Source organism: Stenotrophomonas sp. Ste96, assembly GCF_024519495.1.
GTDB classification, from domain to species: domain Bacteria; phylum Pseudomonadota; class Gammaproteobacteria; order Xanthomonadales; family Xanthomonadaceae; genus Stenotrophomonas; species Stenotrophomonas bentonitica_A.
The window spans coordinates 1-55,316 of the sequence record NZ_JALJRX010000004.1; the positions used below are offsets into that span (position 1 = coordinate 1).

Here is a 55,316-nt window from a genome sequence, read left to right on the forward strand (position 1 = left end):
TGGCCGCTTCATTGGGATTGCTGGGTGCATCCATGCACCCAGCCCTTCCGCGCTGGCGCGCTCCAGGGACAGCCATTCGGCTGTCCGGATTCGCTCCTGGCGAATCCGTCGAACCCGTTGGGGTTCTCGGCTCCCCATGCTTTCCGGAAGACAAATAAAAAGGCCGCCCCTGGGGGCGGCCTTTTTATTTGTCTGGCGGAGAGAGGGGGATTCGAACCCCCGAAGCGCGGTTTAGACGCTTACACACTTTCCAGGCGTGCTCCTTCAACCACTCGGACACCTCTCCGGACCTGCCGCACACAACCCGCTGCAGGGGCGCAGATTCTAGCGGGGGAATCGGAATCGCACAAGCGGTTCGTCACGGGGGCAGGGGGGCTGGACAGGCGTGGCACAATGGTCGTCCCGATGAAGACGGTGGCCTGATGTCCTATCTCGTCCTTGCCCGCAAGTGGCGTCCGAAGCGTTTTGCCGAGCTGGTGGGCCAGGAACACGTGGTCCGTGCGCTCAGCAATGCGCTGGACAGCGGCCGGGTGCACCATGCGTTCCTGTTTACCGGCACCCGCGGGGTCGGCAAGACCACCATTGCCCGTATTTTCGCCAAGTCGCTGAACTGCGAGCAGGGCACCAGCGCCGATCCATGCGGCCAGTGCCCGGCATGCCTGGATATCGACTCCGGCCGTTACATCGATCTGCTCGAGATCGATGCCGCGTCCAATACCGGTGTGGATGATGTCCGCGAGGTGATCGAGAACGCCCAGTACATGCCCTCCCGGGGCAAGTACAAGGTCTACCTGATCGACGAAGTGCACATGCTGTCCAAGGCGGCGTTCAATGCGCTGCTCAAGACGCTGGAAGAGCCGCCGGAGCACGTGAAGTTCCTGCTGGCCACCACTGATCCGCAGAAGCTGCCGGTGACGGTCCTTTCGCGCTGCCTGCAGTTCAACCTGAAGCGGTTGGACGAGGAACAGATCCAGGGCCAGATGACCAAGATCCTGGCCGCCGAGGAGATCGAGTCCGATCCGACTGCGATCGTGCAGCTGGCCAAGGCCGCCGATGGCAGCCTGCGTGATGGCCTGTCGTTGCTGGACCAGGCGATCGCCTATGCCGGCGGTGCGCTGCGCGAGGATGTGGTGCGCGCGATGCTGGGCACCGTGGACCGCACCCAGGTGGCGGCGATGCTGGATGCGCTGGCCGATGGTGATGGCCCGCGGCTGCTGCAGACCGTGGCCCTGCTGGCCGAGTTCTCGCCGGACTGGAGCGGGGTGCTCGACGCCTTGGCCGAAGCCCTGCACCGGATCCAGGTGCAGCAGCTGGTGCCGGGCGCCGCGACGGCGGGCGAGGGGATCGATGCCGAAGCCTTCGCCCAGCGCCTGCGTCCGGAAGTAGTGCAGCTCTGGTACCAGATGGCCCTGGGCGGTCGCCGTGACCTGCACCTGGCCCCAAGCCCGCGCGCGGGATTCGAGATGGCGGTGCTGCGCATGCTGGCGTTCCGCCCGGCATCGGCCGTCCCGCCCGTGCCCCGTGATCCGGGCACCGGTACCGAAGTGAACAGTGGCGGCCAGGCCAGTGGCCAGGGCGCCGGCATGGCCGCTGCGGCAGCGGCTCCGGCTCCGGCTCCGTCCGTGGCGCCCGCCAAGGCCAGCGCGCCCGTCGCTCAGGCAGCCCCGGTGGCGCCTGAGGCGCCGGTCGCCGCCCCGGTCGTCGCGCCCCCCGAGGCCGCAGCCCCGCCGCTGAAACAGGTTACTCCCGCCCCGACAGCCGCCGAGCCGGTCCAACCGACCAAGCCGGCCAAGCCGAACGCGCCTGCCCCCGCTGCCGACGACGATCTGCCGCCGTGGCATCAGGAGAACGATGCGGCCGATCGCGACGAAGCGCTGGCTGCTGAAATGGCCACCCCGGATGCGGCCATGGTCGCTCCCTGGGAAGCGCCGCCCGAGCGGACCGCGGCACCGGTTGCTCCCGCGCCTGTACGGGACGCCCCCGCCCCGGTGGCTCGCCCGGAGGGTATCGCCATCGCACCCTCAGTGGCCGACGCCGCGCCGTCAGGGGCGAACGGTGAGCTGACCGCTGATGCCTGGCTGGAACTGGTCGCCGGCAGCCAGCTCAATGGCCCGTCCAAGCAGCTGGCGGCTCACTCGGCGTTCATCAGCTACCAGCACGGTGTCTTGAAACTGGCGATTTCGCCCGGATTTGAGTACTTGAGTTCGGACCGCTCGCAGGCGGCGCTGATCGCGGCATTGACCGGCCCCCTGGGGCAGGCTCCGCGTCTGGTGATCGATACCGGCGCGGCCGGTGCCGAGACCCTGCATCAGCGCGCTGACCGCCAGCGTGGCGAACGCCAAACGGCGGCGGAAGCCGCTTTCATGGCCGACCCGTCGGTGCAGTTGCTGATCCAGCAACACAGTGCCCGGGTCGTGGCCGATTCCATTCGTCCTTTTGAAGAGTAAAGAACCATGCGCGGCAATATCGCCCAACTGATGCAGCAGGCCCAGAAGATGCAGGAAAACCTGCAGAAGGCCCAGGAAGACCTCGCCAAGCTGGAAGTCACCGGCAGCGCCGGCGGCGGCATGGTCAGCGTGACCCTGACCGGCACCAAGGAATGCCGCAAGGTGCGCATCGATCCGTCGGTGCTCTCCGATGCGGAAATGACCGAAGACCTGGTGGCCGCAGCGTTCAACGATGCCTCCAACAAGATCGATGCCGAGTCGAAGAACCGCATGGGTTCGGCGACCGCTGGCATGCAGCTGCCCCCGGGCATGAAGCTGCCGTTCTGAGCCACTTCTGCGCCGGGTCGAGGCCTGGCGAGGGTGGTGACCGCGCCGCGAAGCCTCCGGGCTTCGCGCGCTTGTTTCTGAGATGAGCGATCCGCCATGAGCCTGCCCCTGCTCGAACAATTGATCGAGGCCTTCCGCGTGTTGCCGGGCGTGGGCCAGAAGACCGCCCAGCGCATGGCCTACCACGTGCTCGAACGTGAGCGCGAGGGCGGCCAGAAGCTGGCCGAGGTGCTGGCCAAGGCGATCGAGCGGATCGGGCATTGCGCGCAGTGCCGGGATTTCAGTGAGACCGAGGTCTGTGCGGTCTGCGCCAACGGCAGCCGCGAGCGCCAGCAGCTGTGTGCGGTGGAGTCACCGGCCGATCGCCTGGCGATCGAGACGGCTACCGGCTACCGCGGCGTCTATTTCGTGCTGCAGGGGCGGCTGTCACCGCTGGACGGCATCGGTCCGCGCGAGCTGGGCCTGGATCAGCTGGAGGCCCGCCTGAAGCAAGGCGAAGTGACCGAGTTGATCATCGCCACCAGTGCCACCGTGGAAGGCGAAGCGACCGCGCATTACCTGGCCCAGATGGCGCGCAGCCACAAGGTCCGCCCGAGCCGGTTGGCGCAGGGCCTGCCGCTGGGCGGCGAGCTGGAATACGTGGATCGCGGCACGCTGTCGCACGCCTTCGGTACGCGTACCGAAGTGCAGGAATGATCCCGCGCAACCCGCGCCGGTGATCGAAACCGGGCGTGCATCCGCGCTACTCTCCAAGGCCCTGTTACACGAGGTGCCCTCATGAGCCACGACACCCTGTTCGGCAAGATCATCCGCCGCGAAATTCCCGCCACCATCGTCTACGAAGACGAGGAGGTGCTCGGCTTCAAGGACATCGCGCCGCAGGCGCCGGTGCACGTGTTGTTCATTCCCAAGCACGAAGCGATCCCGACCCTGGATGACGTGCGGCCGGACCAGGCGCACCTGATCGGCAAGCTGGCGATGGCCGCCGCCGAGTACGCCCGCCGCGAAGGGTTCGCGCAGGACGGCTACCGTATCGTCATGAACTGCCGCGAGCACGCCGGGCAGACCGTGTTCCATATCCACCTGCACCTGCTGGCCGGCGCGCAGCTGGGTCACTTCGGCACGCCGAACGGCTGAGCGGGCCGGGGCAACAAAAAACGCCGCCCGAAGGCGACGTTTTTCTTCAGCGCGTCCGCATCAGCGACGGGGACGCGCCACCTCCGGGCTTACCACCAGCCCCAGCCGCGGTAGCCCCAGCCCGGACCCCAGCCCGGGCCCCACGGGCCGTACGGGTAGGCGGGCACCACGTCGACCTGGCGCTGTTCCGGCCACAGGTAGATCACATCGGCGTCCAGCTTCGGCAGGCGATAGTCGTACTCGCCGATACGGGTGTTCTCGTAGCCGCCGATCTTGCCGATGAAGGTCACGTCCCGGCCCGGCTCGAACACCGCCGGATCGTAAAAGCCGGCGCGGCACGCGATGAAGCGGCCGTCACTGGCGTCGGCCGAGGTGGTGCTCGGGCGGCCACTGCCGTTGAGCGGACGCGAAATCATCTGGAAGCAGGTCTGGCCCTGGCCCGGGTTGGTTTCGATGATGCGGCCACCCCAACGCACCGGGGTGCCCACCTGCTGGGTGGGAACCGCGTCACGCGGGCTGACCATACTGAACTGCCCCTGCAGCGGCTTGGGCGCGGTGGCGCAGGCAGCCAATGCCAGAGAGGCAGCAAGGGGAAGCAGGATTTGAATCTTCATGGGGATGCTCCGGAGGTCGGGCGATGCCTGCGCAGGTCGCGCAATAATGAAGTGAGGTCGACGTCAGCGCCAGCGTAGCGCGCCTGGACGAAACGCGCGCTGAGCGACAACAACGCCGGATCGGGCCGTTGCCGGTCCACCCGGCGGGCCCACTCGCTGGCCGGTTCGGCGCTGGCGCGTTCCAGCCCATGGCGTGCATAGCGGCGTCCCAGCCGGTGCCACGCCCGCAGCAGCGGGTCGCGTTCGCGTTCGCCCCGGGCCAGCAGCCACGCCATCCACCCTAGCGCGGCCAGCGCGAAGACAGTGAAAATTCCCACCAGTCGGGTCGGATCCAGGCGCTCGAAACCAAACGGTTCAAGAAGCCGTTGCTGGCGGTTGGCATCGAAGGACAGGATCAGGTCGTTCCAGCCCCGGCGCAGCCAGTCCCCCATCTGCCCGAACTGCAGCCAACGGCTGTTGAGCATCGCACCGGCGTCGCCCGCCGCCAGCCGGTCGTCGATCGTGTCGTAGATGCGTTCGGGGGCGACGGCCGCGGTCGGGTCGACCCGTACCCAGCCGCGCCCGGGCAGCCAGACCTCGGCCCAGGCATGGGCATCCATCCGGCGCAGCACCCAGTAGTCACCATAGGGATTGTGGACGCCACCGGCGAAGCCGGTCACGACCCGCGCCGGGATGCCGGCGTTGCGCATCAACACAACGAACGATGAGCTGAAGTGCTGGCAGAAGCCGGCCTGCTGGTCGAACAGGAACTCGTCCACGCCATCGCGGCCCGGCTCGGGCGTGTCCAGGGTGTAGACGAAGCGCGCACGTACCCACTCGAGTGCGCGCTGCACGATCGCCGCATCGTTGCTGCCAGCCTCCTGCCGCCACTGCCGCGCCAGCACCGCCGTGCGCGGGTTCACGCCGTCGGGCAGCTGCAGTGCAAGGCGACGCTCGTAAGGCGTCAATGGGTCGGTGTAGGCCACGGCCGGGGCGGAACGCAGTCGCCAGCGGGTCAGGGCATTGAGTGCTGCGTGGCTGCGCAGGCTGTGGTTGGCATCCAGATCGCTGCCGGCAGGGGCCTGCAACGGCAGATCCAGTGCGACCAGCTGGCGGCGGTCGGTCGGCTCATAGTCGATCTGGTACTCCCACTGTGTGCTGGCGTGGGTCACCGCGGCGGGCGCGCGCTCGATCAGATGCCTGTCCTGCTCCCAGCGTTTGCCGTCGAACAGGCTGAGCACCGGGCCGCGCCAGTAGCGCTGCTGCGGTTCCGGAACCGCGCCAAAAAACTGCACGCGCAGCGCCGGGGTGTCATCGGCCATCAGATCCAGCCACTGCCCGGGCTCCATCGTGTCGGACAGGCCGGGCTTGCCGACCGCGCGATCGGGGATGCCCCACAGGGGTTCACTCAACCGCGGGAACAGCCAGAAACCTGCCAGCGCCAATGGCAGGCCGAGCATGACCAGCCGGCCGATCCCGCGCAGCTGGCGTTTGAGCGGCGCCGGCGGTGCCTGGCCCTCCAGGTGCGCCAGCCGCTGCAACGCGAGCAATGCGACCAGGCCGGCCAGTACCGCCAATGTCATCGTCAGCGGCCCTTGGTCGAGCAGGAACGCCGCGAACGGGCCGAACAACCCGAAGCCGACCAGGCTGCGGGCATCGCGCAGGCTGCGCAGCTCGCTGGATTTCAACGCGAGCATCGCCGCCAGCAGCGCGCAGCCGGTATCGCGGCCCGGGCGCGGGCCCATCTGCCAGTAGATGGCGCCCAGCATGGCGAGCACCAGCAGCAGGCGCAGTGCTCCCGGCAGCAGGCGCTGGCGCGAAACCAAGGCGGTCAGCAGTGCAACGCCGGCGATGACGGCCGCCAGCACGGTGGGCAGCTGCAGCAGCAGCGGCAACAGGCCCAGGGCCGCACTGGCCAGGGTCCAGTAGCGCGCACCGGGACTGAGCGGGGCGACGGGGCGGTCAGTCATGGGGCAACAGCGCCAACGCGCGCTGGCACAGATGGTGATGGGCACTGCCATTGCCGGGGCCGAGCACCGGCTGGCCGGGCAGCGTGAGGGTGTAGCGGCGCCCTTCGCGTTCGGCCAGGTCGACCCAGCGCGCCAGGCGCGCGATCCGGGCCTCGGTGCCCAGCGGGGCCAGGCGCCACCAGTCCAGCACGACCTCCACGCCGATCGGCTTTTCGTACTCGCGCACCAGCAGGGTGTCGCGCCGCGCAGAGTGCTTCCACGCGATGCTGCGCGTCGGGTCGCCGGGGCGATACGGACGCAGCTGATGCAGCTCGTCGCCGCTGGCATGCACACGGGTATGCAACGGATCGCCGCCGCTCTCGGGCAACGCAGGGGCGTGCGCTTCCGGTGCGGCATAGACCAGCAAGGGTGTCTCCGGCCACACCCACGACCAGGCGCGTACCAGGCCCAGTGGCTGTGTGGTGGCGATGCGGATCCGGGAGAGGTCGAACCAGCCGCGCTGATGCGTGGGCAGGTCGAGATCCACTTCGATCTGGTCGCTGTCCACCAGGTGCCCGAACGCTGCCACGCCGTCGTGCTCCACGTGCAGGCCGCGACGCGCGCGGGTATCGGTGCGCGACAGGCTGATGCGCAGCCGCAGCGGCGCGCCTGCGGTGACCGGTTCGGCGGATACCGCATCCACCTGCAACGCGGACAACTGCAGGTGGGCGCTGATCGCACTGGCGATGCTGACCGTGGCCAGCAGCAGCGCCAACAACAGGGCAGGGTTGTTGTTGTAGTTCAATGCACCGAGCAGCATCGCCGAGAGCAGCGCGGCGACGAACAGACCGAAGCGCGTCGGCAGCACATAGATGCGGCGCCGGTCGAACCGGCTGGGCAGGTGCTCCGGTCGGCGCGGTCGCGCCAGATGCTGCAGGTGCTGCCAGCGGGCTCCCCAGCCGCGGCGCATCTCAGTCGACCTGCACGGTCTGGAGGATGGCGCGGGCCAATGCCGGCCCATTGCCGGCTTCTGCCTCCGGCACCAGCCGATGCCCGGCCACCGCAACGAACAGCGTCTGCACGTCTTCAGGCACGACATGTGCGCGGCCCAACAGCAGGGCATGCGCCTTGGCGGCGCGCAGCAATGCCAGGCCCGCGCGCGGTGACAGGCCGACGCGCACCCCGGCGTGCTGGCGGCTGCGGGCCAGCAGCGCCTGCACGTAGGTGATCAAGGCTTCACTGGCGTGCACCTGGCCGACCGCCTCGCGCAGCGTCCGCACCTCCACCTCGCTCAGCCGCGCGGTGGCCTGCGCGATCAGGTGGCGGCGATCAGTGCCGCGCAGCAGCTCGCGCTCGGATTCGGGATTGGGGTAGCCCAGCGCCAACCGCAGCAGGAAGCGGTCCAGCTGCGAGTCCGGCAACGGGAAGGTGCCGGACAGGTCGACCGGGTTCTGGGTGGCGATGACGAAGAACGGATCCGGCAGCGGGTGGGTCACGCCATCCAGGGTCACCTGCTGCTCGGCCATCGCCTCCAGCAGCGCACTCTGGGTACGCGGCGGGGCGCGGTTGATCTCATCGGCAAGCAGCACATGGGTGAAGACCGGGCCGGGGTGGAACTGGAACTGACGGCTGCCGGCGTCGTAAACAGAGACGCCGAGTACATCGGCAGGCAGCAGGTCGGAAGTGAACTGCACCCGCTGGAAGCCCAGCCCGAGGCTGGAGGCCATGGCGTGGGCAAGGGTGGTCTTGCCCAGGCCGGGCAGATCCTCGATCAGCAGATGGCCGCCGGAGAGCAGCGCCACGAAGGCCAGTCGTACCTCCTGGGCCTTGCCCAGGACCAGCCCGTTGACCTGATCCTGGGCGGCGCGGAGAGACTGTCGCAGTACATCGGTTAGCATGGCTGGCACGGGGGGCGAATGATCCATGTCCGTCTCGTATCGATGATTCCACTGATTCTATAGAGCAATGCAGGGCGAACAACGCGCACGCACCATATTCCTGTTGTTGTGGACGCTGGTCACCGCCGTCAAGCTGGTGGTGGCCGCACGTCTGCCCTTGTTCGTGGACGAAGCTTTTTACTGGCAGGAAGGCCAGCACCTGGCGGCGGCCTATTCGGACCTGCCCGGGCTGACCGCATGGCTGGCACGCCTGGGCGTGGAAGTGGGTGGCAACCATGTGCTCGCGCTACGGCTGCCGTTCCTGGCGATCGGTGCGTGGCTGCCATGGCTGGTCTCGCGGATCGCCACGCGCTGGTTCGGCGCGGTGGCCGGTTGGCAGGCCGGCAGCCTGACCCTGCTGATGCCGCTGTCAGCCACGCTGGGCATGCTGGCCGTGCCGGATGTGCCGATGGCGCTGGCCGCGGTGCTGTGCCTGGACGCCGGTGCACGCCTGCTGCGCAACGTGGATGCGGCGGCGGCGGTGAAGCTGGCCGCGGGCCTGGCGATCGGCGCACTCAGCCATTACCGCTTCATCGGGGTGATCGTGGTCGGCTTCATCGCGCTGCTGGTGCTGCCGCAGGGCCGGCGCATGCTGCGCGATCCGCGCGTCTGGGTGGCCCTGACGGTCGGTGTGGTGGCGTGGCTGCCGCTGCTGTCGTGGAATGCCGACAACCATGATGCCGGCCTGAAATTCCAGGTGGTCGAGCGCCACCCGTGGGCGTTCGAGTGGAGCGGGCTGTGGTTCCTGGTGATCCAGCCGATGCTGGTCACCCCGATCCTGTGCATCGCGATGTGGAAGGTGGCCCTGGCCGGTACCCGCTCCGGTGGCGGCGCACGCGCCCAGTGGCGGTATTTCGGTCTGATCGGCGCGGTATCGACCCTGTCCATCTTCGCCCTGGGCTTCTTCACCGATGTGGAGCGCATCAGCTTCCACTGGCCGCTGCCGGGCTATCTCGCGCTGCTGATCGCGGTGCCGGTCGTGCTCAATGGCTGGCCGCGCTGGCTGCGCCGCACCGGCTGGTGGCTGGCCGGTGCCGGGTTGGCACTGGCCTTCGGCTATTACCTGATGGCGTCCGTGCCGAGCGTGCGCGAGCAGCTGGCCGGCTACAAGTATTACCCGCGCAACTTCGCCGGCTGGGAACCCCTGGCAGGCGCCGTGCGCGAAGAATTGAAGGGCATGCCACCGGGCACCCGCGTGCTGGCCGGCAACTTCAAGGTCGGCGCGGAACTGGGCTTCCAGTTGCGTGATCCCTCGATCGAGGTGCTGCGCCATCCGTTGAACGACAAACACGGCCGCAGTGCGCAGCTGGGGCTGTGGGGGTTGCTGCACGATGGTCAGCGCGACACACCGATGCTGCTGGTGCTGTCCCCCAGCGACCAGCGCTATCGCGATCTGCTGGAGCGCTATCACGCGGTCTGCGACCAGGTGGGCCCGCTGCCGCCGCCGCGCGTGGTCAGCAACGATCATGGCTATCAGCGCTTCCTGCTGTTCAAGCTGCCTGCCGGGCGGGTGGACGGGCCCTGCGTCACCCCGGCGATGGCCTGGGTGGATGCGCCGCAGCCGGATGCCAAGGTGGGCGACACGCTGGATGTGCGCGGCTGGGCCTTCAAGGACGGTGCCGGCATCGAACGCGTCCAGCTGTTTGTCGATGGGAAGCCGGTCGGCGATGCGGTCTACGGGCGCGCCTACGACATCACCAGCGCCTGGAAGATCTCCACCGATCCGCAGCATCCCAACGTGGCCTTCGATGCCACGCTGAACACCGCTCACCTCGCGCCCGGTCGCCATTGGCTGGGCATGACGCTGTACGGCAAGGACGGCAGCGTGGAGCAGTGGCAGGAACAGGCCTTCACCGTCCCCGCGCGCTGAGTGCGCGTGTTTTTTCATGGATGACACCCTCATGCGCAATGCCTCGCCGGAAACGGCTTCCGTGCCGGTGTCCCGTCCGGTCTCCGCGCCGGTGCCGCCCGCGCTGACGCGCCTGCTGTGGCTGGCGGTGGCTGCGGTCGTCGCGGTGGGCGTGGCGGCGATGCTGTGGCTCGCGCCGCGGGTGCTGTACGCCGATCCGTGGCGCTTCACCCAGAAGCTGCTGGAGATGCCGTGGCCATCGAACGTGCTGGTCTCGGACAACGGCCACCGCGAAATCCTGCCGAACCTGGTGCGCCATGCCGAGCTGTCCTGGCTGCATGGCAACCAGTGGCTGCAGATCGGCACGGGCGTGCTGCTGGCCCTGGCCACGGTGTGGCTGCTGGCCCGGATCATCAAGGCCGATGCGCTGGCGCCGCCGGTACGCGCGGCCGCGACCCTGATCGGGGCGCTGTCGATCTTCTGGCTCGGCAGCCAGCGCGCGCTCACCCATGGCAACGAGTCGGTGCATGCGTATCTGATCACCGCGGCGCTGATGGCCGGGGTGGCTGTGCTGCTGCGTGGGGATCGCCGCGGTGCGGTGCTGGCGGCGCTGTGCGGTGTCGCCGCGACGTTCTCGTTCGGCAGCGGCGTAGCGGTGTTCGTCGGGCTGGCGGCGGTGCTGGTGGTGCGCCGTGCGCCGCTGTCGCACTGGGTGCCGTTGATGCTGGGGCTGTTGGTGGCGGTCGGCCTGCACCTGGGCATGGGCCGCACCGGCATGCCCTCGCAGATGGCGCTTGCGCCATTGGCGCAGCTGGACGTGCTGCTGCGCTGGCTGGCCTCGCCCTTCATCTACCTGGCCTGGCCTGCGCTGGATCCGGCGGCGGCACAGCAACTGCCGTTCGCGCCCGTGCGCAATGCGGTCCATTCGGTGGCGAGCGGGTACCAGTGGCTGTTCGGCCCGGTGATGACCTCGCGCTGGCCGCATCTGCTGGTGGGCGCGGTTGGGCTGGGCGGAGTGCTCGGAATGACCCGTTGCAGCTGGCAACGCGGGCGCAGCGCCGGCGCCGGGGAGTCGGTGGCGTTGGCGATGGCGTGGTTCGGGCTGGCCGTGGGCGGGCTGGTCGCGCTCAGCCGCTGGACCTATTTCGCCGATTACCCCACGCAGCTGGCCGCACCGCGGTATGTGCCGTGGTCGTGGCTGTTCTGGTGCGGCCTGCTGCTGTGGGCGACGGTCCGCGTGGGTCTGCGCCGCCCCCGGCCGGTGGTCTGGGGGGCGCTCCTGCTGGCCCTGGTGGCCGTGCCGAGCACCGCCTGGATGGCCTACCTCGGCGCCAGCATGCAGCGCGTGGCCAACATGACGGCCACCGCAGCCGCGGCGGGCGTGATCGATCCGGACCAGACCCATGGCGAGAGCGTACCTGGCGAAGTGCAGGCGGCACTGCCAAGCCTGCGCGCGCACGGGAGCGCGATGTTCGCCTGGCCGGAAACGCGCTATCTGCAGGGCGAACGCACGGCGGCCACCGCCTCGGCGGTGCCGCTCAGTGCGGTTTCGGTGGTCGCCGTGCGCAACCTGCTGGGCGGGCCCGCGTGGCGCGTGGAGTTCGCTGCCCGGAGCCCGGCGCCGCGGCTGGTCCTGCAGTGCGCGGGACGCCCGGTGGGCCTGGCGATGCCGCTGGCTGGGCACTGGGTCGGCTGGGCCACCGGGCCGCTGGATGCCGGCTGCCTGGAAGCGCTGCAGCTGCGTTGAGGCTCAGGGCAGGGTGTAGCCGGCCTGGCGCAGCAGCTGGCTCACCGCGATCAGCGGCAGGCCGATCAGAGCGGTCGGGTCGCGGTTCTCGATCGCCTCGAACAAGGTGATGCCCAGCCCCTCGCATTTGAAACTGCCGGCGCAGTCCAGCGGCTGCTCGGCGGCCACGTAGCGGACGATTTCGGCATGATCCAGCGTGCGGAAATGGACCCGGGTCCGGTCGCACGCGGCCAGGACCTCGCCGTCGCGCACCAGGCTCACCGCCGTGTGGAAGTCGACCACCTGGCCGGACATCGCCGCCAGCTGCGCCTGCGCACCCTCGACCGTGCCGGGCTTGCCCAGCGCGGCGCCGTTCAGTTCCGCCACCTGGTCCGAGCCGATCACCCACTGGCCCGGGTGCAGGCGGGCCACGGCCTCCGCCTTGGCCTGCGCCAACCGCACGGCCACGGCCCGTGGGGCCTCGCCGGGGGCGGGGGTCTCATCCACCTCGGGGCGGGCGGTCTGCAGGGGCAGGCCAAGCCGTTCCAGCAGTTCGCGGCGGTAGCGGGAGGTGGAGGCAAGCAGCAGTGGGGTCATGCGACAATACCGGGCACGGAAGGGCGGCAGTCTGGCCCCTCGGGGCGGGGATCGGCAACCTGACTGCGCAGGCATTTGACAGCAGCCCGGGCGATCCTTAACATTCAGCGGCTTATGTCCGCAAACGTGCCCGAAATGCTGGATGCTTGGCGGATGGTCGCAGCGCGCAGGCGCTTCGATGGCCAGGTGGATCTAGCGAAATTGACCCGCCTGCAAGGCCTTGTTGCCGATACCGAAGGTCAGTGCACCTATGCACTGGAATTCGCGCACGACGACATCCTGCGGGTATCCTATGTTGAACTGTCCATCGACACCGCGCTGCCGCTGATCTGTCAGCGCAGCCTGCAGCGTTTCCTGTTGCCGGTTTCGATGGTGCAGCGGCTCGGTCTGATCCGTAGCGAAGAGGAAGAATCCTCGCTGCCGGAAGGCTGGGAGCCGTGGCTGGTGCCCGAAGACGGCATGCTGCGACCGCTGGAACTGGTCGAGGACGAACTCGTCCTGGCCGTGCCCGTCGTGCCGTTGTCTCCCGATGGCGAGGCAGTGGACAAGGACTGGGCACCGACCGAAGAAGAAATCAGCAAGGCCAATCCGTTCGCGGCGTTGGCGGCACTGAAAAAACAATAGCAGCCGGATTGTCGTCGGCGGCTGCGGCGAAAGCGAAAACTGTGCTGGGCGCTGGCGTCCTGCGCGACGATACGACGAAGCAAAACGAACCGAGTTTGGAGCAATCCCATGGCTGTGCAGAAATCCCGTGTCACCCCGTCCCGCCGCGGTATGCGCCGTGCGCATGACGCCCTGAGCGCCAAGCAGCTGTCCACCGATCCGACCACCGGTGAAGTGCACCTGCGTCACCACATCACCGCTGACGGTTTCTACCGCGGCAAGAAGGTGATCACGACCAAGTCGAACTCGGCCGTCGAAGAAGATTGATTTGTGAAGGCCGCTGCCCGGTCGGGCGGCGGCCTTTACCCCATTCTTCCCGATCACCACGTTTGGTGATCGTGCTACAGGACATGCAATGAGCAAGCGGATCTACTCGAGGATCGCGGGCACCGGTAGTTATTTGCCCGAAAAAGTGTTGACCAACCAGGATCTGGAGAAAATGGTCGACACCAGCGATGAGTGGATTCAATCGCGCACTGGTATCCGCGAACGGCACATTGCGGCCGAAGGCGAGACCACCAGCGACCTCGGCTACCACGCCGCGGTACGTGCGCTTGAAGCGGCCGGTATCGACGCTTCGCAGCTCGACATGATCGTGGTGGGTACCACCACGCCTGACCTGATTTTCCCGTCCACCGCTTGCCTGATCCAGGCCAAGCTCGGTGCGAGCGGTTGCCCCGCCTTCGACGTCAACGCCGCCTGTTCGGGCTTCGTGTTCGCGTTGAGCGTGGCCGACAAATTCATCCGTTCCGGTGATGCACGCCATGTGCTGGTCATCGGTGCGGAAACCCTGACCCGTATCGTCGACTGGACCGAGCGCACCACCTGCGTGCTGTTCGGCGATGGCGCGGGCGCCGTCGTGCTCAAGGCCGACGAAGACACCGGCATCCTCAGCACCCACTTGCATTCGGATGGCAGCAAGAAAGAACTGCTGTGGAACCCGGTGGGCGTCTCGGCCGGCTTCGGCGAGGGCGACAATGCCCGCGGCGCGATCCTGATGAAGGGCAACGACGTGTTCAAGTACGCCGTCAAGGCGCTGGATTCGGTCGTCGATGAAACCCTGGAAGCCAATGCGCTGACCAAGGCCGACCTGGATTGGCTGATCCCGCACCAGGCCAACCTGCGCATCATCGAAGCCACCGCCAAGCGCCTGGAGATGTCCATGGACCAGGTGGTGGTGACGGTCGACAAGCACGGCAATACGTCCTCGGCCTCCGTGCCGATGGCGCTGGACCACGCGGTCCGCTCCGGTCGTGTGGAGCGCGGGCAGCTGCTGCTGCTGGAAGCCTTCGGCGGCGGCTTCACGTGGGGTTCTGCTCTGCTGCGCTATTGATAGCCACAGTTACGACAACGTGACGCTGTCGTTACGGCCCCATTACGGGGCCGTAAGCATTTCAGGAGAACTGTCATGGTTGAGCCCATCGTCATCGAAGGGCAGCGCGCCTGGCTGAAGCAGTACGGCGAAGGAAGCCGCGTGGTCGCGCTGGGGCTGTTGAACTTCATCGCCCGCCGCTTCCAGCTTGATGCCCTGCGCCCACCACCGCACCGCGGCGGCGATGCCGCCCGCGAAACCGAAGCCCGCCGCCTGGCCGAACTGCAGGCCCAGGGCGTCAACGTCCCCAGCGTGATCGGCAGCGGCCACGCCGCCCTCGTGCTGGGCGACAACGGCTCCTCGTTCAACACCTGCCTGCGCGAAGCCGACGATGCCGGCCGCGACCGCCTGGTGTCCGCGGCGATGAACGCCATCGCCCAGGCCCACCGCAAGGGCGCTTACTTCGGCCAGCCACTGCCGCGCAACCTGACCTGGGACGGCAACGAGATCGGCTTCATCGATTTCGAAGAAGACCCCCTGGAAGTCATGGACCTCGCCCAGGCCCAGGCCCGCGACTGGCTGATGTTCGGCTACGGCGTGGCCAAGTACTACGAAGATCGGCCGCAGCAGCTGCAGAGCCTGATGGCGCAGGCCATGGACGGCGCCGAAGCGCCGGTCCTCGCCCATGCCCACGATGTCACCGGTCGCCTCCAGGGGCTGGCCCGTTACAGCATGAAAATGGGCCGCTCGGCCCGCGCGCTGGCCCACTCGATCCTGATCGTCCACGGCGCCACGACCCTGGGCGTGCTGATGCTGGCCGTGATCTGCATCGACTTCTTCAGCGACGGCGACCTCGACATCCTCCAGCTGTTCACCTGAGCCCACATACGCGGCAGTACAGACGAAGGGCGACGTTCCCCTTTATCATTCGCCGTTCGATTTTTGCAGGCGGATGATCGCGTGACCGATACCAATCTCGCATTCGTGTTCCCGGGCCAGGGCTCGCAGTCGCTGGGCATGCTGGCCGAACTGGCCGAGCTGCACCCGCAGATCCGCGAGGCTTTCACCGAGGCCTCCGACGGCGCCGGTGTCGACCTCTGGGCCCTTTCCCAGGGCGGCCCGGAGGAAATGCTCAACCGCACCGAGTACACCCAGCCGGCCCTGCTGGCGGCCAGCATCGGCGTCTGGCGCGCCTGGAACGCCGTTGGCGGCGCCAAGCCGGCCGTCCTGGCCGGCCACAGCCTGGGCGAGTACACCGCCCTGGTCGCCGCCGGCGCCCTGTCGCTGCGTGACGGCGCCCATCTGGTGCGCCTGCGCGGCCAGTTGATGCAGGAAGCCGCCCCGACCGGCGTGGGGGCCATGGCCGCCGTCCTCGGCGCGGAAGACGCCCTCGTCGTGGAGGTCTGCGAACAGGCCGCCGGCAGCCAAGTGGTCGTCCCGGCCAACTACAACTCGCCCGGCCAGATCGTCATCGGTGGCGACGCCGCCGCCGTGGACCGCGCGCTGGCCCTGTTGGCCGAGAAGGGCGTCCGCAAGGCCGTCAAGCTCGCCGTCAGCGTGCCCTCGCACACCCCGCTGATGCGCGAAGCCGCCAACCGCCTGGCTGAAACCATGGCTGGCCTGGACTGGCGCGCCCCGGCCCTGCCGGTGGTGCAGAACGTCGATGCCCGCGTGCATGACGGCGTCGACGCCATCCGCCAGGCGCTGGTCCAGCAGCTGTACCTGCCTGTCCAGTGGACCGGCTGCGTGCAGGCGCTGGCCGCCCGCGGCGTCACCCGGGTGGCCGAATGTGGCCCGGGCAAGGTGCTGAGCGGATTGATCAAACGCATCGACAAATCGCTGGACGCGCGCACACTGTCCACGCCCGCCGATTTCGAGACGGCCCGCGAGACCTGGGCCGCCTGATGTCTTCCGATCGTGCCCGCGCTGGACTGGCCTCGCGCCAGACCGGCCAGGCCGATCCCGTTCGAGGAAATGAGATGAGCAAGCCCCTTCAGGGTGAAATCGCACTGGTCACCGGCGCCAGCCGGGGTATCGGTGCCGCGATCGCCGACGCACTGGCCGCGCAGGGCGCGACCGTCATCGGCACCGCCACCACCGACGCCGGTGCCGCCGCCATTGGTGAGCGCCTGGTTGCCGTGGGTGGCCACGGCCGCGCGCTGAACGTCACCGACGCTGCTGCGCTGGAGGCCGTGCTGGACGGTATCGCCAAGGAATTCGGCGCCATCAGCATCCTGGTCAACAACGCCGGCATCACCCGCGACAATCTGTTGCTGCGGATGAAGGAAGAAGACTGGCAGGCGATCCTGGACACCAACCTGACCAGCGTCTTCCGCACCTCCAAGGCCGTCATGCGCGGCATGATGAAGGCGCGCAAGGGCCGCATCATCAACATCGCCTCGGTGATCGGCGTGACCGGCAATGCCGGCCAGGCCAACTACGCCGCGGCCAAGGCCGGCATCATTGCCTTCTCCAAGTCGCTGGCCAAGGAAATCGGCTCGCGCGGGATCACGGTCAACGTGGTCGCGCCGGGCTTCATCGACACCGACATGACCAAGGCCCTGCCGGAAGAGCAGCGCACCGGCCTGGTCAAGTCGATCGCCCTGGAGCGGCTCGGCGAGCCGTCCGATATCGCCAACGCGGTGGCGTTCCTGGCCGGTCCTTCGGCCAGCTACATCACCGGCGAAACCCTCCATGTGAACGGCGGCATGTACATGCCGTAAGCATGTGGCGCAAGGAGTGCGCCGCAAGTGGTTGATCCGTTTGATGTTTTGCTGCAATGCAAGGTGTCGCTGGTTTCCACTACACTATCCCACGGTCATCCCTCACCGGATGGCGTCATTTTTGAACCACTACTCCATCTGGAGCGATATCCAATGAGCACCATCGAAGAACGCGTCAAGAAAATCGTCGTCGAACAGCTTGGCGTCAAGGAAGAGGAAGTCACCAACAGCGCATCGTTCGTCGATGACCTGGGCGCTGACTCGCTGGACACCGTTGAACTGGTGATGGCGCTGGAAGAAGAGTTCGAGTGCGAAATCCCGGACGAAGAAGCCGAAAAGATCAGCACCGTGCAGGCTGCGATCGACTACATCAACGCCCACGTCAAGGCTTGATGTCAGGCGGCTCGCGCGCGGCCGTGGCGATTGCTGCGACCGCGTGCGGCAAACCCATGGGGCCGCGCTTGCGGCCCTGTGCTTTTGAGCGTTATACCGCGTGATACCCGCAACACCCGGGTCAGGAGAATCTGCAATGAAGCGTCGCGTCGTCGTTACCGGCATGGGCATGGTCTCGCCATTGGGCAATGATATGGCCAGCAGTTGGAAGGGCATCACCGAAGGCCGTTCCGGCATCGGTCCGCTGACCAACGTTTCGCAGTCCTACCTGGACCGTTTCACCACCAAGATCGCAGGTGAGGTCAGGGACTTCGACATCACCGCCGACAACGAACAGTTCGGCAAATTCCGGGTCACTGGCAAGGATGCCAAGAAGATGGACCCGTTCATTCATTACGGCCTCGGTGCCGCCTTCATGGCCTTGAACGATTCGGGCCTGGAGATCACCGACGGCAACGCCGAGCGCGTCGGCGCCATCGTGGGCGCGGGCATCGGCGGCCTGCTGGGCATCGAAGAGCAGACCATCGATTTCCACGAGGGCAAGAAGATCTCGCCCTTCTACGTGCCCAAGACCATCATCAACATGCTCCCGGGCCAGCTGAGCATCATCACCGGCCTGAAGGGTCCGTCGTTCTCGGCGGTCTCCGCCTGCGCGACCTCCAACCACTCCATCGGCACCGCGATGCGCATGATCCAGTACGGCGATGCGGACGTGATGGTGGTCGGTGGTGCCGAGCGCGGCTCCTCGCCGACCGCCCTGGGCGGCTTCTGCGCGATGAAGGCGATGAGCACCCGCAACGATGCACCGGCGGAAGCCTCGCGCCCGTGGGACAAGGAACGCGACGGCTTCGTGCTGGGCGACGGCGCCGGCATCCTGATCCTGGAAGAGTACGAGCACGCCAAGGCACGTGGCGCGCGCATCTATGCCGAGCTGGCCGGTTTCGGCGCCAGCTCGGACGCGTACCACATGACCGCCCCGAGCGAGAACGGCGAAGGCGCGGCACGCTGCATGACCATGGCGCTGAAGGACGCGGGCGTGACCCCGGAGCAGGTCGGTTACCTCAATGCGCACGGCACCTCCACGCCGCTGGGCGACCTGGGTGAAACCATGGCCATGAAGACCGCCTTCGGTGACCACGCCTACAAGATGATGGTCAGCTCCACCAAGTCGATGACCGGCCACCTGCTCGGCGCGGCCGGCGGCGTGGAGGCGATCTTCTCGGTGCTGGCGCTGCGCGACAACATCATTCCGCCGACCATCAACCTGCATGAAGCGGGCGAGGGCTGCGACCTGGATTACGTGCCCAACACCGCACGCGAGGCCAAGGTCGATGTGGTGATGTCCAACGGCTTCGGCTTCGGCGGCACCAACGGCACGCTGGTGTTCAAGCGCGTCTGACCGCCCGTTCCGTGCACTCCCACCCGGGCCGCCATCATGGCGGCCTTGGTGTATCTGGCCCCCGCGCACGCTGCGCGCCCTTCCGGTGTCCTGTCATGTTCCAGACGCTTCCGCTGCCCGCCACCACCGACCTGCTGGCCCTGCAGCGCCTGGCCCCGCAGCGCTACCCGCTGCTGATGGAGTCCACCGCCTCGGGCACCGCGCAGGGGCGCTGGGACCTGCTGCTGATGGGCAGCGGCGAAGCGCTCGCGCTGCACGCCGACGGCGTGGTGCGTGATGCCGATGGCGTGGCGCAGGACGGCCGCTTCCTCGACGTGCTCGACGCGCACTGGGCCGCCCTGCGGTTGCCGCGCGAGGAGACGACACTGCCGTTCCGCGGTGGCTGGGCACTGATGCTGGATTACGAACTGGCCGGGCAGATCGAAGACGTGCTGGCCTTGCCGGCGCGCGCCGATGGCCTGCCGTCCGCGCTGGCGCTGCGCTGCCCGGCGGCGGTGTTGCACGACCGCGTGCTCGGCCAGTTCCATGCCGTGTGCGAGAGCGGTCAGGTCGCGCTGCTGCAGACCCTGCAGGACGACCTTGCCGCGGCCGCCGCGCTGGCCCCGTTGCCAACCTGGCAGCCTCCGGTGGCGATCGGCGAAGACGCGCCACCGCGCTTCACCGACGGCGTCGGCAAGGTGATCGATTACCTGCGCGCGGGCGACGTGTTCCAGGTGAACCTCTCGCGGCGCTGGAGCGCGCAGTTCACCGAGGCGCTCTCGCCGCAGGCGCTGTACGCGCAGCTGCGCGTGGCCAACCCGGCGCCGTTCGCCGGGCTGTTCATGGCGCAGGGCAGGGCGGTGGTCAGCTCCTCGCCCGAGCGGCTGGTCTCGGTGCATGGCGATGACGTGCAGACCCGCCCGATCGCCGGCACCCGCCCGCGTTTCGCTGGCGACGACGATGCCGCGCGGATCCAGGAACTGGTCGGCCATCCCAAGGAGCGCGCCGAGCACGTGATGCTGATCGACCTGGAGCGCAATGACCTCGGCCGCATCTGCGCACCGGGCAGCGTGGAGGTGGATGAACTGATGACCGTGGAGAGTTACGCCCACGTGCACCACATCGTCAGCAACGTGCGTGGCCGCCTGCGCGAGGACGTCAGCCCCGGCCAGGTGATCGCCGCGACCTTCCCCGGCGGCACCATCACCGGCTGCCCGAAGGTGCGCTGCATGCAGATCATCGCCGAGCTGGAGCAGACCGCGCGCGGTGCCTACACCGGCGCGTTCGGCTGGCTGAACCGCGATGGCGACCTGGACCTGAACATCCTGATCCGCACCGCCGAAGTGGCCGGCGATACCGCCAGCTTCCGCACCGGGGCCGGGATCGTGGTCGATTCGGTGGCCGACAAGGAACTGGACGAGACCCGCGCCAAGGCCCGTGGCCTGCTGCGGGCGCTGGGCAGCGATGCCTGAGCCGTTTGGCGGTGTGCAGTACCCGCGCGGTATGCTGCGCGGCGAAGAATTTGATTCGAGGTGACCATGGCGGGTGCGAAACGGGGATGTCTGGCCGTACTGGCCGTGTTGCTGGTGCTGGCCCTGCTGGTCGCGGCCGCAGGCGCATGGTTCTGGCATCGCCAGGGCGCGTTCGCCGATGCGCCGGTCACCCCCAGTGCGGAGAGCGTGGTGATCGCCTCGGGGGACGGCTTCAGCACCGTGCTCGGCAAGCTGCGCCAGGCCGGCGTGGACGAAGGCAGCGACACCCAGTGGCAGCTGCTGGCGCGCCAGCTCGATGCCGCTGGCAAGCTCAAGGTGGGCGAATACGCGCTCGATCCGGCGCTGACCCCACGCGAGCTGCTGACCCGCATGCGCCAGGGCAGCGTCCTGCAGCACCGCGTCACCATCGTGGAGGGCTGGAACATCCGTCAGCTTCGCGCCGCGCTCAAGCGTGCCGATCCGCTGGTGCATACCACCGATGATCTGGACGATGCCGCGTTGATGAAGGCAATCGGCTTCCCCGGCGAACACCCGGAAGGCCGTTTCCTGCCCGAGACCTACGTCTACCAGCGCGGTGACAGCGACATCGACGTGCTCAAGCGCGCGCATGCCGCGATGGAAAAAGAACTCACCGCCGCGTGGGACAGCCGCGTGGACGATCTGCCGCTGAACTCGCCGTATGAGCTGCTGATCCTCGCCTCGATCATCGAGAAGGAAACCGCACTGCCCAGCGAGCGCCCGCAGATCGCCGGGGTGTTCATGCGCCGCCTGAAGATCGGCATGCGCCTGCAGACCGACCCCACCGTGATCTACGGCATCGGCAGCAGCTACGACGGCAACATCCGCAAGCGCGACCTCACCACCGATACGCCGTACAACACGTACACGCGCGCCGGCCTGACCCCGACCCCGATCGCCATGCCCGGGCGTGACGCGCTGCATGCCGCCGCGCAGCCGGCCAAGGGGGACGCGCTGTACTTCGTGGCCGTGGGCGATGGCAGTGGCGCGCACATCTTCTCGGCCAACTACACCGACCACAACGCCGCCGTTGCCCGCTACCTGCAGCAACTGCGCAGCAAACGCACCAACGAGGCCGCCCCCCAATGAGTCCCGCGCTGCACCGGCACCCGCACTTCGTCAGCCTGGAAGGGGGCGAGGGCGCCGGCAAGACCACCGCCATCAACGCGATCCGCGAGGCCCTGCAGGCGCGTGGGCATGAGGTGGTGCTGACCCGCGAGCCCGGCGGCACCGCCCTGGCCGAGCGCATCCGCGCGCTGGTGCTCAAGCCGGACGCGGAGATCGCCGCCGAGCCGCTCTCGGCCGAAGCCGAGCTGCTGCTGGTGTTCGCCGCCCGCGCCCAGCACGTGCGCCAGGTGATCGCCCCGGCGCTGCAGCGCGGCGCCTATGTGCTGTGCGACCGCTTCACCGATTCCAGCTACGCCTACCAGGGCGGTGGCCGCGGCCTGGACCCGGCGTGGATCGCCGATCTGGAGCGCCGCGCCGTCGGCCTGCTGCCCGGCCTGACCCTGCTGCTGGATGTGGACGTGGCGGTCGGCCGTGCGCGCGCCAACGGCCGCGACCTGTGGCCGGACCGCATTGAAAGCGAGCACGATGATTTCTTCCAGCGGGTGCGCGCGGTCTTCCGCCAGCGTGCCAGCGAAGACCCCGCACGTTACCGCCTGATCGACGCCAGCCAGGACCAGGCCGGCGTCGCCAGCGCGGTGGTGGCGGCCGTGGCGGCATGGTTGGCACAGGAGCCGGAACGTGGCTGAACCCTTTTCCCCCTGGCAGCAGCGCGCCTATGACCAGACCGTGGCCGCGCTCGACGCCGGTCGCCTCGGCCATGGCCTGCTGTTCTGCGGCCCGGCCGGCCTGGGCAAGCTGGGCGTCGCGCTGCGGCTGGCCGAGCACGTGCTGGGGCAGGGCGAACCTGCCGCGGCCAAGCGCAGCGCCCAGCTGCTGGCCGCGGGGACCCACCCGGACCTGCAGCGGATCTCGTTCATTCCCAACAAATCCGGCGACAAGCTGCGCACCGAAATCGTGATCGAGCAGATCCGCGAGGTCTCGCAGAAGCTCTCGCTGACCCCCCAGTACGGCGTGGCCCAGGTGGTGATCGTCGATCCTGCCGACGCCATCAACCGCGCCGCCTGCAACGCCCTGCTCAAGACCCTGGAAGAGCCGCAGCCCGGCCGTTACCTGTGGCTGATCAGCGCCGACCCCGCCCGACTGCCGGCCACCATCCGCAGCCGCTGCCAGCGCCTGGAGTTCAAGCTGCCGCCGCGCGAGGAAGCGCTCGCCTGGCTGCAGACCCTGGGCCACAGCGAGGCCAGCGCCCGCGAAGCGCTGGACGCCGCGCGTGGCCATCCCGGCCTGGCCGACCAGTGGCTGCGCGAGGACGGCCTGGCCCTGCGCCGCCAGGTCGCTACGGATCTGGAAGCGCTCGTCGCCGGCCGCGCCGGCGCGGTGGAACTGGCCCAGCGCTGGACCGCCGACGACAACGCCGCCCTGCGCCTGCGCCACGCCGCCGATCTCGCCCTGGCCCAGGCCACCGGCGGTGGCTTGACCGATCCCGATCGATTGCACAAGCTGGCCGCCTGGTTCGATGCGGCCAACCGCACCCGCGACCTGCTGCGCACCACGGTGCGCGCCGATCTTGCGGTGGTGGAGCTGCTGCTGGCCTGGGGAAAGGTCAACGAACGGCACGCCAAGGGGAATAGAGCATGAGCGCCACCAACGCCCGACAGGGCATCCTGTCCCTTGCCGTCAAGGACAAGGCCGCGCTGTACAGCGCCTACATGCCGTTCGTGAAGAACGGCGGCATCTTCGTGCCCACGCCCAAGCGCTACTTCCTGGGCGATGAGGTGTTCCTGCTGCTCACCCTGCCGGACTCCGGCGAGCGCCTGCCGGTGGCCGGCAAGGTGATCTGGGTGACCCCCGCCGGGGCCCAGGGCAACCGCGCGGCAGGCATCGGCGTACAGCTGGCCGATGGTGCGGAAGGGGAGACCGTCCGCCATCGGATCGAGACCCTGCTGGCCGGCATCCTGACCGCGGACAAGCCCACGCACACGATGTGAAGAAATTTCGGCGAAACCGTTGACGTCGAAATTTGCCGCCCTATAATGAGCGGCTCAGCAGCATCGGGCGGTTAGCTCAGCGGTAGAGCATTGCCTTCACACGGCAAGGGTCACAAGTTCGAACCTTGTACCGCCCACCATGATTCAGTCGAAAAAGCCTCCGGAAACGGGGGCTTTTTTGTTGGTTGTGCGCCCCACCTGCCGCTTATCGCGGAGCTGATCGTCAATGCGTTGGCTGCCAGCGCTCTCCGCTATGAGCGCTATTCCCCCGCACCATCGGCCAGGCTGTCCCAGATGCGCCCGTCACGTTGCGCTTCCGTGGTGACGTTGACCACCGCCTGTTCGCCCAGACGATCACGCAACTGCTGCAGATACAGGCTGCGAGGTGTCACCACCTGGCCCATCGACTGCACGATCCCCGCTGGCTCCTCCGGCGGGAATTTCCCGGGTGCAATAGCGCCCACCTGTCCCACGCTCCAGTTCATCGCGAAGGGCGGCGCCTGGATTACGTAGATGTCGTGCTCGGTGTTCCAGAACATCTGCTGTGCGCCTGCCCACCCGTGTCCCGTGCCGCTGTACCGGCGGTTCTGCGCCCGCAGCATGTATCCCTTGGTGTTGTCGTACAGCGTGCCGGTGGACCAGCGGTGATGGGGGCCGCTGTCGTTGCTGTCGCCCACGGCCAGGCAGTCCAGAAACACGTTGGGGCCGGGCACCCGTGCACCGATGACGAAGGTATGCCGGCCGCCTTGGTTGTAGCAGCGCTGGATCAGATTGAAGGCGGCGTTGCCCTCGTACAGGAACACATAGCGGCGGGCGCCCTGGGTCTCGCCATACCTCGGGTCGAGATAGGCGATGTCCTGCAGGGTATTGAACTGCGCGCCATTACGGGTCACGAAGCCATGCGATACATAACGCACGGTTACATCGCGAACCCATGAGTTGTAGGTTGCACCCAGGCGGAGTGCGGTAAAGGGGCCGGCATCGGCGGTGCCGTTGACCGTACCGGTCTCGGGGTCACCTTCAAGGCGGAGGTCTTCGATGCCAACCTGCGAGATACGGATCGGATCCGTGCGATAGACGCTGCCGCCACCGAACCGGGCCTCGATGGCATCCATGACGGGGGCATCGAGAGTGATCGTGTCATGGTCTACCGCGGTGACGACGCGTTCGCTGTACATGGCGTAGTCGCTGGCCGTCCACCGGTATCGCGCGGTATCGATGCCCTCTGGGCCGACCCAGCGCGCGTTGGGTTCCCTCGCGATCGACACCGTATCGCCCACGCGATAGCCGGCTGCGGACGTTAACTTGATCCGCATCGCCCCCACCGGGACGTAGTCCATGTTGATTGCGGTACGGCGTGCGTCCAACGCTGCGCGGGGGACCGCGGATTCGCTGTTCCCCACGTCAAGAATTCTGCCCTGTCGCTCGCTGATTTCGGAGCGGATCACCGTGCCGTCTGCACCTCGCCCTTCACCGCGCAGCACTACGCCGCCTGCACGGATGGTCAGCGTCCTGCTCACCCTGTAGTGGCCGCGACGGAGCAGGACCGCGCCGCGCAGGCCCCGGCTGTCCATGGCACGTAGGGAGACCGCATCGATCGCTGCCTGGATGCGGGGATAGTCATCCTCCGCGCTGGATGGCTCAAGGATCTCGATGACAGGAATGCTGGAGCGGATGGGCAGGCTGACGCCGCCTCCCTGGTACCCGGCGCGGGAGAAGTCCGGGACGATGTTGCGGGCCTGATCGCCACCGCGCTCGGTATACACGCCATAGCGAAGCAATCCATCGCTGCCCAGGCTTGCCAACGGGGCGTCTTTGGCACGGTTGATGGGGTGGATGAAGGCGCTGGTCTGAGAAACAGGCTCCGCCGCTGACAAGGTAGCGAACGGGCAGACTGGCAATGCCACGAGCGTCAGCGCTGCGACTCGGCGAAACGCCGGGAGGAAAGGCATGCGGGCGACGTCCTTCCAAGGAGGAGTGGCTTGCAATGGTAGCAACTGCTTCCAACGATGCAGTCCGTGCTGAAGAGTCAGGCTGGTCTGCTTTTCCGGTCGATCGCGGACTTTCCGTACAATAGAAAGGCGCCAATCGCTGACAGTGTCCGTTTCTGGGCGGACGCCGAGATGCGCCTCCTTTGCCGCGCTGAGCAATCGCGAATGCCCGGCGCGCCCAGCTCGCTGCCCGCTTACGAGCTCGCCTTGTTGTATCGCTCGACGATGTGCACCTGCTGGCCACTGCCATGCCGTAGATGTGGAATATATACCCCCCATGCATGAGTGATATGCGCGTGCGCGCTTCTTCCAACATGGCCCCGACGGTAGATTCCCCTGACAATCTGTCACGGAGTGACCCATGCAGACACGCACCCGCCTTCGCACTCTGCTGCCCGGCTTTCCCTCCACACTGATCTGGATGGTGGTTTCACTCTGTTCCACGACCGCCATGGCCAACGAGCCACTGCAGATCGAGGCGCAGGGGAGTTTCCTCGCAGGTGGCATGGAAAAGACGGAACCTGGCACGTTCGATCCGTTGAAACCGTCCAATCCGGAGGGCCAGAGCTACCACGGTGATCACGTCTATGCCTTCTACCAGAAGCCGGTGAATGCGCGTCCGCTGTCGATCGTGATGTGGCACGGTGCGGGCCAGTCGTCCAAGAGTTGGGAAACGACGGCCGATGGGCGCGAGGGCTTCCAGAACCTGTTCCTGCGTCGTCGCTTCACTACCTACCTGATCGATCAGCCACGGCGAGGCAAAGCCGGCCGAAGCATGGTCGAGTCCACGCTGAAGCCTGTCGCAGACGATCAGATGTGGTTCAACCAGTTCCGAATCGGCCTCTGGCCGACGTACTTCGGCGGCAGTCAGTTCCCGACAGGGGAGGCCACGCTGGACCAGTTTTTCCGTTCGGTCACGCCGAATACGGGGTCGTTCGACCTCGGGGTAGTCTCTGACGGAGTAGCTGCCGTCCTGCAGAAAACAGGGCCCGCGATCCTGTTTACCCATTCGCAGGCGGGAGGCCCTGGCTGGATGACGGCGATAAAGAGCCCAAATGTTCGCGCAATCGTCGCCTTCGAGCCCGGCAGCAGCTTCGTGTTTGCCAAGGACGATGCGCCGGTACCGATTCCCAGTGCGTTCGATACCGTCGCACCCGCCGTAGTGTCTCCCGAGGCGTTCAAGGCGCTGACGCGGATCCCCATTTTGGTGCTGTATGGCGACAACATCCCTGACAAGCCCGTTGACCTGCCCGCGCAGGACAGCTGGCGGGCGCGGTTGGAAATGGCCCGCGCCTGGCGCGACGCGGTCAATCGGCAGGGTGGGGACGTGACCTTGATCCATTTGCCGGACATGGGAATCCGTGGCAACAGCCACTTCCTGTTCTCGGACCTCAACAACGTTCAGATCGCCGATCTGGTGAGTGAGTTTCTGGCGAAGAAGAATCTGGATCATTGAGCCGGAATGCGTCGTGCAGTGATTGCGCCATCAAAGGCATGTGGCGCGCCGGTGCTGCGACGCTTGCCGATCCACAATTCATATCATTCATGCATGAGTGATATCCGGCTGATGCTCTTTTTCCATGAGTGCACGGCGGTTAGTTTTACGCCTGATCCCCCGCCAACGTGGGCGCGCCACATGCACCGGCAGGGGTAACGTCCGAACTGGGAGCACTGGAATGAAGCACATCGTGCACGCCACGCTGTTGGCGATGTCTCTTGGCCTGGCGGCAGGCAACGCGGCCGCCGCCGACTACACGCTCAACCCCTTCACATTGGCCTACGAAGGTGCGATCACGCGGAATGTGCCCAGCGAGGTCAACGTCCACTCGGTGTCCTATCCGCTGAATGGAATCGAGATCGCCGCGAACTTCTACACGCCGGCCAACTTCGATGCCGCGCGGAAATACCCGACCATCGTGGTCGCCCACCCCAATGGTGGGGTCAAGGAGCAGGTGGCCGGCCTGTACGCGCAGCGTTTGGCCGAGCAGGGCTACATCGCCATCACCGCCGATGCGGCCTATCAGGGGGCGAGCGGCGGCCAGCCCCGCAGCGTGGACACGCCGTCCCACCGCATCGAAGACATCCACGGCATGGCGGACTTCATCAGTCGATTCCCCTGGGTCGACACCACGCGCCTGGGTTTGCTGGGCATCTGTGGCGGCGGCGGTTACTCGCTGGCGGCCGCGCAGACCGACAAGCGGTTCATGGCTGTGGCCACGATCAGCATGTTCAACTCTGGCCGTGTACGCCGCAACGGCTATGCCGACTCGCAGCTGGACACCCTCCAGCAGCGCCTGCAGCAGGCTTCGAATGCGCGGGCACAGGAAGCTGCCGGCGGCGAAGTGCTGTACTCCGGCGACGCCAATCTCACCGACGCACAGATCGCCAAGCTTCCCTTCGATCTGTATCGGCAGGGCTATGCGTACTACTGGAAGACGCACGCCCATCCCAACTCCACCTTCCGCTACACCACCAGCAGCCTGCTGGACCTGATGCGTTGGGACGCCACCGACCAGATCGAGCTCATCAACCAGCCGCTGCTGATGATTGCCGGCAGCAAGGCTGACAGCCTGTACATGACCCAGGACGCTTTCGCCAAGGCGACCGGTACCTCCGACAAACAACTGGTGCTGCTGGACGGCGCTACGCATATCGAAACCTACTGGGTGCCGAAGTACGTGGATGCCGCCGTCGCCTCGCTGACCACGTTCTACAGCCGGACGCTTGCGCCATGAGCGCGCCTCGCAGATCAACCGCGCAGAGTGCGCTGCTGGGCGCGGCGTTAAGCGTGGCGGCGCCATTCGCCGGCGCGGTCGAACCCCCCACGCAGCAGGTCACCCGAGCGGGAACCCAGTCGTCCGTTGCCGGTCCGGCAGCGACCTTCGTCGGCAAGGTGCGGGTCGATCCGCTGTTCCTGGCGGACGAGGAGGTGCAGGCTTCGTCGGCATACGTCAGCTTCGAGCCGGGTGCGCGCTCGGCCTGGCACACGCACCCCGCCGGTCAGCGACTGGTGGTTACCTCCGGCGTTGGGCTGACCCAGGAATGGGGCAAGCCGGTGCAGCAGATACACGTTGGGGATGTGGTGGTGTGTCCTGCGGGAGTCAAGCATTGGCACGGCGCCGCACCGCACAGCGCGATGACCCACCTTGCAGTGACCGGGGTAGCAGACGGCAAGTCGGTGGCGTGGCTGGAGCAGGTCAGTGATGACCAGTATCGCGAGGCGTCAGCAGGCATCGTCGCTTCCGTTGCCGGGCCGCTTTCGCCCAGGCAGCAGGCGATCCCGCTGATTGCGGCCGCCGCCGCCAGCAGCGACATGCCGCAGCTCACTGCCGCGTTGCGCCGGGGACTGGATGCAGGCCTGACGCTGAGCGAGACAAAGGAAGTGCTCGTGCAGCTGTATGCCTATGCGGGGTTCCCGAAGAGCCTCAACGCCTTGGGCGAGCTGATGAACGTGGTGCGCGCACGTGAGGCGCAGGGCATCGCCACCGCGCCCGGTCAGTCGCCCACCGGGGAGATTCCCGTGGGCGACGCACTGCGCGCGGTGGGCACCGCCAATCAGACCCGGATCTCCGGCGCCCCGGTGGCCGGGCCAATCATGGACTTCGCCCCCATCATCAACCAGTACCTGCAGACGCACCTGTTCGGCGACATCTTCGAGCGCGACAACCTGGACTGGCAAAGCCGTGAACTGGCGACGGTGGGTGCACTGGCAGTGATGCCAGGCGTGGAGGCGCAGCTGCGCTCGCACATGGCGGCCAGCCAGCGCGTGGGCCTCAGCCGCGCACAGCTGCACCACCTGGCCCAGTTGCTGGCCCATAGCGGTTACGCGGCCGCATCCGCCCGTGCAGTGCAGGCGCTGGAACAGACCCCGCCGCCTTCGCCCTGACCATGCCGTTCATGGAGACCGCAATGAGCACACTGCCCAACAACCCGCAACGCCGCTCCATCCTGACGGGCGCGGCTGCGCTGGCGGCGCTGCCGCTGACAGGCGCGCTGGCTACGTCCACGGCCAACGCATCCCCCGCAGCTGCAGCGCGGAAAATGGACGGCCGCCGCATGCTGGGAACGCTGCAGGTCTCCAGCATCGGGCTGGGCGTACAGAACATGAGCCGCACCTACCAGACCACCATCCCCTCGCGCATCGAGATGCACCGCATCATCCGTGCCGCGTTCGATCGCGGGATGACGTTCTACGACGCAGCCGAGGCCTATGGCCCGCATGAAGTGGAACGAATCCTGGGGGAAGGCGTCGCCTCCTTCCGCAACGAGGTGGTGATCGCCACCAAGTTCGGCTGGAACATCGACCTGGAAACCGGCGCGCGTGGCCCGGGCCTGATCAGCAGGCCAGCGCATATTAAACGGGCAGTGGAGGGCATGCTCACGCGGCTGCGTACCGACCGCATCGACCTGCTGTACCAGCACCGCGTGGACCCGCAGGTGCCGATCGAAGACGTGGCCGGTGCGATCCAGGACCTGATGACCGAGGGCAAGGTGCTGCATTGGGGCCTGTGCGAGATGGGCCTGAAGACGCTTCGCCGCGCGCACGCTGCGCTGCCGGTGACCGCTGTGCAGAGCGAGTACTCGATGCTCTGGCGAGGACCGGAACAGAAGGTGCTCGCTGCGTGCGCCGAGCTGGGCATCGGATTCGTGCCATGGAGCCCACTGGGCGTAGGCTTCCTGACCGGTGCGATCGACGCCAGGACACGCTTTGCCGAAGGTGACATTCGCGGCATCGAAACGCGCTTCACCCCGCAGAACATCGAACACAACCTGGCCTTGGTGCGCCTGCTCAGGGACTGGGCCGCGCGAAAGCAGGCCACGCCGGCACGGGTCGCATTGGCCTGGCTGATGGCACAGCAACCTTGGATTGTGCCGATTCCCGGTACCACGCAGATGGAACATCTGCTGGACAACCTGGGTGCAGGCGAGGTGATCTTCAGCGCAGGTGAGCTGCGGGAGCTCAACGCCGCAGTTGCCGCGGTGGCAGTGCAGGGCGAGCGCCTTCCGCCAGCGGTGCAGGCTTACAGCGACGTGGAGGCGCCTGTGCGCTAACGCTCACTCCCGGTAGCGCAATGCATCACGCAGCACGGTGAACGCCGGTGACGACTGCCTGCGACTGGGGTAGTACAGGTGGTAGCCGGGGAAGGAGGGGCACCAGTCCTGCAGAACATGGACCAGGGTGCCTGCCTGCACATGGGCGCGCACCAGATCCTCGGGCATGTAGGCAAGCCCCAGTCCCTCCAGCGCGGCGCCCAGGCGCAGGGCGATGTTGTTGAACACCAGCTGGCCTTCCACCCGCACCTTCAGCTCCTGGTCCTTTTTTTCGAACTCCCACGCGAAAATGCCACCGTGGGTCGGCAGGCGGATGGTGATGCAGTTGTGCCGGGTAAGGTCGTGCGGCGATTTCGGTTTCGGGTGGCGCTGGAAATAGGCAGGCGATCCGACCACTGCCATGCGCAGGTCCGGCCCCACGCGCACGGCGATCATATCCTTGGCCACCTGCTCACCCATGCGGATACCGGCGTCGAAGCCCTCGGCCACGATGTCGGTCAGTCCGTAGTCGACGATCACCTCGATGTTCAGGTCGGGGTTGGCCGGCAGCAGCCTGCCCAGTACCGGCTGCATCACGGTGAGCGCGGCATGCTCACCCGCGGTGATGCGGAGGCGACCGGCGGGCTTGTCGCGGTAAGCGTTGAGCTGGGCCAACTCCGTGTCGATTTCCTCGAAGCGCGGTGCAATCACCCGCAGCAGCTGCTCTCCGGCCTCGGTGGGCGAAACGCTGCGCGTGGTCCGGGCAAGCAGGCGCACACCCAGGCGCTCTTCCAGCTGACGCATCGATCGGCTCAGGGCAGGCTGGGACATGCCCAGCTGGGCGGCAGCACGGGTAAAACTGCGCTCCCGCGCCACCAGGACGAACATGGCCAGCTGGTCGTAATTCTCTACGCTCATTGATGCGCACCGGATATAAGCGATATCCGATTATGCCTCTGCAAGAATGTGTTTGGGGGGCGTAGATTGGCGTCATGACAAAGCCAACCGCCAATCACGGTCGCCGGGCAGTCGTTGCCGCCCTGGCCTCGCTGCCGCTGGGATGCTCCGCCGCGGCGCCGCAGGAGGGCGCGGCCGCGGGTCGATCAAACGCACGGACACTGGTTGCCTGGTTCTCGCGCTCGGGCAACACCCGGGTCGTTGCTGGCCTCATTCATCGCAGCATGCCCAGCGACCTGTTCGAGATACAGCCGGCTGTGGACTACCCGGCGGACTATCTGGAAACGGTGGCAAAGGCGCGGCAGGAGCGCGACGACGGGGTAAAACCGGCGCTGCGTGCCCGCATTGCCGGCATTGATCGCTATGACACCGTCTACCTGGGCTTCCCCATCTGGGGCGAGACCGCGCCGCCGATCATTCGATCGCTGTTGTCGCAGCACGACATGAGGGGCAAGACGATCGTGCCGTTCATCACCCATGGTGGCTTCGGGGTGGGCAGCAGCCTGCGCGTCGTCGCCAGCCACGCTCCCAACGCACGCATCCTGGAAGCCTTCGTGATGCAGGCCGACCAGGAACGAAAAACCATGGAGCGCGTCAACGCCTGGTTGGCCACTCCGCACACTGCCCGATGAGGATTCGACCATGAAGACCCGTGCCCTTGGACAAGGCCTTGAAGTTTCCGCGCTCGGCTTGGGCTGCATGGGTATGAGCGCGGCGTATGGCCCGGCCGCAGACAAGCAGGACATGATTGCGCTCATCCGCGCGGCGGTGGAGCGTGGCATCACCCACTTCGACACCGCCGAAGCCTACGGCCCCTTTGCCAACGAAGAACTGGTGGGCGAGGCACTGGCGCCTGTTCGCGACCGGGTGGTGATCGCCACCAAGTTCGGCTTTGACATCGACCCGGTGACGGGTGCCCGCGGCACAGGTACCAACAGTCAGCCCGCACACATCCGCGCTGCCGTAGAGGCCAGTCTGAAGCGGCTTCGCACCGAGCGCATCGACCTTCTTTACCAGCATCGTGTTGACCCGGCGGTGCCGATCGAGGATGTTGCCGACACGGTGAAGGCGCTCATTGCAGAGGGCAAGGTTGCGCATTTCGGTTTGTCCGAAGCGGGTGTGCAGACAATCCGCAAGGCGCATGCGGTGCAGCCGCTGACGGCGGTGCAGAGCGAGTACTCGCTGTTCTGGCGTGAACCGGAGAAGGTGCTTCTTCCTTTGCTTGAAGAGCTGAGCATTGGCTTCGTACCCTTCAGCCCGCTGGGCGCAGGGTTTCTGACCGGGAAGATCGACGAGAACACGCAGTTCGATCCAGCGGATTTTCGTAATGCGGTGCCGCGGTTCTCCGCTGAAGCGCGTCGGGCCAACATGGTATTGGTCGCAGTGGTGAAGGCAGTGGCGGCAGAGAAGGGTGCCACGCCTGCTCAGGTGGCCCTGGCTTGGCTGCTGGCCCAGCGATCATGGATCGCGCCGATCCCCGGTACAACCAAGCTTCACCGGTTGGATGAGAATCAGGGTGCGGTGGATCTGATGCTGGATGCGGCCGACCTGGCGCGTATCGATGCGGACGTGGCCCGGATCACTATCAGCGGCGCGCGCTTGCCGGCAGCTGCTTTGAAGATGACCGGCAAGTGAGCGGGCTCGGTGGAAAGCCCTTAGATCGCCCCTAGCTCTCCACGCACTTCCTCAACGAACACCCGCCCCACCGGCACCTCAGCCCCATCATTCAACATCAACCAATACCGGCTCCCCGAAGCCGCATGCAACGTCCGCACATGCGTCAGATTGACCAGATACGACCGATGGCAACGCACAAAGTCCGGCGGCAGCACGGCAGTAAGACTCGCCAGCGATTTGTCGTGCAGTTCACTGCGCCCATCACGCATGCGCACCTCGCTGTAGTCCCCATCAGCACGAATCCAGAGCACATCGGCCAGCTCGACCATCGCCGTCCCCTGTGCATGCCAGACGCCCAGGTAGCGCGCGGCGCCAGACCGATACCGCCCAACATCCAGCAGCCGCTCCAGCGCCTGCCCCAGACGCTCGCGTGAGAAGGGCTTCGGCACGAAGTCCAACACCCCATGCTCAAATGCCTGCAGCGCCCGCTCCCGATGTGCGGAGACAACCACGCAGTGATAGCGCCCAGCCACCACGCGCTTCAGCAGGTCGAAACCATCCTCCCCACCCAGATTCAAATCCAGCAGCAGGCCGTCATACACGCTGCGCTGCAGCCGGTCACCCGCGGCGTCCAGGTCGGACACGGCATCGAATCGGGCGCGACTGCCAGCCAGTTCGGTGCACATCCGCAGCAGCCTCTGGCGGACCAGCAGTTCATCCTCGACGATCAGGATGCGCATGTCAGCTCCATGCGGCCGTACCAGTCGTTGCCATTGGGGCCTTGTTCAAAGCGCCAGCCATCCGGGCAGGTGGCGGCCAGGCTTGCCTCGATGTAGCGGGTGCCCGTGCCTTGCCCCCGGTGTGGGGCGGTGCCACGTGCGCTGCGCAGTTCCAGCATCCAACGGTCGCCCTCGCGTTGGATACGCAGGCGGAACGGATGCCCGGCACACGCCATCGCCCCCGCATGCGTGAGGGCATTCTCAACCTGCGCATGCAGCACGCCGGGCGGCAGCCACAGGCCGGTGTGCTCGCCCTCGACCTCGAAACCGATGTGGCGATCCAGCGCGAGGCCGACGATGTCCAGGTGGTTGCGGCACAGCGCCAGCTCTTCTTCCAGCGGTACGCTGGGGCGGGTGCTGCTCTCGCGCAGGCGGTCGAATTGCTCGGCCAACGATTCGACCAGGCGGCTGGCGCGCATCGGTGCCTGTTCGATCAGCTCCTGCAGGCCGGTGAGGGTGTTCATCAGCCAATGCGGGTGAATCCCTCGCTGCAGCAATTGCAGCGAGAGGCGGGTGCGCTCCTCCCGTAAAAGCGCGTTGTAATGGTCCAAGGCGCGCAGCTGGGCGGCGTGACGGATCAGCAGAAAGCCCATCAGCACGGCCAGGAACAGGAAGTAGGGGCCATCCAGGAAGATGCCGCCGGCGAAGGGGACGGCCAGCGCGCCTGCCACGACCAATGTGAGGATCGGCCAGCGTTCGTCAGGCTCGCCATGGGCGCGCAGCAGCACGTAGGCGGAGGTCAGCAGGCTGAGCAGCAGCAGTGCGGCACCGCGGCCGTCGAAGCTGGGCACGAAGGCGGCCAGCGCCAGCAGGGTGGCGAGATAGGCGACGCGGGCGGGCTTCGGCACCGCGACGCCGAAACGACGCGCCAGGTAAGCCGGCAGCAGGATCGCCGCGGCGAGGTGCAGCAGAAGCAGCATCAACAGTCGCGGGCCGTGCCACGGATACACATAACCGACCAGCGGCCGCCATGCTTCAACCACGGGTAGCGCAAGGCCGACCACACCCAGCGCCAGCAACAGGCGCGCACCGGGCACACGCGGCCGGCCGCGCTGTGCGGCGAGGAAGTACAGGCACGCCGCGCCGAGTGCACCGGTGGCGAGGGCGGCGATCAACCACGCTCCGATGCCGTGGCCGTAGATCGAGGCGGCTGGCCCGACCGCAACGAAGGCATCCGCGCCGCGCGGCGTGATCCACTGGTGATGACTGGAGGCAAGCATTACCACCTCATCGGTGCCGCGGGTCGAGGAGGGCGGAAGCATGCGGATGATGTCCACCTTTCCCGGCTGCTCTTCGTCTGCGCTGCGGCCGACGATGCCGTTTGCGGCCAACGGCTGGCCATTCCAGAAGGGCCGGCTGGCGGCGCGCACCGAGACGCGCAGTGCGCGGTCGGCCGCGTCCTGGTTTGCCGGCGCAGGCAGGCGCCAGCGCAGCCAGTAAGGACCGCGCCACTGCACCAGTTCGCGTTGGTTGGCCGGTTGCCAGGCCAGTGTCTTCGGCGGCGCGGTTGGCAGTGCGCCATCCGCCCCCAGCGTAGCGAGCGCCATCTCCTGGGCTTCGTAGTAGCGCACCCCCGGTGCGGGCGCGACCAACAGCAGCCACGCGGCGATTGCGATGAGCAGGACGGCTAGGGCGGCCAGGGTGCGTGGGATCTGCATGGGCCCATCGTATCGGTTGCATGGAGCTGCTGGACCCCCGTCTGGAGCTGTTCGGCGGACGGGCCGTCCTCGGCCGCCGCGGGGACGGCAATGCTGCAGGCGTGGTGCACGCGCTGTCACTCGCCGCTCGATTCCCTTATCGCCCAACCGGAGGCCGTCATGTCCAACGTCCCGCTGTCCCTGTTCCGTTCTCTTCTTCCCGGCCGGCACCTGCGGATCACACGGTGGGCGGCGCTGTGCCTCGCCCTTGCTGGCGCGTCGCCCGCGCTGGCCAGTGGGGCGCCGGCGCCGCTGGTGTTCACTCCCTATGCGTTCGAGACACAGAAGCACGGCACCATCGCGGCCGAGGCGGGCTACCTGGAGGTGCCGCGTCGGCATGCAGACCCCAACGGACCGCGCATGCGCCTGCGGGTAGTGCGCCTGCCGGCGACCGGCGGCGAGGGTCGTGCGGCACCGGTGGTGTACCTGGCCGGCGGCCCGGGTGGCTCGGGAATCGGGACCGGGCGCGGTCCGCGCTGGCCAGTGTTCGATCAGGTCCGGCGCGAGACCGACGTGCTGCTGCTCGACCAGCGCGGGGCGGGCGAGTCCGAACCGCCGCCGCCGTGCCCGCACCAGCACACGTTCGACGATGCACAGCCGCTGCAGCGCGATGCCGCGCTCGCCGCGCTGCGCGGGGTGGCCGCCCGCTGCGTGACGTACTGGCGGGAGGCCGGCGTGGATCTGGGGGCCTACACCACCGCCGAGAGTGCCGCTGACCTGGAGGACCTGCGGCGGGCGTTGAAGGTGCCGAAGATCAGCCTGTGGGGCATGAGCTATGGCACCCATCTGGCGCTGGCCACGGTGCGCCTGCACGGTGCTGGTCTCGACCGGGTGGTGCTGATGGGCACGGAGGGACCCGATGACACATTGAAGCTGCCGCTGTCGGCCGATGCGCTGCTGGCGGAGTTGAGCAGGGCGGCCAAGGAGGCGGGCTTCGATGACCTGACCGGCTCGGCAATGCGAGTGCTGGCAGCACTGCGTGAGCAGCCGCGCCAGGGGCGCAGTGTCATGCATGGCGGCAAGCCGGTGATGATCGGCGAGTACGACGCGCAGCTTGCGATCAGTGCCAGTCTGGGACGGCGCATGACGCAGCAGTGGCTGCCGCTGATCCTGCGCGATGCCGAAAATGGCGACTACGATCTGCTCGCGGCAATGGTGCTGTTGCTGCGCAGTGAGTACGGCAGCTACGGCGCGATGTCGCTGGCGATGGACGTGGCCTCCGGGCAGAGCCCGCAGCGCCGGGCCCTGGCCGAGGCGCAGGCCCGCGAGAGCCTGTTCGGCGATGCGCTGAACTTTCCGTTCCCGGCGCTCGGGGATGGCCTGCGGCTGGTCGATCTCGGCGACGCCTTCCGTGGGCCGCTGCGCAGCAACGTGCCGGTGCTGTTCATCAGTGGCACGTTGGATGGACGTACGCCGCCGGCCAACGCCGCAGCGCTGCGGCCGGGTTTCCGCGACAGCCGCACGCTGCTGGTGCGCGGCGCCAGTCATGACAACGAGATGTGGCTGGGGAATCCGGCCATCGCCGCGGGCATCGCCGATTTCCTGGCCGGACGGGCGGTGGGTGATGCCGAGCTCGACGTGGGCGCACCGGTGTTCGCGCGGAGCAAGCGCGATCTGGTCGACCCGCGGGGGCGCTGAGGGCCGCCGGACGTAGCGCGATGTGCAGGCGCCGGGAACCGGCCGAGGTGTATGGTTTCGGCTGGCCCTGGCGCTTGCGCCCACACAGGAGGACGCGATGACCGATTCAGCGGTGGCATCCGTGCACGGCACGCCCGACGATTACGGCGACACGCTGTACCGGGTGTATTTCGAAGTGGGCGAGTGGGAGGGCATCGCGCGCGATGCCATCACCACGTTCCTGGTCGAGCGCGCCAGCGACCACCCTGCCTTCGATTTCGACGCCTCGCTGCTGCACGCGCGTCCACACGGGTACGAAGTGGACCTGCCGATGCAGCTGATTCCCGAGGTGGTGCGGGCGCTGGCCGAGCAGAATTTGGCGGTATACCAGGTGGTCAGGCTCGGTGGCGTCTAGGGGGGCACTGGAAGGTCACCCGGCATCGCATCCGCGTTCTGCTTGGCGCTATCCTTCGGCCAGCTCCAGCCGCACCCTGCGCGCTGGCCGGATCGATACTCTCACCCTGGATAGAGGCAGCAATGGCGGATCCTTACAACAGCGGCGGCCGCGCAGGCCCCGCAACCCGGCTCGACGATGCGATGGTGACCACGGCAATGGAACTGCCCGGTTTCCGCGTGGTGCGCAGCCTGGGCGTGGTGCGTGGCATCACCGTGCGTTCGCGTTCAATCGTGGGCAATTTCCTCGGCGGGCTGCAGACCATCTTCGGTGGCAACATCACCATCTACACGCAGCTGTGCGAGCAGGCGCGCGAAGAGACCTATCGGGACATGTCCAATCATGCGCGGATGTTGGGCGCCAACGCGATCATCGCCATGCGCTATGACGCCACCGACGTGATGACCGGCCTGACCGAAGTGCTGTGCTACGGCACGGCGGTGATCGTCGAGCCCACGCACGTCTAGGCATCCTGCGTGCGATATGCCCTGAGTATCGCAGCAAGCTGTCATCGGTATTGGCATCCGCGCTGCGCAAGGCGGATGCTGTCTGCATGACGATCAACGACACACTTTCTTTTGCCGGGCAGGTTGCCTTGGTCACCGGTGCCGCTGGCGGACTGGGACGCGCTTACAGTCGCTTGCTGGCAGAGCGCGGTGCACACGTGGTGATGCAGGATGTGGGCGCCGCCCTGGACGGCACCGGCACCGATCCGCGGCGGATCGATCAGGCGGTGGCGCGCCTGCATGCACAGAGCCTTTCTGTCGAGGCCAGCTACCATGGCATCGATACCCGCAGCGGGGCGGCAGCGCTGGTCGCCGATATCCTGCAGCGGCACGGCCGCCTGGATGCGATCGTGCACAACGCCGGCTGGGTCGAGTACCAGCGTATCGATGCGGTGGACGAGGATCGTTTCGACCACATGATGGCGGTTGCGGCCAAGGCGCCGTTGTGGCTCGCCCAGGCCGCATGGCCGGCCATGCAGGCGCAGGGGCATGGCCGCATCGTGCTCACCACCTCCGACCGCGCGCTGTATCCGCAGTACGTGCAGCACGGGCTGGCGGCCTACGCGGCGGCGAAGTCGGCCGCGGTCGGGATCGTCAACGTACTGGCAGCCGAGGGCGCGGCGCATGGCATCGTGGTCAATGCGGTATCGCCGGTGGCCAAGACCCGCATGTGGGGCGTGGAGGGCGAACCGGATGAACTGCATCCGGAGGGCGTGGCGCCGGGTGTCGTGTTCCTGGCTTCACGTGCCTGCATCGAGGGCGGCTGGATCCTGCGGGCCAGCAACGGGCAGTTCCATGCGACCCGACTGACCGAGGCCGAGGGCGTGCGTTACCCGCGTGATCTGCGGGCAGTTTCCGCCCTCAGTATCGAGGACGTCGCCGCGCAGTGGCAGGACATGGCAACGCCGACCGTCGAGCCGCGCTGACGCCACGCACGTGGCTGCTTGAGCGCCTGGCGCGGCACCCTGGTGCCGTCGCATGAGGGCAGCCGGAAACACATCAGTGCGCCAGCACCGCCTCCAGCGCCGCCATGGCCTCGTGCGCCACCTCATGGGGATCACGTGCCTTCAGCGCGTCGTTGAACACCTCCAGCCCGATCGGCCCGCTGTAACCCATCTCGGCCAGCGCATCGATCAGCGTCTCCAGCGGCCAGAGGCCATCGCCCGGCAGGCAGCGGTGATGCCGCGCCTGCGTGGTCACCTGCCCGGGCAACGGCTGGGCCAGTACATCCGACAGCTGCACCAGCGCGATGCGCTCCACCGGGATGTCGTGCAGGTCATCGGCCGTACGCCCGGCGGCGAACAGGTGGAAGGCATCGACCACGATATCCAGGTTCGGCGCCCCGACCTGCTCGATCTGCTGCCACGCCGAGGGCAGGGTGGAGTGCAGACGACTCCAGGCCATGCCTTCGTAGGCGATACGCAGGCCGTGCTCAGCGGCACGCAGGCACAGCCAGCGCAGGTCGTCGGCAACCCGCTCGGGCGCGTAGTCGGTTGCCGTGCCGGCAGGCACCAGCACAGTGCCTGCACCGACGTCGTTTGCCAGCGCGAGCAACGACATCGCCTCGGCACGCTTGCTCTGGCGAGTGGCGGCTGAAGCGCCATCAAAATCCAGCAGCACCTGCACGTCGGTGAGCTGCAGGCCGGTGCGCGCGAGGGCTGTACGCACGTCGGCGACGGATGAGGACGCGACATCCTCACGCCACAGTTCGACCTGCGCGAATCCTGCCGCGGCGGCGGCCTCGAGTTTGTCGACCGTGTCGCCGCCAAGCAGGATCGTGTTGAGGAAGCGGGGGCCGGGCAATCGGTTCATCGGGACAACGCCTTTGCACGCAGTGGATCTCGCGCTCCATGCTATCGACCCGGGCATCGGCGTCCTGTGCAGATGCGCCCGCGCCGCGTCAGCGCGTGCGTTTCACCCACGCACGCACCACCAGCGCGATCAGCGCGGTGAACACGAGCCAGGAGATGAGGTCCAACAGCCCGTCGCCGATCAGCGCGCTGACCAGGCCGACCACACTGGCCAGTGCAATCCACGCCGGGGCGATGAAGGGGCTGCGCGGTGGTTTCAGCGGTGCGCTCATGCGGCACCCCCATGCTGCGCGGCGCGCTCGATCTCGGTGACGCGTGCGTCGGTACTGCCACGCTTCACCCACAGATACAGGCCGCTGATCAGCACCGCGATGGTGAGCAGGTCCAGCAGGGCCCACAACACCTTCAGCGGCAGCTTGCCGTAGTCGCCGAAATGCAGCGGCTGGCTCAGCAGCAACACGCTCATGTAGGCCGGCAACTGCGGTTGCGCGGTGAGCTCGCCGGTCTTGGCATCGATCAGCACCGGGCGGTACAGGCGCTCGGTGAGGGCGGTGTTGCCCTGCATGAACACGCCATAGTGGTGGTCACCGCTGTAGCCGGTGCCGGGGAAGCTGACGAAGGCCGGGCGCATGCCGGGCTCGGCGGCACGTGCGGTTTCCACGGCGACCTGCAGCGAGGCCAGCGTGGCCGGCCGTGGCTGGCCAGCATAGCGGGCCGCGAACTCGCCGAGCTGCTCGCTCTGCCAGGCCTGTTCCAGCGGCTTGGCGATGGTGTTGATGGCGCCGGTGACGCCCACCACCAGTGCCCAGCCCAGGGTGACCACGCCCAGCACGTTGTGCAGGTCCAGCCAGGCCAACCGGCGGTTGCGACCGGTGCGCAGCGTGCCGAAGCGCTGCTTGCGCATGAACGGGCCATACAACACCAGGCCGGAGATGATCGCCACCGCGAACAGCAGCCCCATCGCGCCCATGAACAACATGCCGGGCAGGCCGAGGAACAGATCGGTGTGCAGGCGGTACAGGAAGTACATCACGCCTTGGTTGAACTGCGCGGCCGGCAGCACCTCGCCGGTGGTCGCGTGCAGCAGCGCGGTGTGCATCTGCGGTGGCGGGGTGTCCGGGCGTGCACCGGTGTTGACGTACACGGTGGGTGCGTCCGGATCCCAGCCGACGAACAGCGGCACATCGCCGGGATACTGCGCCAGTGCGGTGCGCACCTGCGCGTCCAGATCACGCGGCGTGGCATCGGCCGCCGTGGTGGCCACGTCCGGCTCGTTGAGGTGGGCGATTTCCTCGCCGAACACCAGCGGCAGGCCGGTCAGACACAGCAGCAACAGGAACAGGGTACAGACCAGGCTGGTCCACTTGTGGATCAGGAACCAGGCTTTGATGGTGGCACGTTGCATGAAGGCTCTCGGGCGATGGCTGGAGGCACGCGGTGTTGCGACCGGCGGGCAGGTCGCGACGGATTATCCGGATGCCGGGTGGGAATACAAAAGAGTCTCCCCCCAGACCGGCCAGACCGGCCAGACGCGATGCGCCCTCGTTCAGCGAAGGCCCTCGGCCGCACAGCGGATGCTCAACCACGCCCCGCCCCCGGGAGCATCCCCGGCGCGGACCCGGAAGCCGTGCAGGCCGGCAATCGCGGCCACGATCGACAGCCCCAACCCGAACCCCTCGGTGGACTCGCCGCCACTGCCGCCGCGGAAGAAGCGCTGGTAGATCAGGGTGCGGTCCTGCGGTGGAATGCCCGGTCCGTTGTCGATCACATCGATCCGCGGTGTGCCGCGGTCGTCCACCGCGCGCAGCACGATCCGGCCCTGGGTGGGGGTGAAGTGCAGCGCGTTGGAGAGCAGGTTGGCCAATGCTTCGAACAGCAGCTCGCGGTCGCCCCACAACGTGCCCGCCTGCGGGTCGATCTCCAGCAGCAGCTGCTGGTCCTTCTCCTCGGCCAGCGGCAGGTAGAACGCATGCAGCTCCCGCAGCAGCTCGCCCGCATCCAGTTCGACGAAGGCGGAGCGGCGCTGGTGGCTTTCCAGTTCGGAAATGCGCAGCAGCGCCCCGAAGCGCGCCATCAGCCGGTCGGTTTCGTCCAGCGCCTTGTCCAGCTGCGCCGCGCGCGGGTCATCTTCCTCCAGCCCGACACGGGTGCGGTACAGATGCGCGCGCAGGCGGGTGAGCGGGGTACGCAGATCGTGGGCGATGCTGTCGCACACGCCTTTGACTTCGGTCATCAGCTGCTCGATGCGTTCGAGCATGGCGTTGACGATGCTCGACAGGCGGTCGATTTCATCCGGACGCCCGGACACAGGCAGGCGCTGGCCGAGATCGCCGGCGATGATCCGCTTGGTCGCGGCCTCTATCTCCTGGATCCGCTTCAGCGGGCGCCGGCGCAGGATGTGCCAGCCGGCCAGGCCGGGAATGATGGTCAGCGAAACGCCCCACAGCAGCGCATCGAGGATGATGCTGTTGACCGCGGTGAGCTTGCCGCTCTGGCGCACGAACACCAGCAGCCGGCCATCCTGGGTTTCCACCCCGAGCGCGCGCCCGGGGGCATTGATCGGGCCGCTGCGCAACGACCAGCTATCCACTGCCTGGGCATGTCCATCCATGCGCAGGTCGCCGGGAATCGCCAGCAGCGGGCCGGCCAGCGGCTCCCCGGCGCGGCTGAAGATGCCATAGGCATACGCCCCGTGCAGGTCGTAGCGCAGGCTGTCGCGCAGCGCATCGTCCAGCGCCTGGCCGTTGAACTTCTCGAACAGGTGGGCGCGCTGCTGCAGGCCGGATTCGGCGAGGTCGTTGAGATAGTCCGAGACGCGCCAGTACATCACGCCCAGCAGCACGCTGGACCAGGCGACGAACAGCACGCAGTACAGCCCAAGCAGCCGGCTGCTGGAGGAACGCCATTGATCAGACATGGTCGTCCAGGACATACCCGGTGCCACGCACGGTACGGATCGGCTGGGCACGGCCTGGCTGGTCGATGCGCTTGCGCAGGCGGCCGATGTGGACATCGATCAGGTTGGTGCCGGGATCGAAGTGATAGCCCCACACCTCCTGGAACAACATGGTACGGGTGACCACCTGGCCGGCGTTGCGCACCAGGAACTCCAGCAGCTTGAACTCGGTGGGCAGCAGGGGGATCTCCTCGCCGGCCCGGCGCGCGGTGCGGGTCATCAGGTCCAGCTCCAGCTCGCCGGCGCGCAGCTGGTTGCCGGTCACGGCAGGCTGCCCGTGGCGGCGGATCAGCACCTCCACGCGGGCCGCCATTTCGTCAGAGGCGAAGGGTTTGGTCAGGTAGTCATCGCCGCCGGCGCGCAGGCCACGGACCCGCTCATCCACGTCGGAAAGGGCACTGATCATCAGTACCGGGGTGGTGATGCCCTGGCGGCGCAGGGCGGTGACCAGGGCCAGGCCATCGATGCCCGGCAGCATGCGGTCCAGGGTGATCACGGCGTAGTCCCCGCGGGCGGCCATTGCCAGGCCATCCTCGCCGTTGCCCACCCGGTCCACCTCGAAGCCGTGGCTGCGCAGTTCCGTGGCGATTTCCTCGGCGGTGACGAGGTCGTCCTCGATAGTGAGTACGCGCGGCATGGGCCACTTTGACGATTGGGACCGGTGCATCGTCGCAACCCCCTGTGGGGACTGCAAATGAAAAATGTTTCATGCGGTTTTCGCCGGATCCTCGCCCCGGTTCTCCTATATTCGCCCCGAGCAGTGGCCCTGCCATCCGGGCCGCGTGCCCCGTTCACGCCTGGAACCCCGCCCCCCATGACCGACCCGCTCCCGTCCTCCCCGGCTTCTGGCCCGTTGCCCGGCCCCTGGCGTCTGCCGCTGCTGGGGTTGGCGGTGGTGGCGTTGGCGCTGGGCGCCTGCAGCAAGCAGACGCCCAAGGCGCCGGGCGCGGCGCCGGAGGTGGCGGTACTGACCCTGCAGGCCCAATCGCTGGCGCTGGCCCAGGAGCTTCCCGGTCGCACCGTGGCGTCGCAGGAATCGGAGGTGCGCCCGCAGGTTTCCGGGGTGTTGCAGGCGCGGTTGTTCGAGCAGGGCGAGAGGGTGAAGGCCGGGCAGCCGCTGTTCCAGATCGAACCGGCGCTGTACCAGGCCGCGGTGAACGAAGCGCAGGCCAACGTGCGCACCGCGCAGGCCACTGCGGTGGCGGCACGGCTGCGTGCCCAGCGCATGCAGCAGCTGGGCGCGGGCCAGCTGGCAGCGCAGCAGGATGTGGATGACGCGGTGGCCACCCACCAGCAGGCGGCGGCGGCGGTGCAGGCGGCGCAGGCAGTGCTCGATACCGCACGTACCAACCTGGGCTTCGCCCGGGTGACCGCGCCGATCAGCGGGCGGATCGGCCGCGCGCTGTTCACCCCGGGCGCGCTGGTGACCAATGGCCAGGCCGACCCGCTGGCGCGGATCCAGCAGGTGGACCCGATGAACGTGGATATCACCCAGTCCAGCAACGAATACCTGGCGCTGCGCCGGGCGATCGCCGACGGTGGTGTGGAGGCGACCCGCGCGCCGGTGCAGCTCAAGCTCTCCGATGGCACCGCCTACCCGCTGGCCGGCACGCTGGAATTCGCCGACATCGATGTCGATCAGGAAACCGGCAGCATCACCCTGCGTGCGCAGTTCCCGAATCCACAGGGACAGCTGCTGCCCGGCATGTACGTGCGCGCCCAGGTCGGGCAGGGCACGCGCCAGCAGGCCTTGCTGGTACCGCAGGCAGCAGTGGACCGCAGCCCGAAGGGCGAGGCGCTGGCGTGGGTGGTGGGGGCGGATGGCCGCGTGCATCAACGCACCTTCACCACGGCGCGCGCGGTGGGAGATCAGTGGCTGGTGCTCGAAGGCCTGCGTGCCGGTGAGCAGGTCGTGCTCAGTGGCCGCCAGGGGCTGAGCGAAGGCGCCACGGTACGCATCAAGCCCGCCACCGCAGCCGCACCGGCCCCGGCGCCTGCCGCCGCGCCGGCCGGCGAAGGCTGAGCGGCCGATGCTGCCGCGCTTTTTCATCCACCGCCCGGTCTTCGCCTGGGTCCTGGCCATCTGCATCATGGCGCTGGGCACCATCGCGGTGACCCAGTTGCCGGTGGAGCAGTACCCGGACATCGCGCCACCGCAGGTCAACATCACCGCCAACTACACCGGCGCCTCGGCACAGACGGTGGAAGACAGCGTCACCCAGGTGATCGAGCAGCAGATCAAGGGCATCGACCACCTGTTGTATTTCTCTTCCACCAGTTCGTCTTCGGGCCAGGCGCGGATCACGGTCACCTTCGACCAGCGCGCCAACCCGGACATTGCCCAGGTGCAGGTGCAGAACAGCGTCAACCAGGCGATCAACCGGCTGCCGCAGGAAGTGCAGCAGCAGGGCGTGACCGTGGCCAAATCGCAGGGCGATTCGCTGATGGTGGTGTCGCTGTATGACACCCACCGGCGCATGGAACGGGTAGACGTCTCTGATTTCCTGGTCAGCAATGTGCAGGACCCGATCAGCCGCATCCCCGGCGTGGGCGAAATCAACGTGTTCGGCTCGCCCTATGCGATGCGCATCTGGCTGGACCCGCACAAGCTGCGCGCGTTCGATCTGATGCCCTCGGATGTGCGTGCCGCGATCCAGGCGCAGAACACCCAGGTCACCGCCGGTGAACTGGGCGCATTGCCGACCGGGCCGGAGCAGGCGCTCAACGCGACCGTGACCGCACAGTCGCGGTTGCAGACCGCCGAGCAGTTCCGCGCGATCATCCTGCGCACCCTGCCCAGCGGCGCGGCCGTGCACCTGGGCGATGTGGCGCGGGTGGAGATCGGCGCGGAAAACTACCAGACCAGCAGCTTCCTCAACGGCTATCCCGCGGCCGGTTTCTCGGTGACGCTGGCCTCCGGCGCCAACGCGCTGAAAACCGCCGATGCGGTGCGCGCGGAGATCGAGCGCCTGCGTCCCAGCTTCCCGCCGGGCCTGGAAGTGGCCTACCCGCGCGACAGCACGCCCTTCGTGCGGGTCTCCATCGAGGGCGTCATCCACACCCTGATCGAGGCGATCGTGCTGGTCGTGGTGGTGATGTTCCTGTTCCTGCAGAACCTGCGCGCGACGCTCATTCCAGCGATCACCGTGCCGGTGGTATTGCTGGGCACGTTCGGCGTGCTGGCGGTGGCCGGCTTCACCATCAACACGCTCACCCTGTTTGCGATGGTGCTGGCGATCGGTTTGCTGGTGGACGATGCGATCGTGGTGGTGGAGAACGTCGAACGCATCATCCACGAGGAGCACCTGCCGCCGCGCGAGGCGACCGAGAAATCGATGGGCGAGATCACCGGTGCGCTGGTCGGCATCACCGTGGTGCTCGGCGCGGTGTTCCTGCCGATGGCCTTGTTCGGCGGTTCCACCGGCATCATCTATCGGCAGTTCTCGATCACGATCGCCTCGGCGATGGCGCTGTCGGCACTGGTCGCGCTGACGCTGACCCCGGCGCTGTGCGCGACCCTGCTCAAACCATCCAGCGCGCAGAAGCCGCCGGGCCGTTTCTTTGCCTGGTTCAACCGCGGCGTGGAGCGCAGCCAGAACGGGTATCGCGGCAAGCTGGGCGGGATCGTGGCGCATCCGCGGCGCTGGATGGCCTTCTATGTGCTGCTGGTGATCGGTGTGGTCGCGTTGTACGCGCGCATGCCGACCGGGTTCCTGCCGGTGGAAGACCAGGGCCAGGTGACGTTCCAGTTCTCCACGCCCGAAGGCACGCCGATGGCGCGCACCGAGGCGCTGGGCGAGCAGATCAGCCGGTATTTCATGGAGCATGAAAAAGACAGCCTGGACGTGGTGTTCGTAGTGGTCGGCCGCAACAACGCCGGCACCGGCCAGAACGCGGGGCAGGGGTTCATGGCGCTCAAGCCGTGGTCCGAGCGCGATGCCGAGCACAGCGCCGGGGCCATCATTGCCCGTGCCAACGCGCACTTCCGCAACCTGCCCGATGCGAAGGTCAACGTGCTGGCGCCACCGGCGGTGCGTGGGCTGGGGCAGTCCAGCGGGTTCGAGTTGTGGCTGCAGGACAACAGCGCGGCCGGGCGTCCGGCGCTGCAGGCGGCGCAGGAAAAGGTGGTGCAGGCCGCCAGCGATGACGACCGGCTCACCTCGGTGCGGTTGAATGGCCTTGGCGACAAGGCCGAGCTGCATCTGGACATCGACCAGGCGCAGGCCAGTGCGCTGGGCCTGGCCCAGGCGGACATCAATTCAACGCTGTCTTCGGCGTGGGGCGGCACCTACGTCAACGACTTCCTCGACCGCGGCCGGGTCAAGCGCGTGTACGTGCAGGGCGACCAGCCCTACCGCAGCGTGCCCGATGACATCGGCCAATGGTACGTACGCGGCAGCAACGGGCAGATGGCCTCGTTCGCCAGTTTCGCCAGCAGCCACTGGTCGCGCGGGCCGCAGCTGCAGCAGCGCTTCAACGGCCTGCCAGCGATGCAGATCCAGGGCAGTGCCGCCGAAGGGCGCAGCTCGGGCGAGGCGATGCAGACCATGCAGTCCCTGGTGGCCGATCAGCCCGGGTTCGCGTTGCAGTGGAGCGGGCTGTCCTACCAGGAACAGCTCTCCAGCAACCAGACGTTGTGGCTGTATGCGGCCTCCGTCGCCTTCATCTTCCTGTGCCTGGCCGCGCTCTACGAGAGCTGGACGGTGCCGGTGGCGGTGATGCTGGTGATTCCGCTGGGCGTGATCGGTACGGTGATCGCCACCACCGCGGCGGGCTTCGTCAACGACATCTACTTCCAGGTGGGACTGCTGACCACGATCGGTCTGTCGGCCAAGAACGCGATCCTGATCGTGGAATTCGCCGAGGCCGAGTACCGCGCGGGCAGTTCAGCGGTGGATGCGGCGCTGAAGGGCGCCCGCCTGCGCCTGCGGCCGATCGTGATGACCTCGCTGGCGTTCGTGGCCGGCGTGATCCCGCTGGCCCTGGCCACCGGCGCTGGCGCCGTGAGCCGGCGCGAGATCGGCGTCAGCGTGATCGGCGGGATGCTCTCCGGCACGCTGCTGGCGATCGTGCTGGTACCGCTGTTCTTCGTGCTGGTGCGGCGGCTGGGCAAGGCCCGCCCGGATCGGGCGGCAGAACACTGAACGGCGGGGCGCCACGGACCCCGGATTTCATCTTCTTGACCCATTCCGTTCACGGTCTCCATGCCGGCGGGCCATTAGCGTAGATCGTCCCCACACCGCTTGGAGACATGCCATGAATCCCCTGCAGACGGTCGCTCGGACCATGCGAAACGGGTTGGAAGAAGTGGCGGCCCTGCTGGTCGGCCAGCGCGCCGAGTCGCTGCGCCAGGACGATACCGCCGCGCCCGGGGTGGGCATCCCGATGCCGCGCCGGATGCCGCTCAAGCGCCCGCTGCTGCATGGGCGCAAGGGCATGGCCCCGTGGCAGAAGATCGGCCCGGGCCGTCGCTAAACGCGGTTGGCATCGGCGGGGTGGTTGACCCCGTCATTCACCGGCACCTGTCCGATATCGAACGGATTGACGCCGTCGAGGCAGCCGACGTTGTAGCCATATTCATCCGGTGAGGAACGTCGCTGATGGTGCGTGTAGATGCCGCACACGCTGCAGAAGTGGTGGCGGGCGACGCGCGTGTTGAACTGATACAGCCGCAGTTCGTCATGGCCCTGCACGATCTCCAGATCCGCCAGCTTCACCGAGGCCACGATCGCGCCGCGGCGCCTGCACATCGAACAATCGCAGCGGCGGGGCGAGACCACGCCGTCCGGCAGGTGCAGGCGCAGCACGACCGCCCCGCAATGGCAGCGCAGCAGATGGTGGCGCTGGATGGGCACCCCCCCGATGGTGGTCAGTCCCTGCATGGGTGGTGCGTCCCTGGTAGCCATGAGTGGCCCCAGTATGCGATCGCGCGGGGCGGCCATGCCAGGCCCTGACGACGTCGGGGTGAACGCCGGGTCGAAGCTGAACAGGCTCGACATGCGGCGAACACAGGGGTTATGGCTAACTAGCGCACCGGACAGACGACGGATCGATGCGTGAAGAAGGCAGGACGATGGGGGCTGGCGCTGCTGATGCTGCTGGCGGCGCTGTGGATCACCGGTTTGCTGGCGTACCAGCTGCCGGGTCCGGGCTGGTTGCGGTATCTGCTGGTCGGCCTGTGGGCGGTGTTCGCCGTCACCGGTGCGGTTGGCGTCGCGCGCGCGCGCGCCGGGCGTTGGCCGGGCGTGCTGTACGGCGTGGCACTGGTCGCCTCGGGCATCTGGTGGCTGCTGCTTACGCCGCGCCAGGACCGGATCTGGGCCGACGATGTCGCCCAGCGCCTGAAGGTGGTCGAGGTGGATGGCCCACGCGTGGTGCTCGACAACGTCCGTGACTTCACCTGGCGCAGCGAGACCGACTACGACGCGCGCTGGGTGCGCCGCGAGTACAACCTGGACCAGCTGCGCTCGGCCGATCTGATCCTGTCCTACTGGATGGGGCCGGCCATCGCGCACACGCTGATCTCCTTCGGTTTCGATGATGGCCGCTACCTGGTGTTCTCGCTGGAGATCCGCAAGGAACGCGGCGAGTCGTTCTCCGCGCTGGGCGGGTTCTTCCGCAAATTCGAGATGACCCTGGTCGCCTCGGAGGAAACCGACATCGTGCGCACGCGTACCAACGCGCGTGGCGAAGACGTCTATCTGTACCGCCTGCACGGCATGACCCAGGCGCAGCTCAAGGCCCTGTTCGTCTCCTACCTTGGCGAGGCGCGCAAGCTCGACGCCGCGCCGGCGTTCTACAACACGTTGACCAGCAACTGCACGACCATCGTGTACGAACTGGCCAAGCAGATCGCGCCGGGCCTGCCGATGGATTACCGGCTGCTGGCCTCGGGCTACTTCGCCGAGTACGCGCGCGATCTGGGCGTGCTCACGCCGGGCGTACCGTTCGAAACGCTGAAGGCACGCGGCCGGATTACCGACCGTGCGCGGGCGAGCCATGCAGACGATGATTTTTCACAGGTGATCCGCCGGGGCGTCCCGGGGACAGGGCAGGGAAGCGTTCCATGAGTTCCGCATTGAAGCTGTTGCCGCACCGCGCGTTGCCGATACTGGCCGTGGTGCTCTCGCTGCTGCTCTCCAGCGGCTGCGCGATGGTCACCATGAAACAGGTGGCCCCGACCGAATACCTGGCCAACAAGCGCGGCGACGTGCTGACCTCAGGCAAGCTCAGTGCCGCTTCGCAGGAAACGCTGAGCGTGATCGGCATGGACGTGGCGCAGTGCGAAAAGGACGTGGCCACCTGCCAGAAGACGTTGGAAGACACCGACGTGCTGCCCGAGGAACAGCGGCTGTCCGCACAGTCCGAGCTGTGGGTGAAGACCGCGCTGGCGCTGACCCCCAAGCCCAAGGACCGCGAGAAGACGCCGATGTCCGATGCGGCGCTGGATGCATGGCTGGAAGCTGCGCGCTATGCCTACGCCTACCTGTTCTTCAGCGGCCGAACGCCTTCGGACCGCGCCTTCGAGGATCGCCAGACCCAGGTTCGCGATTACTACAACTACGCTGCCGAGCAGACCGCCTCGGTGGTGTTCAAGCGCAGCCGCGAGAGCGCGCTGGAAGGCGAGGACTACAACGCCGCGGTGGCCGGTGAGCGCTGGACGCTGACCTCCGATTTCGATGAGCTGCGCATGCAGAGCATCCCGACCCGGATGGTGTCCGCCTCGGCGGTGAGTTTCGCCGGCCTGCGCAGCACCTATCGCCGCGATGGCTTCGGCGCCGAGCTGGTGGTGATCATGGACCCGCCCAAGCTGGTGGCCCCGGCCGATGGCGGGAAAGCGGAGATTCCGCAGTACAGCGAGATGTCGGCGATCAACGCCACCGCCCTGCTGCGCTTCAAGGGCGACAACCTGCAGCAGGTGCTCGATACCACCCAGGTGCTGTTCGACGTGTACTCGCCCGAGTCCACCGAAAGCGTGGACCTGCACGGTGAAAAAGTGCCGCTGGCGGGCAACTTCACCGCGGCCTACGGCTTGTGGCTGGCCCAGTCCGGCTTCGCCACGCAGTCGCTGCGCACTCTGTTCGGCATGAGCGAGGGCATCGGTGCGCCGCACATGTACCTGATGCAGCCGTGGGACCCCAACCGCCGCATCATCTTCATGCTGCACGGCCTGGGCAGCAGCCCGGAAGCCTGGGTGAACGTGGCCAACGAGATCATGGGCGATCCCGAGCTGCGCCGTCATTTCCAGGTCTGGCAGGTCTATTACCCGACCAACGCGCCCATCGCGCTGAACCGCTACGAGATCAACCAGGCCTTCAACAACACCCTCAAGCACTTCGACCCGACCGGCAGCACACCGGCGGCCAAGGACATGGTGTTCATCGGCCACAGCATGGGTGGCGTGCTTGCGCGCCTGTTGGTGACCTCCTCCGGCGATGTGCTGTGGAACGACCTGCTGGCCAACTACGACCTCAAGGGCGAGCGCCTGAAGCGGGTGGAAGCCAAGCTCGGCCCCCTGCTGCATTTCACCGCCGAGCCGAACGTGGAGCGGGTGATCTTCATCGCGGCCCCGCACAAGGGCACCGACATCGCGGGCAATCGGCTGGGGCGCCTGATCGGCCGGCTGGTGCGCCTGCCGATCACGATCCTGGGCAAGTTCGAGGATGTGTTCCTGACCCTGCAGGAATCCGAATCGGCCAACAGCACGACCAAGCTGCAGATTCCCAACAGCATCGACAACCTCAAGGCCAGCGATCCGTTCGTGAAGGCCGCTGGCGCGCTGCCGATCACGCCGGGGCTGAAGTACCACTCGATCATCGCCCAGCGCAAACCGGAGGTGCCGTTGCAGCAGTCCGATGATGGCCTGGTGCCGTACTGGAGCGCGCACCTGGATGGCGCCGTGTCGGAGAAGGTCATCATCTCCGGGCATAGCGTGCAGGAGACCCCGCAGGCCGTGCTGGAGATCCGCCGCATCCTGCGCGAGGATCTGAAAGAGGTTGGCGACACGCATCCGTGAGGATGCGTGGCATCTCCTGCTTCAGATGCGCCGCGCCACCACCACGCTGAGCATCGCCAGCACCAGCATGATCGCGAAGGTGAGCAGGTAGCCCAGCGTCTCCCGGCCCTCCAGGAACAGCGCGAACAGCGAGCCGGATACCGCCAGCGTGGTCGCCACGCCGAGGGCCTCGCTGAGCTGCAGGGCGGAGGTGTTGGCGCCCTGCTGCGCTGGCGGTGACAGCGACAGCGTGAGCACCGACAGGCTGGGATAGATCAGCCCCATGCCCAGCCCGGTCAGTACCCAGCCGGCCATGGCCGTCCACAGCGGCGCGCCCGGCTGGATCGCCAGCGAGGTGGCCAGGATGCCCGTGCACATCAACAAGGCACCGGCCTGCAGCAGTTGCCGGCGCGACCAGCCACGCTGCTGGTGGCCCTGCAGCCATGAGCCGGAGAACCATCCCAGCGCCCCCAGGCTCAGTGCCACGCCGGCCAAGACCGGCGTCAACCCGCGCTCGCGCTGCAGCAGCAGCGGCAGGAACGCTTCGCAGCCGAAGAAGGCCGAGGCCGCGATCCCGCGCAGGGCGATCACGCTGGGCAGGCCGCGGCGCAGGCGCAGCGTGCCGGTCGGCAGCAGCTTCCAGCTGCACAGGGCGAGCAGGGCGAGGGCGGGCGCCAGCAGCGCCACGGCGAGCCATCCCTGCTGCTGGCCGCCGATGTACAGCGCCAGCGCGCCGAAGGCGGCCCCTACCGCCCAGGGCACCACGTTGCGGCTGCTGGTGCCGGTGGCGACCGTGCCCACCTGGCGCAGGGCCGGGCGCAGCAGCAGTGCTGCCGGGATGGCCAGCAGCGGCACGATCAGGAACACCCAGCGCCAGCCCAGGTGCTGCACGATCAGGCCGCTGATGCTGGGGCCGACCAGCGAGGGCACCACCCAGCCGGCCGAGAAGGCGGCGAACACGCGCGGCCGCATCGGTTCGGGGAACGAACGTCCGACCAGCACATACAGCGCCACGGAGATCGCGCCGGCCCCTAGGCCCTGCATCAGCCGCCCGAGCACCAGCACCGGCATGTGCTGGGCGAAGCCGGCCACCAGCAGGCCGGCAACGAAGCAGGCCAGGCCCAGCCACAGCGGCCGTGCCGGGCCACGCTGGTCGCTCCAGCGGCCGGACAGCGTCATCCCGATCACGCTGGTGGCCAGGGTGCCGCCGAACGCCAGCGCGTACAGGCGCAGACCGTCCAGGTCATGGGCAACGGTCGGCATCGCCGCGGCCACTGCCAGCGCTTCGAAGGCATGCAGCGAGACCAGCGCGACCATGCCGATGGTGGTCGCCCGGTAGGCCGGCGACAGGATCGAGGGGATCGGGGCATCCTCCACCGGAGCGGTGGCGGGCGGAGTGGAGGCGTCAGCGGACATGCGGATTCCAGACATCGGGGGGAGGGCCGGGGTTGCAGTGCACTCCGGCGGCGCGCAGGATGCCACCTGAACCAAGGTTGAGGTCAAGCAGTGATCGCGCAGGAACTGAGTGTAGGCGAAGTCGCCAAACGGAGCGGCGTGGCCGTCTCGGCGTTGCATTTCTACGAGCGCAAGGGCCTGATCCGCAGCCTGCGCACCGCCGGCAACCAGCGCCGCTTCGCGCGCGACGTGCTGCGCCGGCTGGCAGTGATCCGGGTCGCCCAGCGGGTCGGGATGCCGCTGGAGGCGGTGGCGACCGCTTTTGCCGCCCTGCCGGAGAACAAAACGCCGACCAAGGCCGAGTGGGCCAGGATGTCGGCGCTGTGGCGCAGTGAGCTGGACCAGCGCATCGAGCAGTTGCTGCTGCTGCGCGACCAGCTCACCGACTGCATCGGCTGCGGCTGCCTCTCGTTGAAGCGTTGCCGCCTGACCAATCCCGGCGACACGCTGGGCGATCAGGGCGACGGCCCGCGCCGCTGGGAGTAGAGCCGGCCAGCGGCCGGCGGGGCGCCGCTTGCCATCCGTAGTGCCGGCCGCTGGCCGGCTGCCCTCACCAGACGGTGAACACCTGCCCGCTCTGGATGCCTTCCACGCTGCGCTGGTAGGCCAGCGACGCGCGCTGCGCCGTCACCGGTTCAAAGCCCGGGAAGTAGGCGCCGTAGTCGTCCATCGATTCGGCCAGCACGTTCGGGCTGACTGCATTGATGCGCAACCCACGCGGCAGCAGCTCGCAGGCTGCGGCGCGCACGAAACCTTCGAGCGCGGCGTTGGCTGCCGTGGCGTTGGCGCCGTCGCGGATCGGCTGGGCGCTGATGATGCCGCTGGTCAGGGTGATCGAGCCGCCGGTGTTGAGGTGATGCTGGGCGGCCAGGCTCAGCCGCACCTGGCCCAGCAGTTTGTCCTGCAGCCCCAGGTTGAAGTCGGCCGGCCGCATCTGCGCCAGCGGACCGAAGTGGACCTGGCCGGTGGTGGCGATCACCGCGTCGACCTTGCCCACCTTCTCGAACAGCGCCTGCACGCTGGCGTCGTCGGTGAGATCCACCTGCACGTCGCCGCCGTGGCGGCCGGCGCGGATCAGTTCGTGGTGCACGCCGAGCGTACTGGCGACCGCCTGGCCCAAGGTGCCGCTGGCACCGACAAGCAGGATCTTCATGTGCATGTCTCCCGTAAACGTAGGGGTAGAGCCACGCCACGCGTGGCTGCTTCTTGTTCCCGCATCGCGGGCCAGCCACCCACGGGGTGGCTCTACCCGGTCAGGGGGCGGCCAAGGTAACGCCACGCCATGCGTGGCGACGCTTGGTCGTCAGTCATTCGCCGCCGACAATGCCTGCCCGCGCGTGGTCGCCGCGTCGATCGCGCGCGCCACGATCGCCTCGAAGCCATCGCCTTGGAAACTTTCGATCGCCGCCTGGGTCGTGCCGTTCGGCGAGGTCACCCGGCGACGCAGTTCGGCCGGCGCTTCGCCGGATTCATCCAACATGCGCGAGGCACCGAGCAGGGTCTGCACCACCAGCGTGCGGGCCGCCTCGGCCGGCAGGCCTTGCGCGATCCCAGCCGCCTCCATCGCTTCGGCCAGCAGGAATACGTACGCCGGGCCGCTGCCGGAGACCGCGGTGACGGCATCCATGCGCGCTTCGTCGTCGATCCACACGGTGCGCCCTGCCGTGGCCAGCACGGTATCGGCCTGGGCGCGTTGCGCGGCGCTGACCGTGGCAGTGGCGAACAGGCCGGTGACACCGGCGCCGAGCAGGGCGGGCGTGTTGGGCATCGCACGGACCACGGCGTGGCCGCCGCCCAGCCAACGGTCCAGCTGGCTGCTGGTGATGCCAGCGGCGATGGAGACCACCAGCGG

At 67.6% G+C, this 55,316-nt stretch carries 53 protein-coding genes and 2 tRNA genes (1 of these 55 running past the window's edge); 36 read left to right on the forward strand and 19 right to left on the reverse strand.

From position 1 onward, the window contains the following. Window positions 1–193 precede the first annotated feature (193 nt). Window positions 194–286, reverse strand: a tRNA-Ser gene (locus tag OC373_RS12080). A gap of 136 nt (window positions 287–422) precedes the next feature. Here OC373_RS12080 and dnaX point away from each other — a divergent pair. From dnaX to OC373_RS12100, 4 genes are all read left to right on the forward strand, one after another. After that, window positions 423–2,447, forward strand: coding sequence for a DNA polymerase III subunit gamma/tau (dnaX, locus tag OC373_RS12085; RefSeq protein ID WP_261997755.1), 2,025 nt, complete (start codon window positions 423–425; stop codon window positions 2,445–2,447). A 6-nt stretch (window positions 2,448–2,453) separates the two neighbouring features. Continuing rightward, window positions 2,454–2,774: a YbaB/EbfC family nucleoid-associated protein gene (locus OC373_RS12090; RefSeq protein WP_019185335.1), complete on the forward strand. Its 321-nt coding sequence runs from the start codon at window positions 2,454–2,456 to the stop codon at window positions 2,772–2,774. A 96-nt stretch (window positions 2,775–2,870) separates the two neighbouring features. Further along, window positions 2,871–3,470, forward strand: coding sequence for a recombination mediator RecR (recR, locus tag OC373_RS12095; protein ID WP_019185336.1), 600 nt, complete (start codon window positions 2,871–2,873; stop codon window positions 3,468–3,470). An 81-nt stretch (window positions 3,471–3,551) separates the two neighbouring features. Next, window positions 3,552–3,911: a histidine triad nucleotide-binding protein gene (locus OC373_RS12100; RefSeq protein WP_019185337.1), complete on the forward strand. Its 360-nt coding sequence runs from the start codon at window positions 3,552–3,554 to the stop codon at window positions 3,909–3,911. A gap of 89 nt (window positions 3,912–4,000) precedes the next feature. Here the strand turns inward: OC373_RS12100 and OC373_RS12105 are convergent, their stop codons facing one another. Genes OC373_RS12105 through OC373_RS12120 form a run of 4 tightly spaced genes read right to left on the reverse strand, consistent with a single transcriptional unit; the run spans window position 4,001 to window position 8,378 of the window. Further along, the gene (locus OC373_RS12105) at window positions 4,001–4,525 is read right to left on the reverse strand and encodes a Slp family lipoprotein (protein WP_019185338.1); all 525 of its coding nucleotides are present in this window, start codon (window positions 4,523–4,525) and stop codon (window positions 4,001–4,003) included. Continuing rightward, complete coding sequence (locus OC373_RS12110) at window positions 4,522–6,474, reverse strand: DUF3488 and transglutaminase-like domain-containing protein (protein WP_261997756.1); 1,953 nt, start codon at window positions 6,472–6,474, stop codon at window positions 4,522–4,524. Before OC373_RS12110 ends, OC373_RS12105 begins: the two co-directional genes overlap by 4 nt. Then, on the reverse strand, window positions 6,467–7,423 hold the full coding sequence (locus OC373_RS12115) for a DUF58 domain-containing protein (protein WP_070426745.1): 957 nt from the start codon (window positions 7,421–7,423) through the stop codon (window positions 6,467–6,469). The genes OC373_RS12110 and OC373_RS12115 overlap by 8 nt, the downstream gene beginning before the upstream one ends. 1 nt (window position 7,424) lies before the next feature. Beyond that, the gene (locus tag OC373_RS12120) at window positions 7,425–8,378 is read right to left on the reverse strand and encodes a MoxR family ATPase (RefSeq protein ID WP_046273892.1); all 954 of its coding nucleotides are present in this window, start codon (window positions 8,376–8,378) and stop codon (window positions 7,425–7,427) included. Between the two features lie 40 nt (window positions 8,379–8,418). Between OC373_RS12120 and OC373_RS12125 the strand changes: the two genes are divergently transcribed. Next, window positions 8,419–10,260 (forward strand): glycosyltransferase family 39 protein, encoded by a 1,842-nt coding sequence (locus OC373_RS12125; protein WP_070426746.1) that lies wholly within the window; start codon window positions 8,419–8,421, stop codon window positions 10,258–10,260. A 16-nt stretch (window positions 10,261–10,276) separates the two neighbouring features. Next, window positions 10,277–11,986: a hypothetical protein gene (locus OC373_RS12130; RefSeq protein WP_156785745.1), complete on the forward strand. Its 1,710-nt coding sequence runs from the start codon at window positions 10,277–10,279 to the stop codon at window positions 11,984–11,986. 3 nt (window positions 11,987–11,989) lie between these two features. Here OC373_RS12130 and OC373_RS12135 read toward each other — a convergent pair whose 3' ends face one another. Beyond that, complete coding sequence (locus tag OC373_RS12135; protein ID WP_070426747.1) at window positions 11,990–12,562, reverse strand: Maf family nucleotide pyrophosphatase; 573 nt, start codon at window positions 12,560–12,562, stop codon at window positions 11,990–11,992. A 114-nt stretch (window positions 12,563–12,676) separates the two neighbouring features. On the opposite strand from OC373_RS12135, the gene OC373_RS12140 reads away from it, so the two are divergent. The 14 genes from OC373_RS12140 to OC373_RS12205 all read left to right on the forward strand — a co-directional run bounded on the left by OC373_RS12140 (window position 12,677) and on the right by OC373_RS12205 (window position 23,738). Further along, complete coding sequence (locus tag OC373_RS12140) at window positions 12,677–13,186, forward strand: YceD family protein (RefSeq protein WP_019185345.1); 510 nt, start codon at window positions 12,677–12,679, stop codon at window positions 13,184–13,186. 108 nt (window positions 13,187–13,294) lie between these two features. Further along, window positions 13,295–13,492 carry a 50S ribosomal protein L32 gene (rpmF, locus tag OC373_RS12145; RefSeq protein WP_017357626.1) on the forward strand — a complete coding sequence of 66 codons (198 nt, stop codon included), beginning with the start codon at window positions 13,295–13,297 and terminating at the stop codon, window positions 13,490–13,492. Between the two features lie 88 nt (window positions 13,493–13,580). After that, window positions 13,581–14,558 carry a beta-ketoacyl-ACP synthase III gene (locus tag OC373_RS12150; RefSeq protein ID WP_019185346.1) on the forward strand — a complete coding sequence of 326 codons (978 nt, stop codon included), beginning with the start codon at window positions 13,581–13,583 and terminating at the stop codon, window positions 14,556–14,558. Between the two features lie 75 nt (window positions 14,559–14,633). Then, window positions 14,634–15,416 carry a serine/threonine protein kinase gene (locus OC373_RS12155; RefSeq protein WP_019185347.1) on the forward strand — a complete coding sequence of 261 codons (783 nt, stop codon included), beginning with the start codon at window positions 14,634–14,636 and terminating at the stop codon, window positions 15,414–15,416. An 81-nt stretch (window positions 15,417–15,497) separates the two neighbouring features. After that, window positions 15,498–16,442 (forward strand): ACP S-malonyltransferase, encoded by a 945-nt coding sequence (gene fabD, locus OC373_RS12160; protein ID WP_261997757.1) that lies wholly within the window; start codon window positions 15,498–15,500, stop codon window positions 16,440–16,442. A gap of 74 nt (window positions 16,443–16,516) precedes the next feature. Then, the gene (fabG, locus tag OC373_RS12165; RefSeq protein ID WP_261997758.1) at window positions 16,517–17,260 is read left to right on the forward strand and encodes a 3-oxoacyl-ACP reductase FabG; all 744 of its coding nucleotides are present in this window, start codon (window positions 16,517–16,519) and stop codon (window positions 17,258–17,260) included. Between the two features lie 153 nt (window positions 17,261–17,413). After that, window positions 17,414–17,653 (forward strand): acyl carrier protein, encoded by a 240-nt coding sequence (acpP, locus tag OC373_RS12170; RefSeq protein ID WP_017357544.1) that lies wholly within the window; start codon window positions 17,414–17,416, stop codon window positions 17,651–17,653. 136 nt (window positions 17,654–17,789) lie between these two features. Then, window positions 17,790–19,052: a beta-ketoacyl-ACP synthase II gene (gene fabF / locus OC373_RS12175; protein WP_070426749.1), complete on the forward strand. Its 1,263-nt coding sequence runs from the start codon at window positions 17,790–17,792 to the stop codon at window positions 19,050–19,052. A gap of 95 nt (window positions 19,053–19,147) precedes the next feature. Continuing rightward, window positions 19,148–20,503, forward strand: a complete 1,356-nt coding sequence (locus tag OC373_RS12180; RefSeq protein WP_261997759.1) for an aminodeoxychorismate synthase component I — start codon at window positions 19,148–19,150, stop codon at window positions 20,501–20,503. Between the two features lie 66 nt (window positions 20,504–20,569). Next, entirely contained in the window at window positions 20,570–21,631 is a 1,062-nt protein-coding gene (gene mltG / locus OC373_RS12185) for an endolytic transglycosylase MltG (protein ID WP_261997760.1), read from the forward strand. Continuing rightward, complete coding sequence (gene tmk / locus OC373_RS12190; RefSeq protein ID WP_261997761.1) at window positions 21,628–22,296, forward strand: dTMP kinase; 669 nt, start codon at window positions 21,628–21,630, stop codon at window positions 22,294–22,296. The genes mltG and tmk overlap by 4 nt, the downstream gene beginning before the upstream one ends. After that, window positions 22,289–23,248, forward strand: coding sequence for a DNA polymerase III subunit delta' (locus tag OC373_RS12195; protein ID WP_019185354.1), 960 nt, complete (start codon window positions 22,289–22,291; stop codon window positions 23,246–23,248). The genes tmk and OC373_RS12195 overlap by 8 nt, the downstream gene beginning before the upstream one ends. Then, window positions 23,245–23,598: a PilZ domain-containing protein gene (locus OC373_RS12200; RefSeq protein WP_019185355.1), complete on the forward strand. Its 354-nt coding sequence runs from the start codon at window positions 23,245–23,247 to the stop codon at window positions 23,596–23,598. Before OC373_RS12195 ends, OC373_RS12200 begins: the two co-directional genes overlap by 4 nt. 65 nt (window positions 23,599–23,663) lie before the next feature. Continuing rightward, window positions 23,664–23,738, forward strand: a tRNA-Val gene (locus tag OC373_RS12205). Between the two features lie 120 nt (window positions 23,739–23,858). Here the strand turns inward: OC373_RS12205 and OC373_RS12210 are convergent. Then, complete coding sequence (locus OC373_RS12210) at window positions 23,859–25,550, reverse strand: hypothetical protein (protein WP_261997762.1); 1,692 nt, start codon at window positions 25,548–25,550, stop codon at window positions 23,859–23,861. 400 nt (window positions 25,551–25,950) lie between these two features. Here OC373_RS12210 and OC373_RS12215 point away from each other — a divergent pair, with 400 nt between their 5' ends. The 4 genes from OC373_RS12215 (at window position 25,951) to OC373_RS12230 (ending at window position 30,641) form a co-directional block, all read left to right on the forward strand. Beyond that, entirely contained in the window at window positions 25,951–27,045 is a 1,095-nt protein-coding gene (locus OC373_RS12215; RefSeq protein WP_261997763.1) for an alpha/beta fold hydrolase, read from the forward strand. Between the two features lie 220 nt (window positions 27,046–27,265). Further along, on the forward strand, window positions 27,266–28,324 hold the full coding sequence (locus tag OC373_RS12220) for an alpha/beta hydrolase (RefSeq protein ID WP_261997764.1): 1,059 nt from the start codon (window positions 27,266–27,268) through the stop codon (window positions 28,322–28,324). Continuing rightward, on the forward strand, window positions 28,321–29,475 hold the full coding sequence (locus OC373_RS12225; protein WP_261997765.1) for a carboxymuconolactone decarboxylase family protein: 1,155 nt from the start codon (window positions 28,321–28,323) through the stop codon (window positions 29,473–29,475). The genes OC373_RS12220 and OC373_RS12225 overlap by 4 nt, the downstream gene beginning before the upstream one ends. Window positions 29,476–29,498: 23 nt before the next feature. Beyond that, complete coding sequence (locus OC373_RS12230; protein ID WP_315985460.1) at window positions 29,499–30,641, forward strand: aldo/keto reductase; 1,143 nt, start codon at window positions 29,499–29,501, stop codon at window positions 30,639–30,641. A gap of 3 nt (window positions 30,642–30,644) precedes the next feature. Here the strand turns inward: OC373_RS12230 and OC373_RS12235 are convergent, their stop codons facing one another. Continuing rightward, on the reverse strand, window positions 30,645–31,538 hold the full coding sequence (locus tag OC373_RS12235) for a LysR family transcriptional regulator (RefSeq protein ID WP_261997766.1): 894 nt from the start codon (window positions 31,536–31,538) through the stop codon (window positions 30,645–30,647). 74 nt (window positions 31,539–31,612) lie between these two features. Between OC373_RS12235 and OC373_RS12240 the strand changes: the two genes are divergently transcribed. Both OC373_RS12240 and OC373_RS12245 read left to right on the forward strand, forming a co-directional pair. Continuing rightward, window positions 31,613–32,209, forward strand: a complete 597-nt coding sequence (locus tag OC373_RS12240; RefSeq protein ID WP_261997767.1) for a flavodoxin — start codon at window positions 31,613–31,615, stop codon at window positions 32,207–32,209. A 10-nt stretch (window positions 32,210–32,219) separates the two neighbouring features. Further along, a complete protein-coding gene (locus OC373_RS12245; RefSeq protein WP_261997768.1) occupies window positions 32,220–33,212 on the forward strand; it encodes an aldo/keto reductase in 993 nt (330 codons plus the stop codon). A 20-nt stretch (window positions 33,213–33,232) separates the two neighbouring features. Here OC373_RS12245 and OC373_RS12250 read toward each other — a convergent pair whose 3' ends face one another. Continuing rightward, complete coding sequence (locus tag OC373_RS12250) at window positions 33,233–33,934, reverse strand: LytTR family DNA-binding domain-containing protein (protein ID WP_261997769.1); 702 nt, start codon at window positions 33,932–33,934, stop codon at window positions 33,233–33,235. Further along, window positions 33,922–35,631, reverse strand: a complete 1,710-nt coding sequence (locus OC373_RS12255; RefSeq protein WP_261997770.1) for a sensor histidine kinase — start codon at window positions 35,629–35,631, stop codon at window positions 33,922–33,924. The genes OC373_RS12250 and OC373_RS12255 overlap by 13 nt, the downstream gene beginning before the upstream one ends. 159 nt (window positions 35,632–35,790) lie before the next feature. Here OC373_RS12255 and OC373_RS12260 point away from each other — a divergent pair, with 159 nt between their 5' ends. The 4 genes from OC373_RS12260 (at window position 35,791) to OC373_RS12275 (ending at window position 39,173) form a co-directional block, all read left to right on the forward strand. Next, the gene (locus OC373_RS12260; RefSeq protein ID WP_261997771.1) at window positions 35,791–37,308 is read left to right on the forward strand and encodes an alpha/beta fold hydrolase; all 1,518 of its coding nucleotides are present in this window, start codon (window positions 35,791–35,793) and stop codon (window positions 37,306–37,308) included. A gap of 97 nt (window positions 37,309–37,405) precedes the next feature. After that, a complete protein-coding gene (locus tag OC373_RS12265) occupies window positions 37,406–37,702 on the forward strand; it encodes a hypothetical protein (protein ID WP_261997772.1) in 297 nt (98 codons plus the stop codon). 122 nt (window positions 37,703–37,824) lie between these two features. Continuing rightward, window positions 37,825–38,208, forward strand: coding sequence for a YbjQ family protein (locus OC373_RS12270; protein WP_019185367.1), 384 nt, complete (start codon window positions 37,825–37,827; stop codon window positions 38,206–38,208). A gap of 86 nt (window positions 38,209–38,294) precedes the next feature. After that, window positions 38,295–39,173 (forward strand): SDR family NAD(P)-dependent oxidoreductase, encoded by an 879-nt coding sequence (locus OC373_RS12275; protein WP_261997773.1) that lies wholly within the window; start codon window positions 38,295–38,297, stop codon window positions 39,171–39,173. A 73-nt stretch (window positions 39,174–39,246) separates the two neighbouring features. Here OC373_RS12275 and OC373_RS12280 read toward each other — a convergent pair whose 3' ends face one another. The 5 genes from OC373_RS12280 to OC373_RS12300 form a co-directional block, all read right to left on the reverse strand. Further along, a complete protein-coding gene (locus OC373_RS12280; RefSeq protein WP_261997774.1) occupies window positions 39,247–40,059 on the reverse strand; it encodes a sugar phosphate isomerase/epimerase family protein in 813 nt (270 codons plus the stop codon). Between the two features lie 88 nt (window positions 40,060–40,147). After that, the gene (locus OC373_RS12285; RefSeq protein ID WP_019185370.1) at window positions 40,148–40,330 is read right to left on the reverse strand and encodes a hypothetical protein; all 183 of its coding nucleotides are present in this window, start codon (window positions 40,328–40,330) and stop codon (window positions 40,148–40,150) included. Further along, window positions 40,327–41,463 carry a PepSY-associated TM helix domain-containing protein gene (locus OC373_RS12290; RefSeq protein WP_261997775.1) on the reverse strand — a complete coding sequence of 379 codons (1,137 nt, stop codon included), beginning with the start codon at window positions 41,461–41,463 and terminating at the stop codon, window positions 40,327–40,329. The genes OC373_RS12285 and OC373_RS12290 overlap by 4 nt, the downstream gene beginning before the upstream one ends. 141 nt (window positions 41,464–41,604) lie before the next feature. Next, window positions 41,605–42,975, reverse strand: a complete 1,371-nt coding sequence (locus tag OC373_RS12295; RefSeq protein WP_152663796.1) for an ATP-binding protein — start codon at window positions 42,973–42,975, stop codon at window positions 41,605–41,607. Next, the gene (locus OC373_RS12300; protein WP_070426764.1) at window positions 42,968–43,651 is read right to left on the reverse strand and encodes a response regulator transcription factor; all 684 of its coding nucleotides are present in this window, start codon (window positions 43,649–43,651) and stop codon (window positions 42,968–42,970) included. Before OC373_RS12300 ends, OC373_RS12295 begins: the two co-directional genes overlap by 8 nt. A 177-nt stretch (window positions 43,652–43,828) precedes the next feature. Between OC373_RS12300 and OC373_RS12305 the strand changes: the two genes are divergently transcribed. The 3 genes from OC373_RS12305 (at window position 43,829) to OC373_RS12315 (ending at window position 48,489) form a co-directional block, all read left to right on the forward strand. After that, complete coding sequence (locus tag OC373_RS12305) at window positions 43,829–45,037, forward strand: efflux RND transporter periplasmic adaptor subunit (protein WP_261997776.1); 1,209 nt, start codon at window positions 43,829–43,831, stop codon at window positions 45,035–45,037. 7 nt (window positions 45,038–45,044) lie between these two features. Continuing rightward, a complete protein-coding gene (locus OC373_RS12310) occupies window positions 45,045–48,158 on the forward strand; it encodes an efflux RND transporter permease subunit (protein WP_261997777.1) in 3,114 nt (1,037 codons plus the stop codon). Between the two features lie 112 nt (window positions 48,159–48,270). Further along, window positions 48,271–48,489, forward strand: a complete 219-nt coding sequence (locus OC373_RS12315) for a hypothetical protein (RefSeq protein ID WP_235319017.1) — start codon at window positions 48,271–48,273, stop codon at window positions 48,487–48,489. Here the strand turns inward: OC373_RS12315 and OC373_RS12320 are convergent. After that, window positions 48,486–48,896: a GFA family protein gene (locus tag OC373_RS12320; protein ID WP_261997831.1), complete on the reverse strand. Its 411-nt coding sequence runs from the start codon at window positions 48,894–48,896 to the stop codon at window positions 48,486–48,488. The genes OC373_RS12315 and OC373_RS12320 overlap by 4 nt on opposite strands. Before the next feature lie 210 nt (window positions 48,897–49,106). Between OC373_RS12320 and OC373_RS12325 the strand changes: the two genes are divergently transcribed. Both OC373_RS12325 and OC373_RS12330 read left to right on the forward strand, forming a co-directional pair. Next, window positions 49,107–50,084: a DUF4105 domain-containing protein gene (locus OC373_RS12325; RefSeq protein WP_019185378.1), complete on the forward strand. Its 978-nt coding sequence runs from the start codon at window positions 49,107–49,109 to the stop codon at window positions 50,082–50,084. Continuing rightward, complete coding sequence (locus tag OC373_RS12330) at window positions 50,081–52,030, forward strand: alpha/beta hydrolase (protein WP_261997778.1); 1,950 nt, start codon at window positions 50,081–50,083, stop codon at window positions 52,028–52,030. The genes OC373_RS12325 and OC373_RS12330 overlap by 4 nt, the downstream gene beginning before the upstream one ends. 21 nt (window positions 52,031–52,051) lie before the next feature. Here OC373_RS12330 and OC373_RS12335 read toward each other — a convergent pair whose 3' ends face one another. Next, window positions 52,052–53,425: an MFS transporter gene (locus OC373_RS12335; protein ID WP_261997779.1), complete on the reverse strand. Its 1,374-nt coding sequence runs from the start codon at window positions 53,423–53,425 to the stop codon at window positions 52,052–52,054. A 90-nt stretch (window positions 53,426–53,515) separates the two neighbouring features. On the opposite strand from OC373_RS12335, the gene soxR reads away from it, so the two are divergent. Beyond that, the gene (gene soxR / locus OC373_RS12340) at window positions 53,516–53,950 is read left to right on the forward strand and encodes a redox-sensitive transcriptional activator SoxR (RefSeq protein WP_172838051.1); all 435 of its coding nucleotides are present in this window, start codon (window positions 53,516–53,518) and stop codon (window positions 53,948–53,950) included. Window positions 53,951–54,014: 64 nt separating this feature from the next. Here soxR and OC373_RS12345 read toward each other — a convergent pair whose 3' ends face one another. Further along, entirely contained in the window at window positions 54,015–54,617 is a 603-nt protein-coding gene (locus OC373_RS12345; protein ID WP_019185382.1) for a short chain dehydrogenase, read from the reverse strand. 150 nt (window positions 54,618–54,767) lie between these two features. Next, window positions 54,768–55,316: the 3' portion of a pyrroline-5-carboxylate reductase gene (proC, locus tag OC373_RS12350; protein WP_046274047.1), read on the reverse strand. The gene runs 273 nt beyond the window's last position; the window shows 549 of its 822 coding nt (coding positions 274–822); its start codon lies beyond the right edge, outside the window — the gene reads right to left on this strand; its stop codon occupies window positions 54,768–54,770.

Bases quoted from the DNA above. Each gene is read 5' to 3' on its own strand.
- dnaX (WP_261997755.1), top strand. From the start codon at position 423: ATGTCCTATCTCGTCCTTGCCCGCAAGTGGCGTCCGAAGCGTTTTGCC.
- OC373_RS12090 (WP_019185335.1), top strand. From the start codon at position 2,454: ATGCGCGGCAATATCGCCCAACTGATGCAGCAGGCCCAGAAGATGCAG.
- recR (WP_019185336.1), top strand. From the start codon at position 2,871: ATGAGCCTGCCCCTGCTCGAACAATTGATCGAGGCCTTCCGCGTGTTG.
- OC373_RS12100 (WP_019185337.1), top strand. From the start codon at position 3,552: ATGAGCCACGACACCCTGTTCGGCAAGATCATCCGCCGCGAAATTCCC.
- OC373_RS12105 (WP_019185338.1), bottom strand. From the start codon at position 4,525: ATGAAGATTCAAATCCTGCTTCCCCTTGCTGCCTCTCTGGCATTGGCT.
- OC373_RS12110 (WP_261997756.1), bottom strand. From the start codon at position 6,474: ATGACTGACCGCCCCGTCGCCCCGCTCAGTCCCGGTGCGCGCTACTGG.
- OC373_RS12115 (WP_070426745.1), bottom strand. From the start codon at position 7,423: ATGCGCCGCGGCTGGGGAGCCCGCTGGCAGCACCTGCAGCATCTGGCG.
- OC373_RS12120 (WP_046273892.1), bottom strand. From the start codon at position 8,378: ATGGATCATTCGCCCCCCGTGCCAGCCATGCTAACCGATGTACTGCGA.
- OC373_RS12125 (WP_070426746.1), top strand. From the start codon at position 8,419: ATGCAGGGCGAACAACGCGCACGCACCATATTCCTGTTGTTGTGGACG.
- OC373_RS12130 (WP_156785745.1), top strand. From the start codon at position 10,277: ATGGATGACACCCTCATGCGCAATGCCTCGCCGGAAACGGCTTCCGTG.
- OC373_RS12135 (WP_070426747.1), bottom strand. From the start codon at position 12,562: ATGACCCCACTGCTGCTTGCCTCCACCTCCCGCTACCGCCGCGAACTG.
- OC373_RS12140 (WP_019185345.1), top strand. From the start codon at position 12,677: ATGTCCGCAAACGTGCCCGAAATGCTGGATGCTTGGCGGATGGTCGCA.
- rpmF (WP_017357626.1), top strand. From the start codon at position 13,295: ATGGCTGTGCAGAAATCCCGTGTCACCCCGTCCCGCCGCGGTATGCGC.
- OC373_RS12150 (WP_019185346.1), top strand. From the start codon at position 13,581: ATGAGCAAGCGGATCTACTCGAGGATCGCGGGCACCGGTAGTTATTTG.
- OC373_RS12155 (WP_019185347.1), top strand. From the start codon at position 14,634: ATGGTTGAGCCCATCGTCATCGAAGGGCAGCGCGCCTGGCTGAAGCAG.
- fabG (WP_261997758.1), top strand. From the start codon at position 16,517: ATGAGCAAGCCCCTTCAGGGTGAAATCGCACTGGTCACCGGCGCCAGC.
- acpP (WP_017357544.1), top strand. From the start codon at position 17,414: ATGAGCACCATCGAAGAACGCGTCAAGAAAATCGTCGTCGAACAGCTT.
- fabF (WP_070426749.1), top strand. From the start codon at position 17,790: ATGAAGCGTCGCGTCGTCGTTACCGGCATGGGCATGGTCTCGCCATTG.
- OC373_RS12180 (WP_261997759.1), top strand. From the start codon at position 19,148: ATGTTCCAGACGCTTCCGCTGCCCGCCACCACCGACCTGCTGGCCCTG.
- mltG (WP_261997760.1), top strand. From the start codon at position 20,570: ATGGCGGGTGCGAAACGGGGATGTCTGGCCGTACTGGCCGTGTTGCTG.
- tmk (WP_261997761.1), top strand. From the start codon at position 21,628: ATGAGTCCCGCGCTGCACCGGCACCCGCACTTCGTCAGCCTGGAAGGG.
- OC373_RS12200 (WP_019185355.1), top strand. From the start codon at position 23,245: ATGAGCGCCACCAACGCCCGACAGGGCATCCTGTCCCTTGCCGTCAAG.
- OC373_RS12210 (WP_261997762.1), bottom strand. From the start codon at position 25,550: ATGCCTTTCCTCCCGGCGTTTCGCCGAGTCGCAGCGCTGACGCTCGTG.
- OC373_RS12215 (WP_261997763.1), top strand. From the start codon at position 25,951: ATGCAGACACGCACCCGCCTTCGCACTCTGCTGCCCGGCTTTCCCTCC.
- OC373_RS12220 (WP_261997764.1), top strand. From the start codon at position 27,266: ATGAAGCACATCGTGCACGCCACGCTGTTGGCGATGTCTCTTGGCCTG.
- OC373_RS12225 (WP_261997765.1), top strand. From the start codon at position 28,321: ATGAGCGCGCCTCGCAGATCAACCGCGCAGAGTGCGCTGCTGGGCGCG.
- OC373_RS12230 (WP_315985460.1), top strand. From the start codon at position 29,499: ATGAGCACACTGCCCAACAACCCGCAACGCCGCTCCATCCTGACGGGC.
- OC373_RS12235 (WP_261997766.1), bottom strand. From the start codon at position 31,538: ATGAGCGTAGAGAATTACGACCAGCTGGCCATGTTCGTCCTGGTGGCG.
- OC373_RS12240 (WP_261997767.1), top strand. From the start codon at position 31,613: ATGACAAAGCCAACCGCCAATCACGGTCGCCGGGCAGTCGTTGCCGCC.
- OC373_RS12245 (WP_261997768.1), top strand. From the start codon at position 32,220: ATGAAGACCCGTGCCCTTGGACAAGGCCTTGAAGTTTCCGCGCTCGGC.
- OC373_RS12250 (WP_261997769.1), bottom strand. From the start codon at position 33,934: ATGCGCATCCTGATCGTCGAGGATGAACTGCTGGTCCGCCAGAGGCTG.
- OC373_RS12255 (WP_261997770.1), bottom strand. From the start codon at position 35,631: ATGCAGATCCCACGCACCCTGGCCGCCCTAGCCGTCCTGCTCATCGCA.
- OC373_RS12260 (WP_261997771.1), top strand. From the start codon at position 35,791: ATGTCCAACGTCCCGCTGTCCCTGTTCCGTTCTCTTCTTCCCGGCCGG.
- OC373_RS12265 (WP_261997772.1), top strand. From the start codon at position 37,406: ATGACCGATTCAGCGGTGGCATCCGTGCACGGCACGCCCGACGATTAC.
- OC373_RS12270 (WP_019185367.1), top strand. From the start codon at position 37,825: ATGGCGGATCCTTACAACAGCGGCGGCCGCGCAGGCCCCGCAACCCGG.
- OC373_RS12275 (WP_261997773.1), top strand. From the start codon at position 38,295: ATGACGATCAACGACACACTTTCTTTTGCCGGGCAGGTTGCCTTGGTC.
- OC373_RS12280 (WP_261997774.1), bottom strand. From the start codon at position 40,059: ATGAACCGATTGCCCGGCCCCCGCTTCCTCAACACGATCCTGCTTGGC.
- OC373_RS12285 (WP_019185370.1), bottom strand. From the start codon at position 40,330: ATGAGCGCACCGCTGAAACCACCGCGCAGCCCCTTCATCGCCCCGGCG.
- OC373_RS12290 (WP_261997775.1), bottom strand. From the start codon at position 41,463: ATGCAACGTGCCACCATCAAAGCCTGGTTCCTGATCCACAAGTGGACC.
- OC373_RS12295 (WP_152663796.1), bottom strand. From the start codon at position 42,975: ATGTCTGATCAATGGCGTTCCTCCAGCAGCCGGCTGCTTGGGCTGTAC.
- OC373_RS12300 (WP_070426764.1), bottom strand. From the start codon at position 43,651: ATGCCGCGCGTACTCACTATCGAGGACGACCTCGTCACCGCCGAGGAA.
- OC373_RS12305 (WP_261997776.1), top strand. From the start codon at position 43,829: ATGACCGACCCGCTCCCGTCCTCCCCGGCTTCTGGCCCGTTGCCCGGC.
- OC373_RS12310 (WP_261997777.1), top strand. From the start codon at position 45,045: ATGCTGCCGCGCTTTTTCATCCACCGCCCGGTCTTCGCCTGGGTCCTG.
- OC373_RS12315 (WP_235319017.1), top strand. From the start codon at position 48,271: ATGAATCCCCTGCAGACGGTCGCTCGGACCATGCGAAACGGGTTGGAA.
- OC373_RS12320 (WP_261997831.1), bottom strand. From the start codon at position 48,896: ATGCAGGGACTGACCACCATCGGGGGGGTGCCCATCCAGCGCCACCAT.
- OC373_RS12325 (WP_019185378.1), top strand. From the start codon at position 49,107: ATGCTGCTGGCGGCGCTGTGGATCACCGGTTTGCTGGCGTACCAGCTG.
- OC373_RS12330 (WP_261997778.1), top strand. From the start codon at position 50,081: ATGAGTTCCGCATTGAAGCTGTTGCCGCACCGCGCGTTGCCGATACTG.
- OC373_RS12335 (WP_261997779.1), bottom strand. From the start codon at position 53,425: ATGTCCGCTGACGCCTCCACTCCGCCCGCCACCGCTCCGGTGGAGGAT.
- OC373_RS12345 (WP_019185382.1), bottom strand. From the start codon at position 54,617: ATGAAGATCCTGCTTGTCGGTGCCAGCGGCACCTTGGGCCAGGCGGTC.